This is a genomic window from Polaribacter sp. AHE13PA, from assembly GCF_019278505.1.
GTDB lineage: Bacteria > Bacteroidota > Bacteroidia > Flavobacteriales > Flavobacteriaceae > Polaribacter.
On the sequence record NZ_CP058985.1, the window covers coordinates 3,500,001 to 3,557,671 of the forward strand.

General features: G+C 31.3%; 40 protein-coding genes, 1 tRNA gene and 1 riboswitch (2 of these 42 cut by a window edge). Of the genes, 28 read left to right on the forward strand and 13 right to left on the reverse strand.

The window, feature by feature from the left end:
* The 4 genes from H0I28_RS15005 to H0I28_RS15020 all read left to right on the forward strand — a co-directional run.
* On the forward strand, window positions 1-2,306 hold the 3' portion of the coding sequence (locus H0I28_RS15005) for a PD-(D/E)XK nuclease family protein (protein WP_218759597.1). It extends 433 nt beyond the left edge of the window; 2,306 of the gene's 2,739 nt are visible here — the last part of the coding sequence; its start codon lies off the left edge, out of view; its stop codon occupies window positions 2,304-2,306.
* A gap of 125 nt (window positions 2,307-2,431) precedes the next feature.
* Window positions 2,432-3,766: an MATE family efflux transporter gene (locus tag H0I28_RS15010; protein ID WP_218759598.1), complete on the forward strand. Its 1,335-nt coding sequence runs from the start codon at window positions 2,432-2,434 to the stop codon at window positions 3,764-3,766.
* A 147-nt stretch (window positions 3,767-3,913) separates the two neighbouring features.
* Window positions 3,914-4,675 (forward strand): enoyl-CoA hydratase/isomerase family protein, encoded by a 762-nt coding sequence (locus H0I28_RS15015; RefSeq protein ID WP_218759599.1) that lies wholly within the window; start codon window positions 3,914-3,916, stop codon window positions 4,673-4,675.
* 29 nt (window positions 4,676-4,704) lie between these two features.
* Complete coding sequence (locus H0I28_RS15020) at window positions 4,705-5,268, forward strand: MOSC domain-containing protein (RefSeq protein ID WP_218759600.1); 564 nt, start codon at window positions 4,705-4,707, stop codon at window positions 5,266-5,268.
* 3 nt (window positions 5,269-5,271) lie between these two features.
* Here H0I28_RS15020 and H0I28_RS15025 read toward each other — a convergent pair whose 3' ends face one another.
* Window positions 5,272-6,414, reverse strand: a complete 1,143-nt coding sequence (locus tag H0I28_RS15025; RefSeq protein ID WP_218759601.1) for a DNA polymerase III subunit delta' — start codon at window positions 6,412-6,414, stop codon at window positions 5,272-5,274.
* Between the two features lie 178 nt (window positions 6,415-6,592).
* Between H0I28_RS15025 and pgk the strand changes: the two genes are divergently transcribed.
* Together pgk and H0I28_RS15035 are read left to right on the forward strand one after the other, a co-directional pair.
* Window positions 6,593-7,780 carry a phosphoglycerate kinase gene (gene pgk / locus H0I28_RS15030; RefSeq protein WP_218732248.1) on the forward strand — a complete coding sequence of 396 codons (1,188 nt, stop codon included), beginning with the start codon at window positions 6,593-6,595 and terminating at the stop codon, window positions 7,778-7,780.
* 209 nt (window positions 7,781-7,989) lie between these two features.
* Complete coding sequence (locus H0I28_RS15035; protein ID WP_218759602.1) at window positions 7,990-9,030, forward strand: aldo/keto reductase; 1,041 nt, start codon at window positions 7,990-7,992, stop codon at window positions 9,028-9,030.
* 141 nt (window positions 9,031-9,171) lie between these two features.
* On the opposite strand, the gene H0I28_RS15040 is transcribed toward H0I28_RS15035, so the two are convergent.
* The 3 genes from H0I28_RS15040 to H0I28_RS15050 all read right to left on the reverse strand — a co-directional run bounded on the left by H0I28_RS15040 (window position 9,172) and on the right by H0I28_RS15050 (window position 11,757).
* Window positions 9,172-9,474, reverse strand: a complete 303-nt coding sequence (locus H0I28_RS15040) for a DUF6370 family protein (RefSeq protein ID WP_218759603.1) — start codon at window positions 9,472-9,474, stop codon at window positions 9,172-9,174.
* Window positions 9,475-9,544: 70 nt separating this feature from the next.
* Window positions 9,545-11,230 (reverse strand): glutamine--tRNA ligase/YqeY domain fusion protein, encoded by a 1,686-nt coding sequence (locus tag H0I28_RS15045; protein WP_218759604.1) that lies wholly within the window; start codon window positions 11,228-11,230, stop codon window positions 9,545-9,547.
* A gap of 302 nt (window positions 11,231-11,532) precedes the next feature.
* Window positions 11,533-11,757, reverse strand: a complete 225-nt coding sequence (locus tag H0I28_RS15050; RefSeq protein ID WP_218759605.1) for a hypothetical protein — start codon at window positions 11,755-11,757, stop codon at window positions 11,533-11,535.
* 211 nt (window positions 11,758-11,968) lie between these two features.
* Here H0I28_RS15050 and folB point away from each other — a divergent pair, with 211 nt between their 5' ends.
* From folB to H0I28_RS15125, 15 genes are all read left to right on the forward strand, one after another.
* Entirely contained in the window at window positions 11,969-12,325 is a 357-nt protein-coding gene (folB, locus tag H0I28_RS15055) for a dihydroneopterin aldolase (RefSeq protein ID WP_218759606.1), read from the forward strand.
* A gap of 151 nt (window positions 12,326-12,476) precedes the next feature.
* Window positions 12,477-12,550 (forward strand) — tRNA-Cys (locus H0I28_RS15060).
* A 245-nt stretch (window positions 12,551-12,795) separates the two neighbouring features.
* Window positions 12,796-18,336, forward strand: a complete 5,541-nt coding sequence (locus H0I28_RS15065) for an alpha-2-macroglobulin (protein WP_218759607.1) — start codon at window positions 12,796-12,798, stop codon at window positions 18,334-18,336.
* Between the two features lie 145 nt (window positions 18,337-18,481).
* Entirely contained in the window at window positions 18,482-20,830 is a 2,349-nt protein-coding gene (gene pbpC, locus H0I28_RS15070; protein WP_254712789.1) for a penicillin-binding protein 1C, read from the forward strand.
* A 116-nt stretch (window positions 20,831-20,946) separates the two neighbouring features.
* A complete protein-coding gene (locus H0I28_RS15075) occupies window positions 20,947-21,108 on the forward strand; it encodes a hypothetical protein (protein WP_218754993.1) in 162 nt (53 codons plus the stop codon).
* Window positions 21,109-21,346: 238 nt separating this feature from the next.
* On the forward strand, window positions 21,347-22,192 hold the full coding sequence (locus H0I28_RS15080; protein ID WP_218759608.1) for an MBL fold metallo-hydrolase: 846 nt from the start codon (window positions 21,347-21,349) through the stop codon (window positions 22,190-22,192).
* A 4-nt stretch (window positions 22,193-22,196) separates the two neighbouring features.
* Window positions 22,197-23,828: a S8 family peptidase gene (locus tag H0I28_RS15085; RefSeq protein WP_218732256.1), complete on the forward strand. Its 1,632-nt coding sequence runs from the start codon at window positions 22,197-22,199 to the stop codon at window positions 23,826-23,828.
* Between the two features lie 103 nt (window positions 23,829-23,931).
* Window positions 23,932-25,722: a M1 family metallopeptidase gene (locus H0I28_RS15090; RefSeq protein WP_254712886.1), complete on the forward strand. Its 1,791-nt coding sequence runs from the start codon at window positions 23,932-23,934 to the stop codon at window positions 25,720-25,722.
* Between the two features lie 184 nt (window positions 25,723-25,906).
* Window positions 25,907-30,262, forward strand: coding sequence for a T9SS type A sorting domain-containing protein (locus tag H0I28_RS15095; protein WP_218759610.1), 4,356 nt, complete (start codon window positions 25,907-25,909; stop codon window positions 30,260-30,262).
* A gap of 111 nt (window positions 30,263-30,373) precedes the next feature.
* Window positions 30,374-31,396: a Holliday junction branch migration DNA helicase RuvB gene (gene ruvB, locus H0I28_RS15100; protein ID WP_218732259.1), complete on the forward strand. Its 1,023-nt coding sequence runs from the start codon at window positions 30,374-30,376 to the stop codon at window positions 31,394-31,396.
* Window positions 31,397-31,457: 61 nt separating this feature from the next.
* A complete protein-coding gene (locus H0I28_RS15105; protein WP_218759611.1) occupies window positions 31,458-33,185 on the forward strand; it encodes a SulP family inorganic anion transporter in 1,728 nt (575 codons plus the stop codon).
* Between the two features lie 84 nt (window positions 33,186-33,269).
* On the forward strand, window positions 33,270-34,676 hold the full coding sequence (locus H0I28_RS15110; RefSeq protein WP_218759612.1) for a rhodanese-like domain-containing protein: 1,407 nt from the start codon (window positions 33,270-33,272) through the stop codon (window positions 34,674-34,676).
* A 3-nt stretch (window positions 34,677-34,679) separates the two neighbouring features.
* Window positions 34,680-35,048, forward strand: coding sequence for a rhodanese-like domain-containing protein (locus H0I28_RS15115; protein ID WP_254712790.1), 369 nt, complete (start codon window positions 34,680-34,682; stop codon window positions 35,046-35,048).
* A gap of 206 nt (window positions 35,049-35,254) precedes the next feature.
* Complete coding sequence (locus H0I28_RS15120; protein WP_254712791.1) at window positions 35,255-37,180, forward strand: DUF3857 domain-containing protein; 1,926 nt, start codon at window positions 35,255-35,257, stop codon at window positions 37,178-37,180.
* Between the two features lie 136 nt (window positions 37,181-37,316).
* The gene (locus tag H0I28_RS15125) at window positions 37,317-39,287 is read left to right on the forward strand and encodes a DUF3857 domain-containing protein (protein ID WP_218759613.1); all 1,971 of its coding nucleotides are present in this window, start codon (window positions 37,317-37,319) and stop codon (window positions 39,285-39,287) included.
* Window positions 39,288-39,957: 670 nt separating this feature from the next.
* On the opposite strand, the gene H0I28_RS15130 is transcribed toward H0I28_RS15125, so the two are convergent.
* The 3 genes from H0I28_RS15130 to H0I28_RS15140 all read right to left on the reverse strand — a co-directional run bounded on the left by H0I28_RS15130 (window position 39,958) and on the right by H0I28_RS15140 (window position 43,663).
* Window positions 39,958-40,821, reverse strand: coding sequence for an RNA polymerase sigma factor RpoD/SigA (locus H0I28_RS15130; RefSeq protein ID WP_218759614.1), 864 nt, complete (start codon window positions 40,819-40,821; stop codon window positions 39,958-39,960).
* Window positions 40,822-40,850: 29 nt separating this feature from the next.
* The gene (locus H0I28_RS15135) at window positions 40,851-41,042 is read right to left on the reverse strand and encodes a hypothetical protein (protein ID WP_208890862.1); all 192 of its coding nucleotides are present in this window, start codon (window positions 41,040-41,042) and stop codon (window positions 40,851-40,853) included.
* Window positions 41,043-41,341: 299 nt separating this feature from the next.
* A complete protein-coding gene (locus H0I28_RS15140) occupies window positions 41,342-43,663 on the reverse strand; it encodes a TonB-dependent receptor (protein ID WP_254712792.1) in 2,322 nt (773 codons plus the stop codon).
* Between the two features lie 132 nt (window positions 43,664-43,795).
* A riboswitch (TPP riboswitch) is annotated at window positions 43,796-43,886 on the reverse strand.
* Between the two features lie 299 nt (window positions 43,887-44,185).
* Here H0I28_RS15140 and H0I28_RS15145 point away from each other — a divergent pair.
* From H0I28_RS15145 to H0I28_RS15165, 5 genes are all read left to right on the forward strand, one after another.
* The gene (locus H0I28_RS15145) at window positions 44,186-44,878 is read left to right on the forward strand and encodes a DUF2064 domain-containing protein (RefSeq protein WP_218759615.1); all 693 of its coding nucleotides are present in this window, start codon (window positions 44,186-44,188) and stop codon (window positions 44,876-44,878) included.
* Window positions 44,879-44,941: 63 nt separating this feature from the next.
* Entirely contained in the window at window positions 44,942-48,202 is a 3,261-nt protein-coding gene (locus tag H0I28_RS15150; RefSeq protein WP_254712793.1) for a SusC/RagA family TonB-linked outer membrane protein, read from the forward strand.
* Window positions 48,203-48,206: 4 nt separating this feature from the next.
* Complete coding sequence (locus H0I28_RS15155; RefSeq protein ID WP_218759616.1) at window positions 48,207-49,655, forward strand: SusD/RagB family nutrient-binding outer membrane lipoprotein; 1,449 nt, start codon at window positions 48,207-48,209, stop codon at window positions 49,653-49,655.
* Between the two features lie 139 nt (window positions 49,656-49,794).
* The gene (locus tag H0I28_RS15160) at window positions 49,795-50,706 is read left to right on the forward strand and encodes a nucleoside hydrolase (protein ID WP_218759617.1); all 912 of its coding nucleotides are present in this window, start codon (window positions 49,795-49,797) and stop codon (window positions 50,704-50,706) included.
* Between the two features lies 1 nt (window position 50,707).
* Window positions 50,708-51,679, forward strand: a complete 972-nt coding sequence (locus H0I28_RS15165) for a phosphotransferase (RefSeq protein WP_218759618.1) — start codon at window positions 50,708-50,710, stop codon at window positions 51,677-51,679.
* 10 nt (window positions 51,680-51,689) lie between these two features.
* Here the strand turns inward: H0I28_RS15165 and arfB are convergent, their stop codons facing one another.
* The 5 genes from arfB to H0I28_RS15190 all read right to left on the reverse strand — a co-directional run bounded on the left by arfB (window position 51,690) and on the right by H0I28_RS15190 (window position 55,284).
* Window positions 51,690-52,094, reverse strand: a complete 405-nt coding sequence (arfB, locus tag H0I28_RS15170) for an alternative ribosome rescue aminoacyl-tRNA hydrolase ArfB (protein ID WP_218759619.1) — start codon at window positions 52,092-52,094, stop codon at window positions 51,690-51,692.
* 147 nt (window positions 52,095-52,241) lie between these two features.
* The gene (locus H0I28_RS15175; protein WP_218759620.1) at window positions 52,242-52,901 is read right to left on the reverse strand and encodes an AAA family ATPase; all 660 of its coding nucleotides are present in this window, start codon (window positions 52,899-52,901) and stop codon (window positions 52,242-52,244) included.
* Window positions 52,862-53,494 (reverse strand): nicotinamide riboside transporter PnuC, encoded by a 633-nt coding sequence (gene pnuC, locus H0I28_RS15180; protein ID WP_218732271.1) that lies wholly within the window; start codon window positions 53,492-53,494, stop codon window positions 52,862-52,864. The genes H0I28_RS15175 and pnuC overlap by 40 nt, the downstream gene beginning before the upstream one ends.
* Before the next feature lie 116 nt (window positions 53,495-53,610).
* Window positions 53,611-54,333, reverse strand: a complete 723-nt coding sequence (locus H0I28_RS15185; RefSeq protein WP_218759621.1) for a geranylgeranylglyceryl/heptaprenylglyceryl phosphate synthase — start codon at window positions 54,331-54,333, stop codon at window positions 53,611-53,613.
* A gap of 75 nt (window positions 54,334-54,408) precedes the next feature.
* Window positions 54,409-55,284, reverse strand: coding sequence for a helix-turn-helix domain-containing protein (locus tag H0I28_RS15190; RefSeq protein ID WP_218759622.1), 876 nt, complete (start codon window positions 55,282-55,284; stop codon window positions 54,409-54,411).
* 94 nt (window positions 55,285-55,378) lie between these two features.
* On the opposite strand from H0I28_RS15190, the gene H0I28_RS15195 reads away from it, so the two are divergent.
* Entirely contained in the window at window positions 55,379-55,729 is a 351-nt protein-coding gene (locus H0I28_RS15195) for a DUF983 domain-containing protein (RefSeq protein ID WP_218759623.1), read from the forward strand.
* Window positions 55,730-55,806: 77 nt separating this feature from the next.
* On the opposite strand, the gene H0I28_RS15200 is transcribed toward H0I28_RS15195, so the two are convergent.
* Window positions 55,807-56,433 carry a 4'-phosphopantetheinyl transferase superfamily protein gene (locus H0I28_RS15200; RefSeq protein ID WP_218759624.1) on the reverse strand — a complete coding sequence of 209 codons (627 nt, stop codon included), beginning with the start codon at window positions 56,431-56,433 and terminating at the stop codon, window positions 55,807-55,809.
* Window positions 56,434-56,496: 63 nt separating this feature from the next.
* Between H0I28_RS15200 and ahcY the strand changes: the two genes are divergently transcribed.
* Window positions 56,497-57,671 carry the 5' portion of an adenosylhomocysteinase gene (gene ahcY / locus H0I28_RS15205; protein WP_218732274.1) on the forward strand. It continues 139 nt past the right edge of the window, so the window shows 1,175 of its 1,314 coding nt (coding positions 1-1,175); its start codon is at window positions 56,497-56,499; its stop codon lies beyond the right edge, outside the window.

The window sequence follows — 57,671 nt, forward strand, 5'->3', positions numbered from 1 at the left end:
ATTATTTGTTTCTAGAAAAACTTAACACGTACTACAATGCATTTTATCAGTTTTTAAAAGAAAATAATATAGGGTATCAAGGTTTAATTTATAGAGAATCTTGTAAGAAAATAGATTGCTTTTTAAAAGATAACGTAAATAAAAAGTTCTTTTTTATTGGTTTTAATGCTTTAAATGCTGCAGAGGAATTGTTATTTCAGAAAGTTTTAGAAGGTGGAAACTCAGAAATTTATTGGGATATTGATGAAGCTTTTTTTAAATCGAATCATCAAGCAGGGAAATTTATTAGAAGGTATAAGAAGGAGTGGAGATATTATGAGAAAAATGACATAAAATCTTTAGGAGAAACCTTTTCTGGGCCTAAAAATATTGAAGTTATTGGTGCTTCTAAAAATACCACTCAAATTAAATATGCAGGTGAGATTTTAGAGAAAATTACAGATTTTAAAAATACGGCTTTGGTATTAGCAGATGAAACATTGTTGCCAATTACTTTAAACTCTTTGCCTAAAAACATCAATGCTATTAACATTACCATGGGATATCCGTTAAAAGATGTGCCTACAACAAACTTGCTATTTTCTATATTTCAACTATTTATTTCTCAAGATAAATTGCAGAAATCTATTGTGAATGAGTTTTATTATAAAGATGTAATTCGGTTTTTAAAGCACCAATCTATTTACAGGTTAATTCCCGAAATAGATGCCTTTTCAGACAATATAGCAAAACATAATCAGACGTTTATCTACCAGAATGATATTCATAAATTATTAGAAAATTCAGAAGTAGTATTAAAAGAAGTGTTGGTTTCAATATTTAGTACTTACGCTTCCGTAGATGAATTTATAGACAGAATTTTAAACTTAATAAACTACCTAAAAGAAGATGTTAGCGATTTAGAAAAAGAATATTTATTTCGATTTTACACCACATTTACGCAGTTAAAAACATTGCAAAATGAGTTTAAATATTTTCCAGATTTAAAAACATTAGCACTGTTTTTTAGACAATTAATTTCTTCGGAAAGTTTATCATTTCAAGGAGAACCATTAAGAGGTTTGCAGTTAATGGGAATGTTAGAAACCCGTGTTTTAGATTTCGAAAACATCATTTTAGTTTCTACAAACGAAGGAGTTTTACCAGCTAGTAGTCAGCAAAATTCTTTTATTCCTTTTGATGTTAAAGTAGAGTTTGGCCTGCCAACCTATAGAGAAAAAGATGCTATTTTCTCATATCACTTTTTTAGATTAATGCAAAGAGCAAAAAACGTTTTTATCATTTATAATACAGAACACGACGTTTTAGGAAGTGGAGAAAAAAGTAGATTTGTTACGCAATTAGAAATGATGCGAACAGATGTAATTCAAAAAACGGTTGCTCCAAAAGTAGTGAATCAAAAAGTGGAATTGAAAGAAATTAAAAAGGATGAAACTGTTTTAGAAAAGCTGCAAGAATTGGCTGAAAAAGGAATTTCTCCATCCGCATTAACCAATTATTTATACAATCCGATTTCGTTTTATAAACAAAAAATAATAAAACTTAAAGAGTTTGAAGATGTAGAAGAAACTGTTGCCTATAATACATTAGGTACTGTTGTTCACGAAACTTTGGATGAATTGTATACGCCATTTATAGGTAAGTTTTTACAAGCGGAAGACATCGATTCAATGAACAAGAAGTCGAAAGATTTAGTGGTTAAGCATTTTAAAGAAGCTTTTAAAAACGGCGATATTTCTACAGGTAGAAATCGTTTAATTTTTGAAGTAGCCAACCGATTTGTCAATAATTTCTTAGCACAAGAAAAAGAATTATTAAAAGATAAAAACAATCAATTAAAGATTCTTGCAACTGAAGAAAACTTATCCGCAGAAATAGAAATTGAAGGAATCGATTTTCCTATTAAAATTCACGGTCAAGTAGATCGAGTTGATGAGCTCAATGGTGTTTTGCGCATTATTGATTATAAAACGGGCATGGTTAGTAGCTCCGATTTACGCGTGGTAGAATTCGAAAAACTAAGAGAAAAAGAGCAACACAAAGCCATTCAGGTACTACTATATGCTTATTTGTACACTAAAAGTAAAAACTACGATTTTAAGAAACCTTTAGAAGGTGGTATTTATTCTTTTAAGAACTTAAATAGTGGTTTTTTATCCATTAATTTTTCATCGAACTATAGAAAGCCAGATGTAGAAATCACCGAAGATAAATTAGAAGAATTTATTGTTGAGATAAAAGCATATATTAAAGAGATGTATACCTTAGATATAGATTTTATTGAACCCGCAGATTTAAAATATTAAAATAATTTTTTGCGCGTTACCACAAGGGTCAGGCTTTCCGTTACAAGTTCTAGTTCGTGCCTCACTGTGGGCTTTTCACTGCAATCCTTAACGCAAATGTAATTACCTTTGTAAAAAATAATTTTTTGAGCACAACTATTACTTTAAAGAAGATTAATAAGTTAGCAATTCCTGCTTTAATTGCAGGTATAGCAGAACCATTATTATCTATTACAGACACAGCCATTATTGGTAACATCTCTGAAAATGCAACAGAAAGTTTGGCCGCTGTTGGAATTGTAGGCGCATTCATTTCTATGTTAATTTGGGTTTTCGGACAAATCAGAAGTGCCATTTCCTCTATTCTTTCACAATATGTTGGCGCCAACAAATTAGATGAAGTAAAAGGATTACCAGCGCAAGCAATTGCCATTGTAGTTTTTGGAAGTTTAATTATATTGGCAATTTCATATCCGTTTGCAAAACAAATTTTTGAATTTTATAATGCATCCGGAACTGTTTTAGAGTATTGTGTTACCTATTTTAAAATACGAATATTCGGATTCCCATTTTCACTTTTTGTATTTGCTGTATTTGGTGTTTTTAGAGGTTTACAAAACACTTATTATCCAATGATTATTGCAATTATAGGGGCTTTGTTAAATGTTTTTTTAGACATTATTCTAGTATACGGAATTGAAGGCTATATACCAGCTATGAATATAGAAGGTGCTGCATATGCAAGTATTATCGCTCAAATTACAATGGCTATTATTGCCTTAGTTATGTTGCTAAAAAAAACGTCTATATCCTTAAGAATTAGTTTGCCTTTTCATAATGAAGTGCCGCGTTTGTTAGGAATGATAGGAAATCTTTTTGTAAGAACTATTGCCTTAAATACCGCTTTATACTTTGCTACTTCATATGCCACAGATTATGGTAAAGAATACATTGCTGCCTATACAATTGGTATTAATATTTGGTTGTTAGGTGCTTTTATGGTAGATGGGTATGCTAGTGCAGGAAATATATTATCTGGAAAATTTTTAGGAGCAAAAGATTATACTTCTTTAGTAGAACTAAGTAATAAACTTTTAAAATATGGTTTGGCAATAGGGGTGCTTATTGGTCTGATTGGTTTTATTTTTTACAATTTCATCGGACAAATTTTTACGAAAGAACCTGCTGTTTTAGAACAGTTTTACAATGTTTTTTGGATTGTTTTATTAATGCAACCTATAAATGCCATCACTTTTATTTTTGATGGAATGTTTAAAGGAATGGGAGAAATGAAATATTTAAGAAACCTCTTACTTCTTTCTACTGCATTGGTTTTTATACCCACATTATTGATTTTTGATTATTTTGATTTAAAATTAATTGCAATTTGGATTGCCTTTACACTTTGGATGATTGCAAGAGGATTGCCATTAATTATTAGGTTTAGATCTAAGTTTATACCATTAGTAATCAACGAATAATTTTTATGTGTCATTCCGAAATGAGCTTTTTGGCGATTGAAGAATCTCTTTTTAAATTTCTTTGATTGAACTTCTGAATACTAAAAAGTCTCATTTTGAAAAGACATTCAAAATAAAATCCACTATTTTTACAAAAAGATACATTTTATGAGCACTACAAGACAAAACGGAAGTTTATTTACGAGTATTCAAAATAAAATTGCAACTATAGAATTTGGACATCCTGCGAGCAATTCTTTCCCGAGTGAATTATTAGGGAGGTTAAGTAAAGAATTACTTTTAGTAGGAAATAATAAAGACGTTTCTGTTATTATTTTAAAGTCTGAAGGCGAAAAAGCTTTTTGTGCTGGTGCTTCTTTTGATGAGTTAGTCGCTATTTCTAATTTAGAAGAAGGTAAACAATTCTTTTCTGGTTTTGCAAACGTAATAAATGCCATGAGAACTTGTGGTAAATTAATTATTGGGAGTGTTCAAGGAAAAACTGTTGGTGGTGGAGTTGGTTTAGCTGCTGCTTGCGATTATGTCTTGGCAACTGAAAGTGCATCCATAAAATTATCTGAATTTACCATAGGAATTGGCCCTTTTGTAATTGAACCTGCTGTAACACGTAAAATTGGTGTTGCAGGAACGGCTGAATTAACATTAGATGCAACCAATTGGAAAAATGCGTATTGGGCAAAAGAAAAAGGCTTGTATGCTAGGGTTTTTGAATCTCAAAAAGAATTAGAGAAAGAAGTAGAATTGTTATCAGAAAAATTGGCTTCCTACAATCCTGTAGCTTTATCAGAAATGAAGAAAGCACTGTGGCAAGGAACTGAAAATTGGACTGATTTATTAGCCGAAAGAGCTGCTGTTTCTGGTGAATTGGTTTTATCTGAATTTACAAAAAGAGCATTAGAGAAATTTTAAAAATAATCTATAAGATTTTATATTTAAGAATGAAAATCATTTCAACAAATATTGGGGAACGAAAAGAAATAGACTATAAAGGTACCTTGGTTACTACGGGAATTTTTAAATACTCTATAGATAAACCTATCTTTTTAGATATCGAAGATGTAAAAGGAGATGCTATTTGCGATAGAGAAAATCATGGTGGAGTTTTGCAAGCAGTTTACGGATATTCTCTAAAACATTATGAATCTTGGAATGCTGTTTTTCCGAAAGTAGATTTTGAAATGGGAATCTTCGGAGAAAACTTAACGATTGATGATTTAGATGAAACTAAAATACATCAAGGTGATACTTTTAAAGTAGGTGAAACTATTTTAGAAGCAACTGTACAAAGAGATCCTTGTTATAAGTTAGGAGTTCGTTTTAACAATATGAGCATTGTAAAGAAGTTTTGGAAAACTACTTTTTGTGGTGTTTATTTTAAAGTTCTACAAACAGGTTTTGTAAAGGCTGGTGATGAATTTATAAAAATAAAAAGTTGTCCAGAAAATCCAACTATTGCAGATTTGTTTGTTGCAAAAAGAATTTTAAACGGAATTAGTGAATAGCTTCTAAACCGTTCCTTCTTTTTTATGTAAAAAACGAGTCAATTTCATGGATAAATCTAACAGAATAATCTTTGGATTTCCATTTCTTTCTATGTGGTACATTGCATCATTTAGTTCTTTTTCGATGTCTAAAATATTGCCAGAATGAACAAAAGGTGCAAATTTAGAAAGATTGAATCCAGTTTTAGATTCCATAAAAACTAAGTTTTCAGATTTATAATTCAGCAACATTGCTTGTCTAAAAAATTGTAAACAATAGTCTAAAAAACGTTTTTGAGTTTCACGTCCAGTTTTGGCAATTGTGTCAGACCATTCAATTAATTGTTGCACAACAGAGGCGTTTCCTTTTGCTTTAAAAGCAGTTCTAATCCAAGCAATAAACCATTCTTCAAAAACAAGATCGCTAGAATCGTTTTGTAATAATTGCAATGCTTTGTTGAAATTTCCTTCTGCTTGATGGGCAATTTTAGTTGCATTATTTTCTGAAACTTGATGCTTTTCAACTAGCGCATTAGAAATATCTTGCTCACTTAAAACAGGGAAATGTAAAGCCTGACAACGAGATTTTATGGTATTTATAATCTGACCTTCATTTTCTGTAATTAAAATAAAGACCGTTTTTTCTGGTGGCTCTTCAATTAATTTTAGCAATTTATTGGCGGCAGCAATATTCATTTTTTCTGCCATCCAAATAATCATCACTTTAAAGCCACCTTCGTAACTTTTAAGACGAAGTTTTTTTACCACTTCTTCTGCTTCATCAACTCCAATAATTCCTTGTTTGTTTTCTACACCAATATGTTGCAGCCAATTAAATAAACTTCCGTAAGGTTGGGTTTCTATAAAACTTCTCCAATCTTCTAAAAACAAACTACTAACAGGATGTTTTTTTACGTTATCATTGGAAGTAACCGGGTAGGTGAAATGCAAATCTGGGTGCTGTAATTTGTCGCATTTTAAGTTGCAGACATCAACGTTATCAGAAAAATTACACAATAAAAACTGTGCGTACGCAATTGCCATTGGCAAAGTTCCGCTACCTTCTTTCCCTACAAATAATTGAGCATGTGGTATTCTGCCGTTTTCAGCAGATACTTTTAAGTGTTTTTTAATGTGTTCTTGTCCGATAATTTGGTTGAAAAGCATGGGCAAATATAAAATTTGTTTGGCATTAATCCATTAATTTTAGAAGGCAATCTTTTTAAAGATTAAATATTTGAAAAGCACAGTATTTGGCTTCGCAAACGTTGTATTAAATTTAAGGTTTAACATTTCTAAAAGTTTAAATAATTCGGTATTTTTGTTGAAAATACATTAATAAAAGATGAAAACATTAAAAGATTTTAATTTCAAGAATAAGAAGGCGTTAATTCGTGTAGATTTTAACGTGCCTTTAAATGATAAATTTGAAGTAACAGATGCTACTAGAATTCAAGCTGCAAAATCTACGATTATAGATATTTTAGAGCAAGAAGGAAGCTGTATTTTAATGTCACATTTAGGGCGTCCAAAAGGATTTCAAGATGAATTTTCTTTAGGTCACATTGTAGAAAAAGCTACTGAAATTTTAGGAGTTAAAGTAAAGTTTGTTGCAGACTGTATTGGAGATAAAGTAGAAGAAGCTGTTGCAAATTTACAATCTGGAGAAATCTTGTTATTAGAAAACTTACGTTTCTACGAAGAAGAGAAAAAAGGAGATGTTGCTTTTGCAGAAAAATTATCTAAATTAGGTGATGTTTATGTAAACGATGCTTTTGGTACTGCACACAGAGCACATGCATCAACAACAATTATTGCACAATTTTTTCCAGAAAGCAAATGTTTTGGAAACTTATTAGCAAGAGAAATAGAAAGTATAGATAAAGTATTAAACAATTCTGAAAAACCAGTTTTAGCAATTTTAGGTGGTGCAAAAGTATCTTCTAAAATTACTGTTATTGAAAATATTTTAGACAAAGTAGATCACTTAATTATTGGTGGTGGAATGAGTTTTACTTTTATTAAAGCACAAGGAGGAAAGATTGGAAACTCTATCTGTGAAGATGATAAAATGGAATTAGCTTTAGATATTCTAAAGCAAGCAAAAGAAAAAGGAGTAGAAGTTCATATACCTGTAGATGTTATTGCTGCTGATGATTTTTCTAACGATGCAAATACACAAACTTTAGATATTGATGCAATTCCTGATGGTTGGGAAGGAGTAGATGCTGGACCAAAATCTAGAGAGATTTTTGATACAGTTGTAAATAAGTGTAAAACTATTTTATGGAACGGACCTTTAGGTGTTTTTGAAATGGAATCTTTTGCAGGCGGAACAATTGCATTAGGTCATTCTATTGACAAAGCAACCAAAAACGGAGCGTTTTCTTTAGTTGGTGGAGGAGACTCTGTTGCTGCTGTTAAACAATTTGGTTTTGCAGATAAAGTAAGTTATGTTTCTACTGGTGGTGGAGCAATGTTAGAAATGTTAGAAGGTAAAACATTACCAGGAATTGAGGCTATCTTAAAATAATGGTTTAATAGATAATTCTATTTTTAATTAACATTTAAGATATCAAACTGAGCTTGTCTAAGTTTCGTATTAAAATATAAATTTATTAATAAGCGTGTAATTGTAAAATTACACGCTTATTGTTTTATATAAGAATATATTATAATTTCGCAGTAAGTTTTTGTACAGTTACACGATTAAATATTTACACAATTACACTTCATTTATATATGAAATACACAAAATTACCAAATACAGATATTAAAGTTTCTAAGATTTGTTTAGGAACCATGACTTGGGGGAAACAAAACACGCAACAAGAAGGTTTTGAACAAATGGATTATGCTTTAGAGCAAGGTGTAAACTTTTTTGATACCGCAGAACTATATGCTGTTCCTGCAACTCCAGAAACGTATGGAACCACAGAAACTATTATTGGAAACTGGTTTAAAAAAACAGGAAACAGAGATAAAGTTGTTTTAGCAAGTAAAATTGCAGGTCCTGGTCCATATACGGCACATATTAGAAAAAACGGATTGGCTAAAGAAGCAATTATTGAGGCCGTAGAAGGTAGTCTTAAAAGACTGCAAACAGAGTATATAGATTTATATCAGTTGCATTGGCCAGAAAGAGGGGTTAATTGTTTTGGTACGAGAGATTATCCTTATAAAACATCAAATGAAGAGGCAGAAAATCATGTAGAGATTTTAGAAACTTTAGATGCCTTAATAAAACAAGGAAAAATAAGACAAATTGGTTTGTCTAATGAAACTCCTTGGGGAACCATGCAGTATTTACAAGCTGCTAAGGAATTGAATTTACCAAGAATGGCAACGATTCAGAATTCATATTCATTAATACATAGAAGTTATGAATACGGAATGTCTGAAGTGTCTATGAGAGAAAATATAGGTTTATTAGCCTATTCTCCTTTGGCACAAGGTGTATTAACTGGTAAATATTTAAGAGGACAAAAACCTGCAGATGCAAGAGGAATTATATATCCTAATTATATTACTCGATATCAAACAGGTGCTTCTGAGCAAGCAGTTTTAAAGTATGAAGAGATTGCGTTAAAAAACAAATTGAGTTTAACGGAGTTGTCTTTGGCTTATATAAATCAATTGCCATTTGTAACGGGTAATATTATTGGTGCATCTAAAATGAGTCAGTTAAAAGAAAATATTGGAAGTATAAATATTGATTTATCAGAAGAAATTTTAACTGAAATTGAAGCAGTTCACAAATTAATACCGAATCCTGCACCATAAACAAGTTTGCAGTTTATCAGTATACAGTTTATAGTATAAAAAAATCCGATGAAAATTATTTCATCGGATTTTTTATTTATTGTCATTCCTGCGAAAGCAGAAATCTGTTTTTACGTCTTAATTCTAAATATCTTGGTTCTTTTACTCAACCAGTTTAATATCACTTGCAAAAAAGCGTCCATTTTCTACAACACCAGTAATTTCTGCTTTTCTAATTGCGTTACAGAAGCCAATGTTTTCGTCATGCGCATCACCAAAATCATCAATGCCAAAACCATCAACAAAATAGGCTTTATCATCAAATCTAACGGCTAAACTACAACCTGCTTCAGAATCTAAATTAAGCTGACATTGACCACAAGAAATTTCTGCAACATGTTTCACTTCCTTCTTGCTGGTGCAAGAAGCGAATATTAATAAACTTAAAACAATTAATTTTTTCATCATTATAAATTTTAAATGAACATTCTATTTTAAAACACAACAGTGATAGCTGCTACTGAATACTGCCTACTTATTTCCCTCCCCAAGAATCTCTCAATCCAACAATTTTATTAAAAATTAAATTGTCTTTGGTTGTGTCATTATCAACATTAAAATATCCCATTCGCTGAAACTGGAAACGTTCTCCAATGGTAGCCGTTTTTAAACTAGGTTCTACAAAAGCAGTAATTACTTCTAAAGAATTTGGGTTAATAAACTCCATAAAATCTTTGTCTTTATGGCTATCTGGCGCTTCATCTAAAAATAATCTGTCATAGGCTCTTACTTCTACTTTTGCAGCATGTTTTACAGAAACCCAATGCAAAGTACCTTTTACTTTACGTTTGCTTTCTTCGGTATCCATTCCAGATTTTGTTAACGGATCATAGGTACATTGTATTTCAGTAATATTTCCATCAGCATCTTTAGTACAACTAGTCGCTGTAATAAAATAAGCATTTTTTAAACGGACCTCTTTCCCTAATTTTAAACGGAAGAATTTTTTATTTGCTTCCTCTCTAAAATCTTCACGTTCTATATAAATCTCTCTAGAAAAAGGAACCTCTCTGCTACCAAAACCATCTTCATAGTCGTTATAGTTGGCGTCTAACATTTCTTCTTTTCCTTCAGGATAATTTGTAATTACCACTTTAACAGGATCTAAAACTCCCATAACTCTCTTGGCAGTTTTATTTAAATCCTCACGAATTTTAAACTCTAAAAGAGCTACGTCAATTACGTTTTCACGTTTAGAAACACCAACAGTCTCAATAAAACTTTTTATAGATTCCGGAGTATAACCACGTCTTCTTAAACCAGAAATTGTAGGCATTCTAGGGTCGTCCCAACCAGCAACAATTCCTTGTTCAACCAAAGTTAACAATTTACGTTTACTCATTATGGTATAACTCAAATTTAAACGAGAAAACTCACGTTGTTTTGGCGGATTTGGGAATTCAGATTTGCTAAAATCGTACACATTATCTCTAAACCAATTGTACAATTCTCTGTGAGGTTTAAACTCTAAAGAACACAAAGAATGCGAAATTTGCTCAATATAATCACTCTCACCATGCGTCCAATCGTACATTGGGTAAATGCACCAGTCAGAACCAGTCCTATGGTGATCTTTGTACATAATTCTATACATTAAAGGATCACGCATTAACATATTTGGGTTTTCCATGTCAATTTTTGCACGCAAAGTATGTTCACCTTCCTTAAATTTTCCATCCTTCATTCCTTGGAACAATTCCAAGTTTTCTTCAACAGAACGATTTCTAAAAGGACTATTAGTCCCAACCTGAGTTGGTGTACCTTTTTGCGCTCTCATATCTTCCGAAGATTGAGAATCTACATATGCTTTTCCATCTTTTATCAACAAAACTGCCCAATCGAACAATTGCTGAAAATAGTCTGATGAATAACACTCATTTGCCCAAGAATAGCCCAACCAAGAAATATCTTTCTTAATTGCATCTACATATTCTTGCTCTTCTTTTGCTGGATTTGTATCATCAAAACGCAAATTTACAGGTGCATTATAAGTCTCACCCAAACCGAAACTAATTCCGATTGCTTTTGTGTGACCAATATGTAAATACCCATTTGGTTCTGGCGGAAAACGAAAACGTAAATTTTCTTTTGGCATTCCGTTTGTTAAATCCTCTTCAATAATATGCTCTAAAAAATTGAGCGATTTTTTCTCTTCAGACATCTGTTTCGGTACAAAATTAAGCTCCAAAATTACGTAAAATAACTCATTTTTCAGATCTTTTTTTGGGTGTTTCCCTGTGGGTCGTGCTTTACACTGTAGTTTTTTATAGTTTTAGAAAAAAAACTATAAAAAAGCTGCCGTTTCAATCACTAACACGGGCGTTTTTATTTATTAAAGTTTTCTAAAATATACTTTTAGGTTTTTTATCAATTTAAAAATTGTGGAAAATGGATTTACTTTATAAGAAAAAAGGCCTATAAATAATATTTATTCATAAGCCTTATTTCGATAATTTCATTTTTCTATTCTTTTAATTGAGATTTAATTGAGAAAATTAATTGTCCAAGAGCAGATATAGCATAATCTTCTACTTGAGGAGTTGGGTGATCGATAGGATAAATAGATAATAAAGAAGACAAGTTTTTGAACTCCATTGAATTTGGTTCTAGTTCACGTTTAAAAATATGTGCAGCGTCAAATTTTTCTTCTCTTAAGCAGCTTTTAAAGTACTGATATTGTTTTTCCATTTTTTTAAATTTTATAATGAATAACAATGGTAGGTTAAAAAAAAGCGGCATTTTAATCTGAATCATTTTATTCTTAAAAAGTTAATAAGTTAAATTGTTTTGTTAATAAATGTGAGAAGAAGTGTCGTAACATAAAAGTATTATAATTTTTTCAGAAATCAGTTTACAACTTTTTTTTTGTCGTATTTTTACAGCACTCAAAATGTTTTTAATGGGAATAATACAAGTAAACAACATTAAACTCTATGCTTTTCATGGATGTTTAGACGAAGAAGCAAAAATAGGATCTGAATACAGCGTTGATATAGAGATTAAGGCGAATTTAAAAAAATCATCTAGAACAGATGAATTGGCTGATACGGTAGATTATGTGCACTTAAACCTTATTGTAAAAGAAGAAATGGCTATTCGTTCTAAATTGTTAGAAGAAGTGGCGCAGAGAATCTTAGATAGAATATTTAAAGAAATTTCTAGAGTAAAAAAAGCAAAGGTTTCTGTAGCTAAGATTAATCCACCAATTGGTGGAAACGTAGAAGAAGTAGTAATTATTCTTACAGAAAAAAGATGAATTTTACGCAGATAAAAAGAGGGTAATTTGTTTTAAAATCTTAAAATTTATTTGTTTTGAGTATTAATTAAAAAAAATGCTTGTAATCTTTGTAAAATTGCGTAAATTTGCAATCCTTAAAAATAGATTTACATCTTGTTTTAAGATAAAAGGTGTCTTGGCCGAGTGGCTAGGCAATGGTTTGCAAAACCATGTACAGCGGTTCGAATCCGCTAGACACCTCCAAAAACCCCAGTCATTCCGATTGGGGTTTTTTTATTTGGAATTTTTGCTTGAATATATAGTCTTTGGGATTTATGTAAAAATCTTGACTAAGGTTTTAGTAATAAAAAGCTCTTATCCTTAAAAGAAGAAAAGAGTTAATAACCATTTTTCACGAATACTAAATAAACCATAGCGAATACTAAATAGTCTTACTTAAGCTCAAAGGGAATCCTTATTTTTGAGCTGTGTTTATAAATACAATTACTATGAAAAAGAAAAATCTACTTTTAACAATCTCAATCTTTTTACTTATCCTTTCTTGTAAGAAAGAAGAAGTTAAAACAGATAACATTTTTAAGTTTAAAGAATATATAAGTTACACTACTTCTGGAGTGGTTTCTGTAGCAAATAATATAGAAATAAACCTTGCCAAAGAAGTAGAAGGATGGGAGGTAAATAAAGAAATTTCAACTGAAATTATTTCTGTGAAACCGCATGTAAGTGGTACCGTTAAAACAGTAAATAAACATGCTTTTGTTTTTATACCAGATGAAATCTTAGACGCAGATACAGAATATAGTGTTTCTGTAAATTTAGAAGAAATTTATAAAGACACGCCTCAAGACTTCGAAACTTATACTTTTCAGTTTAAAACAATTGCGCCAAATTTTAATATTCAGACAAATAATTTACAATCCTACTCTAAAGAATTTCAATATTTAGAAGGTGTTGTAAAATCTGCAGATATTATTTTATTAGAAAATGCTAAAAAATTAATAAGTGCTTCTCAAAATGGAACATCAAAAAACATCGTTTGGAATGAATCCTACAAAAACGGAAAGGTTTTCGAATTTAAAGTTGATAGTATTCAGCGTTTTGTAGAAGACTCTCAATTAGCCATTTCTTGGGATGGAAAAGCAATAAATGCTGAATCTAAAGGTGAAAATGAAGTTCTAATTCCTGGTAAAAATAATTTTAAAGTACTTAGTTTAAAAGTTAACAATACATCCGAGCAGTATATTTCCATTAATTTTTCTGATCAACTTAAAAAACAACAAAATTTTGACGGCTTGGTAACCATTCAAAATGAAAAAAATCCACGTTTTATTGTCAACGGGAATGAGTTAAAAGTGTTTTCAGAAAATAAGTTTCAAGGCGATGTTTTAGTTTCTGTTTTTCAGGGAATTAAAAACTCTTATGATTATAAATTGAAAGAATTTTTTAAGGAAACCATCACTTTCGAGCAAAAGAAACCAGCAATAAGAGCGATAAGTAGCGGAGCTATTTTACCAAATTCTAAAGATTTAAAATTCAACTTTGAAGCTATTAACGTAAAAGAAGTAGATGTTAGAATTATAAAAATTTACGAAGATAATGTGCTTCAGTTTTTGCAAGAAAACAGTATGAATAGTGATAATGAATACCAAATTAAACGAGTTGGTAGGCGTGTTGCTAAGCAAACCATTACCTTAATTGACGGCAAGACAATTAATACTCAAAAATGGAAGGCGTATAGTGTAGATTTGGCTAAATTAATAGATGCTGAACCTGGTGCTATTTATAGAGTAGAGTTGAGTTTTAATAAAAATCAGGCACTTTATGATTGTTCAGGAAATCAAAGTGTAAATTCTGATTTCGAAGAGGAAACGTATGATGAATTAAGTAAAATAGAAGACGAAGAAGCGAGAGAAGAATTGTATTGGGATAATAAATTATACGATTATAAAGACCGTAATTATAATTGGCAAGAAAGAGACAACCCTTGTTCAGATTCTTTTTATTACTATAAAGAAGTAACTCAAAATTTATTAGCCTCAAACTTAGGGATTATCGCAAAAAAAGGAGAAAATAACTCTTATTTCTTTGCCGTAACAGATATTTTAAGCACAAAACCTCAGGCTGGAGCAACTATTAAATTATTTAATTTTCAGCAACAAGAAATTGTAACCACCAAAACAGATTCAGAAGGATTTGCTAATATAGAAACCTCTAAAACAGCGGCTTTTGCAGTTGTTTCTAAAGGGAATAATAAAGGGTACATTAGATTGTTCGACGGGAATTCTTTGTCTTTAAGTAAGTTTGATGTTGCTGGTAGCAAAACAGAAAAAGGCTTAAAAGGATATATTTATGGAGAACGCGGAGTTTGGCGCCCTGGAGACAATGTGTATTTAACGTTTTTACTAAATGATGCAGATAATAAGTTGCCAAAAAATCACCCTGTTAAGCTAGAAGTTACAGACCCTAGTGGAAAATTGGTGTATAAAAAAGTAACTTCAGAAAACGTAAATAACTTTTACAACTTTATATTTTCAACCACTCAAGAAGCAAAAACAGGAAACTACAATGCAAAAATTTCTGTAGGTGGTGCAAAGTTTTACAAGTCACTAAAAATAGAAACGGTAAAACCAAATCGTTTAAAAATTAAGGTCGATTTTGATGATGAAGTTTTAACAGCCAACAAACCTATTAACGGAACTTTAGATGTTAAATGGTTGCATGGAACTCCTGCAAAAAACCTAAAGGCAGAAATTAAAGCAAAAGTTTCTACGGCAAATTATGGTTTTGAAAATTACAAAGACTATGTTTTTACAGATCCATCAAGAGAGTTTTCATCTGAAGAAATAAATATTTTTGATGGAAAATTAGATGAGAATGGATTCGCAAAAATTGATAGTAAACTAGCTATTGGTAAAAATGCTCCCGGAATGTTAAATGTTCAGTTTTTAGTAAGAGCTTTTGAAAACGGAGGAGATTTTTCTATAGATGCTTTCACTAAAAAATATGCGCCATTTACCTCTTTTGTAGGTTTAAAATCGCCAGAAGGAAATAGATATGGTTCTTTCTTTACAGATGAAAGTCAGACTTTTTCTGTGGTTTCGGTTGATGAAAAAGGAAGTCCAGTAAAAAGAGATGAAATAGAGGTTGAAGTTTATAAAATTGAGTGGCGTTGGTGGTGGAGTTCTTCGGATGATAACTTGTCTAGATATACTTCTAGCACGTATAATAAACCATATAAAACTTTAAGAATTAGCACGAACTCTAAAGGAAATGGAAGTTTCAATTTAAATATTCCAGAAAGAGATAGAGGTCGTTTTTTAATAAGAGTGATCGATAAGAAAAGTGGTCACGCAACTGGTAGAACAGCTTATTTCTATAAAAATTGGTGGGAAAATTCTGGTTCTGATAATAAAGAAGCTGCAAAAATGTTAGTGTTTTCTGCGGATAAAGAAAAGTATAATGTTGGTGAAACTGCTAAAATTACATTTCCTTCAGGTAGTGAAGGTCATGCGTTAATTAGTATAGAGAATGGTACAAAAGTATTAGAAACAAAATGGATAAAAACTACAAAAGGGAATACTTCTGTAGAAATTCCTATCAACAAAAATATGGCGCCAAATGTGTTTGTAAACATTTCATTATTACAACCACACCAAGTCTCAGAAAATGATTTACCAATAAGATTATTTGGTGTAATTCCGCTTTTGGTAGAAGATGAAAGCACCAAATTAGAGCCTCAAATTTTGATGCCAGAAGAGTTGCAACCAGAAAAAGAATTTACTGTAAAAGTTTCTGAAAAAAACAACAAAGCCATGACGTACACTTTGGCTGTTGTAGAAGAAGGTCTGTTAGATTTAACACGTTTTAAAACTCCGAATGCGTTTGATGTTTTCTATGCAAGAGAAGGTTTAGGTGTAAAAACTTGGGATATTTTTGATGATGTAATTGGTGCCTATTCGGGTAGTGTAGATCAGGTTTTCGCAATTGGTGGAGATGGAAGTGCTGCTGCTGCAAAAAATAGAAAAGCCAACAGATTTAAACCAGTTGTAAAATTTATTGGTCCGTTTTATCTTAAAAAAGGAAAAACAGCATCACATAAAATTACGTTGCCAAATTATATTGGCTCTGTAAGAACCATGGTAGTTGCGGGTGATGTTACTAATGAAGCTTTTGGAAATGCAGAAAAAGCAGTACCTGTTAAAAAGCCTTTAATGGTGTTGGCTACGTTGCCAAGAAAATTATCGCCAAAGGAAAAAGTTACGTTGCCAATTACCATTTTTGCAATGGATAAAAAAGTGAAAAATGTAACGGTAGAGGTAAAAACATCTAACGGAATTGCAGTGATTGGTCATAAAACTCAAAAACTTAATTTTGAGAAGCCAGATGAAAAAATGGTGTATTTTGAAATGGATGTTTTAAAAGCAAACGGCATCAACACCGTTGAAATTATTGCATCAGGAAACGGAGAGAAAGCAACCTATAAAGTAGAGTTGGATGTTGTAAATCCGAATCCAATTACATCTAAAATAGTAGATGTAACTGTAGAAGGGAATCAAAGTCAAACTATTAATTTTGATACATTTGGAGTTGAAGGATCAAATACCGCAATGTTAGAAATCTCTACCATTCCTCAAATTAACTTTTCAGGAAGATTAGAGTATTTAATTCAGTATCCGCATGGTTGCGTAGAGCAAACTACATCAGGTGTTTTTCCACAATTATTTTTGAATGATATTTTTGATTTAACAGCGGATAAAAAACGTCGGGTTCAGGAAAATATAGAAAACGGAATTAAACGATTAGGTAACTTTCAGCAAGCAAATGGAGGTTTGAGTTATTGGATGGGAGAAAGTGAGACAGATGATTGGGGAACAACATATGCTGGTCATTTTATGTTAGAAGCTGCCAAAAAAGGATTTGTTTTACCGTTAACTTTTAAAAGCAACTTTATTAGTTATCAGAAAAAAGCAGCAAGAAATTGGAGGCCAGATTACAGAAATAATTATACAGATTTAGCACAAGCTTATCGTTTATACACATTGGCTTTAGCTGGTAGTCCAGATTTGTCTGCGATGAACAGAATGCGAGAGTTTAAACAAATTTCTAATGATGCAAAATGGCGTTTGGCTGCAGCGTATGCTTTGGCAGGACAAAAAGAAGCGAGTTTAGAAATTATGAGTACTGCAAACATTAATTTTACTACTTCTAAATACAATTATTATTCTTACGGTTCTGTAGATAGAAACCGAGCAATGGCCTTAGAAACCATGTTAATAACTGATAATAAGGACATAAGAGAGGTGGCGAAATCTATTGCAAAAGAATTGTCTGGTAGTAAATGGATGAGTACACAATCTACTGCATATAGTTTATTAGCAATTGGTAAAATGGTAGTTAAAAACGGAGGGAAAGCTATCAACTTAAAATATACTAATAATGGCAAAAAGGTTGCTGTAGAAACGCAAAGTTCTATGGTGCAAAGAACCGTTCAGGTTAAAAATGGTGCAAACTCCATCACTATAGAAAATGAGAATAACAATGTTGTCTTTGCAAGAATTATCAATTCAGGACAATTGCCATTGGGTGATGAAATTACAGAAAGTAGAGGCTTAAGTGCAACTGTTCAGTATGTAGATTTACAAGGGAAATCCATTGATATCAACAATTTAAAACAAGGTCAGGATTTTGTAGCAAAAATAATTGTGAGCAACCCTAAAAATGAAAATGTAAAAGACATTGCTTTAACGCAAGTTTTTCCTTCTGGATGGGAAATTGTGAACACTCGTTTTACAGATTTTGGAACCACTACAAAAAGTGAAGCTCGTTATACAGATATTAGAGATGACAGCGTTAATTTTTATTTCGACCTAAATGAACGGTCTAAAAAAGCAGAAACAAAAACTTTTACTGTTTTATTGAATGCAGCGTATTTAGGGAATTATTATTTACCAGGAGTTCAGGTGGAAGCGATGTATGACCATGACTATTTGGTAAGAACAAAAGGACGTTGGATTGAAGTGATTAAGTAATACAATCCAAAAAATAAGAGTGTCATTTCGACGATAGGAGAAATCTCATAATGAGAAGAATATAAATATGAGATTTCTCAATCGCCTGAAAAAGTCTCATTTCGAAATGATAATTAAACCTTAAAAGAAATAAATAAGCAAAAAATTGAAAATAACAAACTACATAAAACGTCATAAAAAGAAAACAATATTTATTGTTGTTCTGCTTATTTTTTATGTGTTTTGTTTGCCAAGTCAGTTGTTTACCAAGCCAACATCAACTGTAATTACAAGTAATAATAATGAGTTATTGGGGGCATTAATTGCAGAAGACGGACAATGGCGTTTTCCTCATAAAGACTCCGTTCCAGAGAAATTTAAAACCTGTTTAATTCAGTTTGAAGACGAACATTTTTATATGCATCCTGGGTTTAATCCCGTTTCCATTTTTAAAGCCTTAAAACAAAATTTACAAGCAGGAAGTGTAAAAAGAGGTGGAAGTACCATTACACAACAAGTTATTCGTTTGAGTAGAGATAACAGACCTAGAACTTATTTTGAAAAAGTAAAGGAATTAATTTTAGCAACACGTTTAGAGTTTAGAGCATCCAAAGAAAAGATTATTACTTATTGGAGTTCTAATGCGCCTTTCGGAGGAAATGTTGTAGGCTTAGATGCTGCTTCTTGGCGCTATTATAATAGACAAGCATCCGATTTATCTTGGGCAGAATCTGCCACTTTAGCTGTTTTACCCAATGCTCCAAATTTGATTTATCCAGGGAGAAATCAACATAGATTGTTGGTGAAAAGAAATAGATTGTTAAAAAAGTTACTGAATAAGAATATCATTGACTCGATAACGTATGAATTATCAGTTTTAGAAGAATTACCACAAAAACCGTATCCACTTCCTCAAATTACACCACATTTATTACAGAAAATCAATAAAAAAAATAAAGGAAAGTTTGTAAAAACGACCATAAATAAAAAGTTGCAGAATCAAACAAATTTAATTGTAAATAATCATTATAATCAATTAAAAAACAATGAGATATTTAATATTTCTGTTTTGGTTTTAGATGTGAATACTAGGCAAGTTTTAACCTATGTTGGCAACTCTAAAACGACTAAAAATAATCAGAAAGATGTAGATGTTATAGACAAACCTAGAAGTACCGGAAGTATTTTAAAACCATTTTTATATACAGCCATGTTAGATAGTGGAGATTTGTTGCCAAATATGTTGGTTGCAGATGTGCCTACAAACTTTGGAAGTTATCATCCAGAAAATTTTGATAAAAAATATGCTGGAGCAATTTCTGCAAAGTTAGCACTGTCTAGATCTTTAAATGTGCCCATCGTTAGAATGTTGCAAAGTTTTGGGTTGGAGAAATTTCATGATTATTTACAAAAATTAAAACTGAGAGATTTAAAAAAAGATCCTAATTATTATGGACTAACACTGGCTTTGGGTGGTGCAGAAAGTAATTTGTGGGATTTATGCAAAAGTTATGCTTCCATGGCATCTACAGTAAATCATTATTCAGAAAACTCTAGTAGGTATTTTAAAAACGAATTTTGTGAACCTACTTTTTATGCGGATCATAAAATAGATTTTGGAGAAAAATCATCAGAAAAAATGATTTTTGATGCCGCTTCTATTTATCTCACTTTTGAGAGTTTAAAAGATGTAAATAGACCCAATGCAGATCAAAATTGGGAGTTTTTTGATGCTTCTAAACAAATTGCTTGGAAAACAGGTACAAGTTTTGGTTTTAGAGATGCTTGGGCAATAGGGACCACTAAAGATTATGTAGTAGGAGTTTGGGTTGGGAATGCAGATGGAGAAGGAAGACCAGGTTTGGTTGGTGTGCAAGCTGCAGCGCCTATTTTATTTGATGTTTTTGATAAATTACCAAATTCAGCATGGTTTGAGAAGCCTTTTGATGAAATGACTGAAATCGAAATTTGTGCACAAAGTGGTTATAGAGCAACTCAAAATTGTGAAGAAACATCATTAGAATTTGTACAAAATGCAGGTTTAAAAACAGCACCTTGTCCGTTTCATGTTTTGGTAAATGTAGATGCTTCAGAAAATTATCAGGTAAATACTTCTTGTGAACAACTAGAAAACATCAAACAAAAATCTTGGTTTGTGTTGCCTCCTTTAATGGAATATTATTACAAGGATAAAAACCCGTTTTATAAACCGCTACCAAAATTTAGAAATGATTGTTTAGGTGCGGCAAAAAACGCGATGAAATTTATTTATCCAACGGAAAAAAGCACCATTTTTTTACCAAAGAATTTCGATGGAAAGAAGAATGAACTTGTTTTAAAAGTAGCTCATGCCAACAATGAAGCTGTTTTATATTGGTATGTTGATAGTAAATATTTAGGGAGCACAAAAGAACTGCATGAGTTTGGAGTGGATTTAAATACTGGAAACTATCTTATTTCGGCTACGGATAATTTTGGAAATGAAATTCATCAGCAAATAACAGTAAAGGAATAATTTACTTAAAGTAGATTAAGTGCATGTCAACGTAAGAAAAGGGTTTTTTATCGAAGAACAAGAGGTATGCGCTTAATTTTATAGATTTTTGATATAACTAAACCGAACTCCTTATTATGATGTTACAAATCTCTACTCCAATTAATGGGGAAATTCCCTCGTCATTCTTAGACAATCAATTATTGTTTGTTATTTTGGGATTGATTGCTTTGGTGTTTGTAATTATTAGAGTGGCTAAGTTTCTAAGTGAAATGGATTTTAATAGGACCTCTAAATAGGCCTAATTTCACTCAAAATGTGTTAGTTTTCCTTTTTCGATTCAGAAAAAATAATTAGAATTTATTGGGCAATCATTTTTAAATTGTTTTAGTGTAATCTTTAGACTTTCTTAACAAAAAACTATCTTATTTTCTTCATCTTTGCTTTCTGTATACTTTTAAGAAGTATTATGAATATATTGAATTCTAATTGATTATTTTTATAGTCAATTTTTTTTATGATTTTAATCTATACAGAATGAAAATATACCCTATAGAAACTGGAAATTTTAAATTAGACGGAGGTGCAATGTTTGGTGTTGTGCCAAAAACTATTTGGCAAAAAACGAACCCTGCAGACGCTAATAACTTGATAGATATGAGCATGAGAAGTATGCTTATAGAAGATGGAGATCGTTTAATTTTAGTAGATACAGGGTTAGGAGCAAAACAATCAAATAAATTTTATAGTTATTATTACCTTTTTGGAGATTTTTCTTTGGATTCTTCTTTAGCAAAACATGGTTTTCATAGAGATGATATTACAGATGTTTTTTTAACACATTTACATTTTGATCATTGTGGAGGTGCTATAGAGTGGAATGCACAAAGAACCATTTTACAACCAGCTTTTAAAAATGCCAAATTCTGGTCTAATGATAAACATTGGAAATGGGCAACCGAGCCAAACCCAAGAGAAAAGGCTTCTTTCTTTAAAGAAAATATCAATCCTATTAAAGAAAGCGGACAATTAAATTTTATACATAGTAATTATAAAGACCAAATAGGTTTCGATGTCCTTTTTATGGATGGTCATACAGAAAAACAAATGCTACCAATGCTATCTTATCAAGGCAAAACAATTGTTTTTGTAGCAGATTTATTACCTACAATTGGGCACATTCCTTTGGCTTATGTTATGGGATATGATACAAGACCTTTGTTAACTTTAAAAGAAAAAGCAGCTTTCTTAAACCAAGCAGCAGATAAAGAATATTACCTTTTTTTAGAACATGATGCTTATAATGAACTTTGTACTGTTCAGCATACAGAAAAAGGAGTTAGATTAAAGAACACACACAAATTTATAGATATATTTAATTAATATTATGAGAGTTTTAAAACCAATTTTATATACAGCTTTTGCTGGACTTGTTTTTACAGGTTGTAAATCAATTTCTAACCTTCCAGTTCCAAATGGTTCTGATGTAGCAATAATAGCAGTAGCTAAAAAAGCACCATTAACAGAAGCACAAAAAAATACTTGGGGACATTTAGATTTGGTAAAAGATTCTATTCCTGGAATGTCTGTAGACAAGGCGTATGATTTTTTACAAGGTAAAAAAAGTGTAACGGTTGTAGTAGGTGTTGTAGATTCTGGAACAGATTTGGGTCATGAAGATTTAAAAGATGTGGCTTGGGTAAATGAAAAAGAAGTTGCTGGTAACGGAATTGATGATGATAAAAATGGTTATGTAGATGATATTAATGGTTGGAACTTTTTAGGCGATGCTTATAAAGAAAACTTGGAGTCAGCTAGAATTTTACACAATCCTTCTTTAGAAAGTCCAGAAATTGTTGCAGAGATTCAGGCAGCGCACGACATTAAAGTTGGGAATGCTGAAAAGACAAAAACTAGATTTGAGCAAATGTTAAGCGGTGTTAAAGGAGCAGATGAAAATTTAGCTAGACACTTTGGTAAAGACGATTATAGTGCTATAGAAGTTGCGGCAATTACAACCGAAGATCCTTCTTTATTACAGAGCATTGCAATTGCAAAACAAATGTTTGGTTTTGGTTTGCCTTCTTTAAGCCAAGCGCAAGAAGAAATTAAAAAAGAATTAGACAAATCGATTGCTTTATTAAATAACGAATATACTAATTATAGAATAGGAGATAACCCAGAAGATATTAATGACTCTCCAGGTTATGGAAATGGAAATCCAGGGGTTTCAACTAAAAGTGAAGCACATGGTACTCATGTTTCTGGAATTATTGGAGCATCTAGAAATAATGGAAAAGGAGTTAATGGTGTAGCAGATAATGTAAAAATTATGGCTGTACGTTCTGTACCAGATGGAGATGAGTATGATAAAGATGTTGCTTTAGGTTTACGTTATGCAGTAGATAATGGCGCAAAAGTAATTAACACTAGTTTTGGTAAAGGATACTCACCTCATAAAGAATGGGTGTATGAAGCAATTCAATATGCAGCAAAGCACGATGTATTAATTATAAATGCAGCAGGAAACGATGGTAAGGATATTGATGTAGAAAGAACGTACCCAAACGATTCTAAAGATTTAATAACAGAGGTTTCAGATAACGTATTAACAATTGGAGCAATGAGCTCTAGTTATAATGAAAACCTACCAGCTAATTTTTCTAATTATGGTAAAAAAAATGTAGATATTTTTGCTCCTGGAGTTCAAATTTATTCTACAACTCCAGAAAATGAATATAAACACTTTAGTGGAACATCTATGGCTGCACCTTCTGCAGTAGGAGTAGCTGCTTTAGTACGTTCTTATTATCCTAAATTAACAGCAAGTCAGGTAAAGCATATTTTAATGAATTCTGGTGTAAAAATAGATTTAGAGGTAATTAAACCAGGATCTCAGTCTAGAGAAAATCCTAAAGGAGAGTTAGTTCCTTTTGCAGATTTATCAGTTACAGGTAGAGTTGTTAATGCTTACAATGCATTACAAATGGCAGACAGAATGGTAAACGGAAAAAAATAATTTATTAAACTTAAAAAGCAGCATTTTAAAAATGCTGCTTTTTTTTTGAACATTAATTAATATAAATATGAGAAAAATTTATTTTTTAGGATTGTCACTAATAATGTTAACCTCTTGTAAGGTTATAAAAGATACAACATATGTGGCTAAAGAAACTTATTGGCAGCAACATGTAGACTATACAATGGATGTTGATGTAGATGTAAACAACTATCAATACAAAGGAAAGCAGACGTTAGTTTATACAAACAATTCTCCCGACGATCTAGATAAAGTATTTTATCACTTATACTTTAATGCGTTTCAACCTGGTTCTCAAATGGATGTGAGATCGTTAAACATTAAAGATCCAGACAGAAGAGTTAGAGATAGAATTAGCAAATTACAGCCAAATGAAATTGGGTATATTAAAGTTGGTTCTTTAAAACAAAACGGCGTAGCAGTTTCTCATGAAACTGTGGGGACTATTTTAGAAGTTCAACTAAATAAGCCAATTAAATCTGGAGAAACGGTTACTTTAGAAATGGATTTTGATGCTCAGGTTCCTGTGCAAATTCGTCGTTCTGGAAGAAATAGTGCAGAAGGAGTTGCATTATCTATGTCTCAATGGTATCCTAAATTAGCAGAATACGATTTTCAAGGTTGGCACACGCCACCATATATTGCAAGAGAGTTTCAAGGTGTTTGGGGAAATTTTGATGTAACCATTCATATTGATAAAGATTATACGGTTGGTGGTACTGGTTATTTACAAAATCCACAAGAAATTGGTCATGGTTATCAAGATGATTCAAAAGAATTGAACTTGCCTAAAGGCGATAAATTATCATGGAATTTTAAAGCACCAAATGTGCATGATTTTATGTGGGCAGCAGATCCAGAATATATTCACGATGTTTTAAAAATGGAAAATGGAATCGATTTGCATTTTTTATACAAGAAAACATTAGAAGCAGAATATTTAAAAAACTGGAAAGATTTACAGCCTAAAACGGCTGAATTAATGACGTATTTTAGTGAGCAAGTTGGTCAATATCCATATAAACAATACTCTGTAATACAAGGTGGAGATGGTGGAATGGAGTATGCAATGTCTACTTTAATTACAGGAAAACGTAAATTCGGTAGTCTTTTTGGTGTTACAGCGCACGAAATGGCACACACTTGGTTTCAGTTCTTATTAGCATCAAACGAAAGTTTACATCCTTGGATGGATGAAGGTTTTACTTCTTATATTTCTAATAAAGCAGAAAATCTAATTTTAGGTGAAGGTAAAGAAAACCCACATGCAGGTTCTTACCGAGGTTATAGATCTATTGTTACAAAAGGGTATGAAGAATCGTTATCTACACATGCAGACAGATATCATACAAATTGGGCGTACAGTACTGCAAGTTATTCTAAAGGAAATATTTTCTTAAGTCAATTAGAATATGTTATTGGTAAAGAGAATGTAGCAAACGGATTAAAGAAATATTTTAACGATTTCAGTTTTAAACATCCAACACCAAATGATATTAAACGATCTATGGAAAAAACTGCTGGATTGGATTTAGGTTGGTATTTAAATGAATGGACAGAAACTACACATACCATAGATTATGGTGTAAAATCTGTTGATGAGAAAACAATTACTTTAGAGAGAATTGGGCAAATGCCAATGCCAATGGATGTTGATGTAACTTATGTTGATGGGACATCAGAAAGTTTTAACATTCCATTAGAAATGATGAGAGGTACTAAGCCAACAATAGCAACCATTTTAAAAGATTGGGGTTGGGCAATGCCAACATATTCTTTTACAGTTTCTAAAGCTGTAAAATCTGTTACTATTGATAAAAGCGGATTAATGGCTGATATTAATTTAGAGAATAATGTTCTAGAAGTAAAGTAAGAATGTTAAAAGATTATGAAAAACCTCTCCTACTTGGAGAGGTTTTTTTTATTGGTTACTTTTGTAATTGGCAATCATCAATGGATGATTAATATTGTTGTCTTTTCGGGTAAAATAGATACAATGTTGTCGTGTTCTAAGATTTATATTTATCAAGAAATTAATTTTATTAAAATATACATAATTGAAAAATCACCTCTCCATACGTCTAAATTTCAGTAATTTTTTTTATCTCTATCTTTTTTTCTTTGTTTTATTAAGCACTTCTTTTTCTTCGAGTGCGCAACATGCTGTAGCCGCTGTTTATGGTGATAATGGAGGTTTTTATACTTCTACAACGGCTACACAAGTTACTTATGATGATTCTAATAATTTATTAGGGTTTAGTGTAGATGGTGATACGTATTCTACTGGTGTTAATGATGCAATTTTAACAGCAAATAATATAACATTTACAAGCGGAAGTTTTGTCTCATTTCCAATGCCTGCTTCTATTGATTATAAATCGGAAGAATTAATTGGTATTGGAACTAATTGGGGGGGAGTTTCTCAAAATAATAGTGCAACAGATTATATAAAAACGTTTAGCCCTATTGTTCCTTCATTTTTTGTTAGAGATGGTAGTAGTGGTTTAGAATTAGCTACCAATTTTTTTAATATAAAAAGTCAAGTAATCATATACGATGCCATTGTAATAAATCAAGCAGTAAGTATAAACGATGCATTGCCAGACATTATTGTTACCCAAACAGGGTCTCCTGGTAATACCGATAAGTTTAAATTTATAGACAGTGCAGGGAATATAGTAGGTACAGAAATAAACGTTTCCTTTGGAAATGTTGCTGTTGTTGGAGGAACAGATTGGACTATTTATAGAATCAACCCTTCTACAGGTTTGGTTAAAAGTACATTTGGCATAGATACCTATAGAGATTTAAGAGTTCTATCTATCAATTTAAGTGATTTTGGCATAACAACGAGTAATTTTAACCAGATAACTAATTTTGTACACACTACATCTGGTAATACAGATATAGCTTTTACGGCATATAATTCTGATGCGATAAAAATATTGCTACCAGCAACAGATTTAGAAGTATCAAATTTAATGATTTCTGCAGATGATTTTTGTGCGCCTACTACGGCTACTTTTACAACAACGATAACTAATTTATCTGCTACCGAATTATCAAAAGATTTTGAGGTAGATTTTACAATTCCAGTTGGTATGACAGCAACAAGTAACTCCGCAGTTTTTTCTGAATCAGGTGTTTCTCCTTTATCAGCAAGTTTTAATAATACGAATAATACCTGGACTATTGATAATTTATCAGTAGGAGAAAGTGTTACGTTAACGGTTAATACTTCTGTAAGTACGGCTTCATTTCCTATCAGTTTTACAACTACAGCAACGGGGGTGTTTCAACCAGATAGTGATCCAAGTAATAATACACAAACAATATCTGAAGCCGGTGAAGACAATGATTGTGATGGTGTAAAAGATACGGATGATTTAGATGATGATAATGATGGTATTTTAGATACTATTGAAGGAACTGGAGATTTTGATGGAGACGGAATTGCTAATTATTTAGATTTAGATAGTGATGGAGACGGTTGTCCGGATGCTTTAGAAGCAACAGGTACTGTTAAGCAAACGGATTTAGATGCTAGTTTTGTAATTATCGGAACAGTAAATGCACAAGGAATACCAACTTTAACAGAAACTGGTGCTGGAGCAGGACAAGATATTGGTGATAGCCAAAATGGAAGTGTTTTAGCTTGTGATATTACTGATACTGATTTAGATGGAGTTATTGATATTATTGACTTAGATGACGATAACGATGGTGTTTTAGATACTGCAGAAAATGCATATAGCGGAAACCCAATTGCAGATACAAATAAAAACGGAATTATAGATTACAAAGATCCAAGTCTTAGTGGTTTCGTAGACTCTAATTCAGATGATATAGATGATCGATATGATCTCGATTTAGACGGAATTATAGATCAATTTGATGTGGATGCAGATGGAGATGGTTGTCCGGATGCTTTAGAAGGTGGTGCTACTTTTACTTTTGCAGATGTAGATGGTAACAATCGATTAAAAGGAGATGTAGATGAAAAAGGTATTCCTGTTGTAGCAACTAGTAATGGTCAATTATTAGGAAGTAGTCAAGATGATTTAGTACAAGATTCAAGTTGTAGTTTGCTGCCTGTAATTATTAGTCAAGTTTATCAAACGGCGTCAGGTAACGCAATAGAATTAACAAATATTGGTACTACAGCAGTTACGGATGTTCGTTTAGTTTTATTTAAAGATTTAGGTATTGCTTCTGCAGATGGTGTTTTGCCTACGGCGGATTTAACAATAGCAAGTATACCTGCAGGTAGCTCTGTTGTTATAAAATCTGTTGCATCACTTTCGGGAGTTACTTTTATAAATAGTCCTACCGAATTAACAGACGCAAATATTACGGATTTTGCAGGTGGAGACGATACTTTAATTTTGTCGAAAACCATAAATGCCTCTGCTTGGGAAAATAGGTATGATGTTGTTAAGAATATTAGTAACACAACATCTTTGGTTCGTATCGATGAAATAACAAAAGCAAATACCACTTTTACTGTGGCAGAATGGCTTTCTTTTGTAGATGATTCAATAGAAGTTGTTGGAGATACAAAACCAATTCCTACAATTGTAAGACATGCAAGTGCGCCGCTTTTATCAGAAGTAAAAACACCAATTAATGAAACAAATTGTGGTTTAGGTTTACATAGAATAAGTCCAACTATTCGTACAGGAGCTGCATGGAGTAATGGTTTTCCAGATAAGTCTAGAAGTGTAATTGTTAGAGAAACGTATACGCATTCTACAGGTAATTTAAATGCAAGAATATTAGATGTGCAAGGTAGTAATGTGTTAAGTGTTAGTGATAATGCGTTAATTGTTTTAAACAACACGAATATTAATGTAAATGCACAGATTAGAATTTTAGGTACTGGACAGTTTGTTCAAGTACACGATGGTAATCGTAATGTAACCGGCAATGGAAAACTATTAATAGATCAAAAAAGCGAGGTTCCTAATGTGTTCAGGTATAATTATTGGTCATCACCAGTGGTAGAGTTTATTGGCGGAAATACGTATAGAGTTTCAGAAATTATGAAAGATGCTGGAGGTGAGCTTACTGCTAGTTCAACAATTACAGATATTAATTTTGTTGGTGGTTACGACGGGGCTGTTGCGAGTCCTATACAAATAGCTAGTTATTGGATTTGGGCTTACTTTAACAGTACAGGAAATAACGATTGGGTGCAATTAAAAGAAACGGGTTACTTATCTAAGGGGTTAGGATATATTATGAAAGGTACAGGTGCTAATGCACAATATTTTACATTTTCTGGAAGTCCATTAGATGGAGATATTTCATTTAACTTATCTGCAGATACCAATAGTCTTTTAGGAAACCCATATGCAGGTACTTTAGATGGAAAAGCATTTATATTAAATAATGAAGACACTATTGATGGGACGCTTTATTTTTGGGAACATTCTGGGGAAGCAACAGATCAAGGGCACATAAAAGCGGGTTATGAAGGTGGTTATGCACAATTAACTTTTTCTATGGCAACAGCTGCTACAAGTGTTGTTGGTACAAACGGATTGACAGATTCTTATACATATACTACCCCAACAAGATACATTGCTGTAGGTCAAGGATTTTTTGTTTTTTCAGATACAGATGGAGGAACTATCAATTTTAATAACAAGCAAAGAAGTTATCAGGTAACTGAACCTCATTTCTTTAAAACAGAAGAGAAGAAAACAACTAATAGTTCGCTTCCTATTTTAAAATTAGGGTTAGATTTTACAAATAAAGACTATCTAAAGCTTCATAGGCAAATAGGTATTTCATTTAATGAAAATCATTCTTATGGTTTTGATTATGGTTATGAAAGTGTAATGATAGATGTTCAGTCGTCTGATGTCTATTGGGATTTTGATGAAATGGATCATAAGAAATTAGCTATTGCAGGAGTCGAGAGCATAAATGATGTTTTAAAAGTGCCACTTACAATTCTTGTTGATTCTGATGAACCTCTTTTTATAAGAATAGATGAATTAGAAAATATTGACCGTAAAATTTATTTATTTGATGCATTAGAGAATATAACTAGAGAATTAAAAGAAGATGAGATGGTGGAATTAGAGTTGGCTAAAGGAACTTATAAGGATCGTTTTTTTATCACCTTTAATGAAGCTAATGTGTTATCTGTTTCTGATGAGGTTTTAGATTTTAGTTTAAGAGTTTATTTGGATGACAATTCGAATGCAATATCAATACTTAACAATACCAATCTTTTTATAGAAAATGTAGAACTATTTAATGTGTTAGGTCAGCAAATTAAAACATGGAACCCAAATGTTGTAGATGAAAAAATAGACTTAGAAGTTGGTAATTTATCAAGCTCAATTTATATTGTTAATGTAAAAACGAACAAAGGAACATTTACACGTAAAATTTTTAAATAATAATAAAAAATAGACACTGTATTATAAAAAATCTTTCTGAATAAGAAAGGTTTTTTTGTTATGTAACAAATCTTACAAAACTGTACTTTAAAATCAATTATATTTGTGGTTATGAATGAAAACTTAAATCCTGAAAACGACAACTTATCTAATGAAGATTTAGACGTAGAAAAAAAATTACGTCCACTTTCTTTTGATGATTTTACAGGACAAGATCAAGCCATAGATAACCTAAAAATATTTGTGGAAGCAGCAAATCAAAGAGGAGAAGCTTTAGATCATACACTTTTTCACGGACCTCCAGGTTTAGGGAAAACAACTTTAGCACATATTTTAGCAAATGAATTAGAAGTAGGGATAAAAGTTACTTCTGGTCCTGTTTTAGACAAGCCTGGAGATTTGGCGGGTTTATTAACAAACCTAGATGAACGTGATGTTTTATTTATAGATGAAATTCATAGATTAAGTCCTATTGTAGAAGAGTATTTATACTCTGCAATGGAAGATTATAAAATTGATATTATGATAGAATCTGGCCCAAATGCCAGAACAGTTCAAATAAATTTAGAACCTTTTACATTAATTGGAGCAACAACCAGATCTGGTTTGTTAACCGCGCCAATGAGAGCTCGTTTTGGAATAAGCAGTAGATTACATTATTATAAAACAGAATTGTTAACCACAATTATTCAAAGAAGTTCACACATTTTAGGAGTTCCTATTTCTATGGAATCTGCAATAGAAATTGCAGGTAGAAGTAGAGGAACACCAAGAATTGCAAATGCTTTATTAAGAAGAGTTAGAGATTTTGCACAAATCAAAGGAGATGGAAGTATTACCATAGAAATTGCAAAATATGCATTAAAAGCATTAAATGTAGATGCACACGGTTTAGATGAAATGGATAATAAGATTCTAATGACCATTATCGATAAGTTTAAAGGAGGACCAGTTGGCTTAAGCACCATTGCAACAGCAGTTTCAGAGAATACAGAAACTATTGAAGAAGTGTACGAACCTTTTTTAATTCAGCAAGGTTTTATCATGAGAACTCCAAGAGGAAGAGAAGTAACCGAATTAGCATATACACATTTAGGAAGAGTTAAAGGAAAAAGTCAAGGGGAATTGTTTTAATATTTAGAGAAAAGAGAAAAAAAATAAGAATTCCTTCCCTTTTGGAAGGTTAGTAGGGCTAATGAATATAAAAAAGATAATACCAATTTTAGAATGGTTACCAAACTACAATACATCTCTTTTTAAGGGAGATTTATTGGCTGGTATAACTGTTGGTATTATTTTAATTCCGCAAGGAATTGCATATGCTTTAATTGCAGGTTTACCACCAATTTACGGTTTGTATTGTGCTTTGGTACCCCAAGTTATGTATGCTATTTTTGGATCATCAAGGCAAGTTGCCATTGGTCCTGTAGCAATGGATTCTTTAATTGTGGCAACAGGAGTATCTACCCTAGCTTTGGCAGGTTCTGAGAGTTACATTGCAATAGCTGTTTTGTTAGCTTTAATGGTTGGGGCAATCCAATTTTTAATGGGTGTTTTTAGTTTGGGGTTTATTGTAAACTTTCTATCAAAGCCCGTTATTACTGGTTTTACATCCGCGGTAGCGTTAATTATTGGGTTCAATCAATTTCGGAATTTATTTGGAGTAGATTTTGTGCAAAGTGATCAATTACAGTATGTTGTAGTAGATGTTTTTGGTAGAATTAACAATTTTAATCACCCAACAACTATTATCGGATTAATTTCTGTCGTGATTATTATCATCCTCAGAAAAATCAATAAAAAAATACCAAGTGCTTTAATTGTAGTTATTTTAGGCATTCTAATTTTAAAGTTTTTTGGAAGCTCTATAGTTGGTGTTTCCATTGTAAAAGATATTCCTTCTGGGTTGCCAATTTTCGGAATTCCAGAGTTTGATATTGACTTAATAAGAGAGTTATTACCAATTGCATTTACGTTGGTAATGGTTGGCTATTTAGAAACCATTTCTATAGGAAAATCGTTAGAAGCAAAACAAGATGAATATAGAATAAGACCCAATCAAGAATTAATAGCTTTAGGAATTAGTAATATGGTGGGGTCGCTGTTTAAAGCATATCCAACTACATCAAGTTTTTCTCGTTCTGCAATTAATCAAGAAAGTGGAGCAAGAACAGGTATGGCTGCTTTAATTTCTGTTGTAATGGTTGTTTTTACACTCTTATTTTTAACGCCTTTATTTTATCACCTACCAAAAACAGTTTTAGCGGCAATTATTATTGTGGCCGTTTTTAATTTGGTAAATTTTAAAGAAGCTGCTTTTCTGTGGAAAGCAAATCATTTAGACTTTTGGTTAATGTTAGCTACGTTTATTGCTACGTTATTATTAGGAATCGAATTTGGTATTATTGTTGGCGTAGGGTTGTCTTTAATAGTGTTAATTTATAGAACCTCTAGACCTTATGTGGCGGAATTAGGGAAAGTACCCAACTCTAATTTTTACAGAAATAGAAGTCGTTTTGAAGAAGTTATTATTGAAGACGATGTCTTAATTTTTAGATTTGATGCACAAATATTTTACGCAAATTCTAGCTATTTTAGAGACAAATTAGATGAAATGGCATATAGAAAAGGAGATGCTTTAAAATTGATAGTTTTAGATGCAGAAAGCATAAACAGAGTAGATAGTACAGGAGTAGAAATGCTAAAAGAGCGTATTAAATACTATAAAAAGAAAGGGATTACTTTTTTACTAGCAGGCGTAAAAGGCCCAGTAAGAGACGATTTATTTAGAAGCGGAATTTTATCAATTATAGATATCAATCACTTTTTTATGCGCTCTAATGATGCCGTAAAATTCTACAAAACTGGAGATAGAAAACAACAAGAAAAATATGCGAAATACATACATCAAGCATATCATTAAAAATAATTAGTAACTAAGTCTATAAGTAAAATTTTTGAAGTGAATTCAGAATTTTAAAACCTTGTAGGTGTTAAAAATATAAAAATGATCATAGAACAAATTTATACAGGTTGTTTAGCTCAAGGGGCTTACTACATAGAAAGTAATGGCGAAGTTGCTATTATAGATCCATTAAGAGAAGTACAAGATTATATAGATAGCGCAGCTAAAAACGATGCAAAAATTAAATATATTTTCGAAACGCATTTTCATGCAGATTTTGTGAGCGGACACGTTACATTGGCAGAAAAAACGGGAGCACAAATTGTATTTGGTCCAACAGCAAAAACTAATTTCGATGCAATTATAGCAGAAGATAATCAGGTTTTTAAAGTAGGAGATATTACCATTACGGTATTACACACACCTGGTCATACAATGGAAAGCTCTTGTTATTTATTAAAGGATGAAAACGGTAAAGACCATGCGCTTTTTAGTGGTGATACCTTGTTTTTAGGTGATGTTGGTCGTCCAGACTTGGCTCAAAAAAGTGATGTAACAGAAAAAGATTTAGCAGGTTTTTTATTTGATAGTTTGCGTACTAAAGTAATGACTTTAGCTGATGAGGTTATTGTATATCCTGCACATGGGGCGGGTTCTGCTTGTGGTAAAAACTTAAGCAAAGAAACGGTTGGTACTATTGGTAATCAAAAAGAAACCAATTACGCTTTAAGAGCAAACATGACTAAAGAAGAGTTTATAAAAGAAGTAACTGATGGTTTGTTGCCTCCTCCAGCTTATTTTCCTTTAAATGTAAAGTTGAATAAAGAAGGCTATAAAAGTATTGATGATGTTATTAAAAACAGTGAAAAGCCATTGTCTGTTAAAGATTTTGAAATCATTGCAAATGAAACTGGTGCAATTGTTTTAGACGTTCGTCATCAAACAGAGTTTGTAAAAGGATTCATTCCGCAATCTATTTTTATTGGTATCGATGGCGGTTTTGCTCCTTGGGTTGGTGCATTGATTAAAGATATTGAGCAACCAATTTTATTAGTTGCTCCAGAAGGAAGAGAAGAAGATACCATTACCCGTTTGTCTAGAGTTGGTTTCGATAATGTTTTAGGATATTTAGAAGGTAGTTTTGATGCTTGGCAAAAAGCGGATAAAGAAATAGATACCTTAACGTCTGTTTCTGTTGATGTTTTAGAAGATAAAATTAAAGAAAATGCAGTGGTTTTTGATGCTAGAAAACCAGGTGAATTTGCAAGTGAACATGCAGTTGTGGCAAAAAATACACCGTTAGATTTTTTAAATGATCATATCTCTGAGTTTCCAGAAAAAGGAGATTTTTATGTGTATTGTGGTGGTGGTTATCGCTCTGTAATTGCTGCTTCTATCTTAAAAGCAAGAGGTATTCACAATGTAATTGATGTTGCTGGCGGTTATGCTGCCATAAGAAATTCTAATATAGAAAGAACAGCAGCTGTTTGTCCATCAACTTTAAAATAAAAAATGATGAAAAATGTTTTATGCCTTTTATTCATGAGCTTCTTTTTTATAAACTGTAATTCACAAGAAGATGTTAAGTCCGTTTCTACACAAGAATTAAAAGAGTTACTTTCTAAAGAAAAAATTCAACTAATGGATGTTAGAACACCTGCAGAAATAAATGAGGGTACTATAGAAACAGCTACTTTTGCAAATTATTTTGATGCTGATTTTAAAGAAAAAGCTTCAAATAAATTAGACAAATCTAAACCAGTTTATTTATACTGTAGAAGCGGGAAAAGAAGTGTAAAAGCCTCTAAAATTCTTAAAGAAAATGGTTATGAAGTCTACAATGTTTTAGGTGGATATAACAAATGGAAGCAAGAAAACTAAATTTAATTAGAAAATTTCTACACGAGGATCTTTAGAAATGATAATAAAAAATACGATTGTACACAAAGCAAAATCTTTTGTGAGTTGTGCGGTTGGTAGAATTGATTCTTAACGTTAAAAAACACATAAAAAAGAGAGAACAAGCGCCTAAATTCAGGTTTTTGTTCTCTCTTTTTTGTATTTTAGATTTATAAAAATAAACAAGGTTGAGCATTTATAAATCCGTTTTTATTGCATTTTTTTTATTGTTTGTAACAAGCTTAAATGCTCAGTTTTCTGCTGAATTTTTAAAGTATCATAAACTACATCTAGAAGATGCGAGAGTTCGTTTGCAGCAAGAAACTATTATTACAATAACGGTTGTAAATGATAGTTTACAAATACATCAAGAGTTTATTGAAGAAGATTTGTATTTAAACGATGCTGCAACTTACAACTCTAAAAACACCTTAAATTTCTCTGCTTTTTTCGAATTAAAGAACATAGAAGCTTCTTCTTTTTCTTATGAAGATAATGGGTATGTAGAAAATAAAGTAGATAAATTTACAGAAAAAGATGAGTTGAATCAGTCTTTTCATGATGATTCTACATTGTTAACCTTTGTATATCCAAATTTAAAAAAAGGATCGAAATCTAGGTTAAAATATAGTCAAGAAATTAAAAACCCTCGTTTTTTAACGCCTTTTTATTTTGGTGATTATTTTCCTGTTGAACAAAACAAGGTAACTATTATTGCTGATGAAAATATAACGCTAGAATTTAAGAAATTTAATATATCTGATGCTCAAATTACATTCAGTAAAGAGAAAAAAGGAGGGAAGGATATTTATAGTTGGACAATAAACAATCAACCGAAATATGAATTTGAGTCGAATACACCAAGTTATAAAACCATCTTGCCACACATTGTTCCAATTATTACTTCTTATAAAATTAAGAACAAGCATAAAAGGTTATTAGGTGAAGTTGCAGATTTGTATAATTGGTATTATTCGATGGTAGAAAATGTAAATACAGAGGCTCCAAGTGCAGAACTAGTCGCTTTGGTCTCTAAAATTACTGCGGATAAAAAAACAGAATTAGAGAAGGTAAGCGCTATTTATTATTGGACGCAACAAAACATAAAATACATTGCTTTTGAGTATGCTTTAGGCGGATTTATACCCAGAGAATCGAATGATGTTTTTAGAAAAAAGTATGGCGATTGTAAAGATAACTCGAGCATTTTATACAGAATGTTAGAAATTGCAGGGGTAAAAGGAAATTTAACATGGATTGGTACCAGAAGTATTCCTTATACTTATAAAGAAGTTCCAACGCCAGTTGTAGACAATCACATGATTCTTTCTTATGAAAATAATGGGAAAACGTATTATTTAGATGCTACGGGTAGGTATATTAAGTTCGGAATGCCAACTTCTTTTATTCAGGGAAAAGAAGCATTGGTAGGTTATGGAAAAGATTTTAAGATTAAAAAGGTACCAATTATAGCTGCTAAAGAAAATGCAATTATAGATGTAACCAATATCAAGATTGAAAATGGCAGGGTTATTGGGTCTTCTGAAATAACGATTTCTGGATATCCAAAAATTGATATTTTTCACACGCTAGAATCTGGAAATTCAGAAACGAAGTTGAAGAAATTCTACAAAAGTGTCTTTTGGAAAGGGAATAACACCTTTCAAATTAATAATTTTAAAGAAAAGAATAAGTATCATTACGACAATGATTTTATCGTCGATTACGATTTCGAAATTAAAAATTATGCTAAAAATTTAGGTGATGAGATTTACATCAACCTAAATTTGAATAAAGAGATTTCTTCTTATAAAACGGATAAAAATAGAGAAAATGCGATTGAATACGAGTATCAAAGATATTATAATTATACCACTAAGTTAGAAATTCCTAAAGGTTATAAAGTAGATTATTTACCAGAATCTTTAACCGTTTCGAATGACTTATTAGTTTCTAAAATTACATACCAAGTAAAAGGAAACGAGGTGATTTACAATCATGAAATTGAATTAAACTTTTTAGTTTTATCGACAGAGCAACAAAAAGAAGTAAATAAAGAGATTCAAAAAATTGAAAGAAATTATAAAGAAATTGTAGTTTTAAAAAAAGAATAATAACAAAACGAATTGACCAATAATCATGATGTGTCATTCTGAATTTATTTCAGAATCTCATATAACAACTTCTTATTTTAAGACCCTGAAATAAATTTAGGGAGACAATTAAGACATGGTTTTAAATAAACGAATGATGAAGAACAAAATTTACCTATTAATAGCCTTCTTATGTATTTTTCAGATTGTAACCGCACAAGAAAAACCTTTTTTTGAAAGTTACGATTGGGAGGTAAATCCAAAGTATAAAGTAGATAAAGAAATTTCTGAAGACATGATTGCTGTTAAAGAAAAGACAGTGACAGAGTTTTATTTTCAGAATGAAGATTTAGTGGAGTTTTATTTAGAACACAAAGTTTTATGGCTAAATTCTGATGATGCAATTGAGGAGTATAACAAAATCTACTTACCGTTTTCATCGGAAGCAGAAACACAAGTAAATAAAGCAAGAGTGATTACTCCTGATGGAAAAATTATCAATTTAGATAAATCTAAAATACTAACTGCAGAAGACGAAGAAACCGGTAATACGTATACATATTTTGCTTTAGAAGGCATTACAAAAGGCAGTTTTATTGAGTACATGTATGTGGTAAAAAGGCCGCCAAGTTATACAGGTAAACAGTTTTACATTCAAGATGGGTACTATAAAGATCAAGTAGAATTCGATTTGTTCTCGCCAAGTAATTTGTTGTTTAAATTTAAGAGTTATAATAATTTACCAGATGTAGAAAGAGATACCATAAGTACAGATAAAATACATTATAAATTACATGTTTCTAAGGTAGAAAAATTAGAAAACGAATACCAAGCACCTTACAATGCTTCAAGAGGTTTCATCGTTTATAAAATGGATAAAAATATCGATAATATGGACGAAGATATTATCTCTTACAGAAATATTGCACTAAATGTGTATGCTTCTTATTATCCTGAATATTCAGAAAAAACTAAAGATTTACTGGATGATTTTATAAAGGAATTAGCGTTACCAAAAAATGCAGATCAAGAAAGTAGTATCAGAAAATTAGATTTTTATATAAAATCAACGGTGTATTCGCAAGATACTTATAATGATGACTTAGAAGATTTAGACCTTATTTTAAAGACGCAAGTAGCCAATGAAAGTGGAGTTATCAAACTATATATTGCTGTTTTAAGAACTTTAAATATTGAGCACGAATTGGTGATAACAACTGATAGAAATGAAATTAAGTTCGACCCAGAATTTGAAGCAACAAATTTTTTAACCGACTTTTTACTGTATTTTCCTACTTCTAACAAATATTTATCTCCAAATGCATCCGGAACAAGATATGGTTTTCCAATACCTTATGTAACGGATAATTACGGGCTATTTTTAAAAGAAGGAGTTGTTGGAGATCAAAAAACGGTTACCGGAAGAATTAAATATATAGAACCTGTAAAAGTGGATGAGGTTTTGGATGTAATGAATGTAACCATCGATTTTAATAAGGATAATTTAACCGAAAACAGTGTTCATTTAGATAGAGCTTTTAGCGGATATTACGCAATGAACATACAGCCTTTTATGCATTTAATTCAGGGTAAAGATGCTAGAAATGACTTGGTAGATAGTTTTGTAGAAAGCATGACATATGATTTTGATGTAGAAAAAAGAGAGTTAATAAATGCCGATGCAGAATTGTTCGGAATAAAGCCTTTACAGATAAAAGTAGATTTTACCACGGAAGGTTTTGTAGAAAAAGCAGGAAGAAAGTATTTGTTTAAGTTGGGTGATTTAATTGGACAACAAATAGAAATGTACCAAGAAAAAGAAAGAGTTTTACCTTTAGAAGGACAATTTCATAGAGGGTATAATAGAACTTTAACACTTCATATTCCTGAAGGTTATAAAATCACCAATTTAGATGATATTAATATTAACAATTCCTATGTGAAAGACGGAAAAGAATTGTTCTTTTTTAAATCTTCTTATCAATTAAAAGGAAATATCTTAACGGTAACAGCCAACGAATATTACAAAGAAAATATTATTGAAGTTGCTATGTACGAGGAGTATAGAACTGTAATTAATAGTGCCGCAGATTTTAATAAAATTGTGTTGTTGTTGGAAGCTGAGTAGCTTTTTTATAGGGATTAGTTAATGTTTATGTGTATAGGGAGTTGCGTTTTTGTGTACGAGGATTTTTCGCCGGAAAATCGGACGTAACAGAGGTGTACGGATTCTTGATAAAGCACTAAACTAATCATTATTTTTATAGATTAGATAAGTCTTTTAGTAAGTGTTAAAAACTTGTTTATAATGTTTGTAAGTAAATATTAAAGCGTTGATAATAAGGGCTATATTTGCTGTAGTAAAAGAACAAAGAGTATAACTAGCGACGACTCAAAACCAAAATGGATATAATTATTCAACTTGGCATACCGCTAGTATGTCTTATTTTTAAAAAGTTCCTTGATGGAATTTCACCTTCAAAATTCAAAAAAAAGTGTAAGAAATTATTTAAATCGTTTAAAAAGTTTCTTAAGAAATTAATTTTTGTTTTACTTGTATTATACTTTTCCGTAACTCTGTTGTTATTTTATTTAATTTATGTGTTTTATTATGTTGAGTGAGTAATGTTTGCTAACTCATTCTGATATTCGCTGTTTTAATAACTTATATCAATCGTTATCTAAATTGCATTTTTAGGATAAGGTTTTCAAGAGGGAAAATACTTATTTTAACCAAAAAAAATCTCAAGCTTTTACTTGAGATTTTAAAAAGTAATTTCATTAAGGAAGCAAATGGTTTACCCTAAATATGTTTTTAAAAGATGTGTTTTAGATTGATGTTGTAAGCGTCTAATAGCTTTTTGCTTTACTTGGCGGACTCTCTCTCTAGATAAATCAATAGTTGCTCCAATTTCGGTTAAGCTATAAGGACTCGGAAGATTAATGCCGTAAAACATTTTTATCACTTTTGCTTCCTTGTTAGAAAGCGTGTCTAAAGCTCTGTTTATTTCAATGGATAATGATTGACTCATTAAGTTTTTGTCGGGTCTTGGAGACTCGTCAGACTGTAAAACATTGTATAAATTAGAATCTTCACCTTCCTTAAACGGTGCATCCATAGATACATGTCTACCAGAATTTTTTAAAGATTGCTCTACTTCATCTTCTGTCATGTCTAACTGTTTTGCAATTTCCTTGTTGGTAGGCATACGCTGTTCTCCTTGTTCTAAGCGAGCATATATTTTTCGGATTTTATTAATGCTACCAATCTTATTTAAAGGCAAGCGTACAATACGAGATTGTTCTGCTAAAGCAGACATAATTGCTTGACGAATCCACCAAACGGCATAAGAAATAAATTTAAAACCTCTTGTCTCATCAAAACGTTTTGCTGCTTTTACAAGTCCTAAATTTCCTTCATTAATTAAGTCAGATAGCTTTAAACCCTGACCTTGATATTGTTTAGCAACAGAAACTACAAACCTTAAATTTGCTTTTACAAGTTTATCCAATGCTCTGTTGTCTCCTTTCTTTATTTCTAAAGCTAATTCTACTTCTTCATCAGCAGTAATTAACCCAATTTTACTAATTTCTTGAAAATATTTTTCTAAAGACTTGGCGTCACGATTGGTTACTTGTTTTACAATTTTAAGTTGTCTCATATATTGTTTCGGTTTTTTAAAGATTAATTTTAAATAAATAAATTGCAATCATCACACGTTTTCACTTCTCCATAATACGTTTCTCGATATTCATGGATGGTTTTAATAGGAATTCCTAAAAAATATTTTTTAATATAAGTTACTCTAGAATTTAAAGTTCCCATTGCAGAGGAATAGTATTTTTGATATTTAGTTTTTCTTTGTATTTTAATTATTTTCATATGTACAGTTTTAAATAAGTGTAAGAACACTTAATATGAAGTTGAAGATTAATACGGGTTTAATTTTCTTAAAAAATTAAGGAATAGAAAAACTAGAAAGCGGGTGCAATTGATTTATTAGAATGACCTTTTAAATCGTAAAAAGCGAGACTATAAATGCTTGTGTTATTATTAATGTATAAAAATGAATTTTTCATAATTTTCAATATACGAAAAAACGAGCGATTTTCAATAGAAAATGCTCGTTTTGTTTGTTTTTTGCGTTGTTTTTAATCAAAAAAGACTAAAAATGATGTTTTTTAAAACTTTAAAGTAATCCCAACTAAGAAGTTTCTAGTGGCTTGTGGGTAATAACCGGCACCATCTAGAGTTGTAATTTGGTTTGGATCAGACCAAGTATCATCATACGTATAATAATAACCTCTGTCTACATATTCTGTATTAAAGATGTTGTTTATTAAAGCCGAAAACACAATAGATTTAAAGATCTTATTTGGGTTTATTTCATAAACAATATTTAAGTCAGATGTAAAATAATCATCTAAAACATCATTGTTAGAAATTTTACTACTAAAGTTGCTCATAAATTGTTTACCAACATATTTCGATAAAAATGAAATCTGTAAGTTCTCTATGGGCTTGTAAATAAACATGTTTCCTGCAACAACTTCCGGAGAAAAAGATAAGTCTGTATTTCCTAAACTTTCTGGTGTATCAATTCCGTTTCTTGTTATAAAAAAGTCTTCGTTTTTATTAGAACTAAATGCAGCATTTGGTTTTATAGAAAACTGATCGCTTAAAGTAATGTCTGCATCAATTTCTAAACCTAGTCTATAACTGTTACCAGAAGTTGCTCTTACTGGCGCACCAACATCATCTAAAGCACCTGTTAAAACCAACTGATTTTTATAATCCATATAATAGATGTTGGTATTTAATTTAACGCTTTCCTTTTTTAAACGCCATCCAAATTCAAAATCATTTAAAGTTTCGTGTGTTGTAACTCCGCCTTCAAAATCATTTCTATTAGGTTCTCTATTTGCTACAGCAAAAGAAGTATATAAGTTATTATCGTCATTAATCTTATAAGTTAATCCAACCTTTGGGTTAAAGAAATTAAAATTAGCATCAACATTAATAGCAGCAATGTCAGAAGTAATTCCTTTTGTTTGGTAACCAACAAAACGTCCTTGTAAATCTGCATAACCAGACAATTTCTCGCTAATATCAAAAGTAGCTTTTGCAAAGATTGAAAAGTCTGTTTTCTTTGCATCAGAAAAATAATAACGATCTCTAATATTTACATTTGGCGCTAAATCTTCTCCCCAGATTACTTCACCAAAATGATCTCCAGTATAATTAGAATACGAAATTCCAGAAATAAAATTAAGTTTATCTGTTTTGTAATTGGTATTAAAGTTTACTACATAAAAATCATTTTCTAACCAACGTCTTACAATTACATCTGTTCCATCAACAATTAAATTTCCATAATCTGCTGCATCTCTTTCTTCTTTAAATTGCTCAAAAAAACCAGCACCTTTTGTGTAGTTTAAACCTAAGGTTGTAGACCAATTTTCATTCAATTTTTCATTCCAATGTAATTGATAATGGTTTTGGTCATAGTCATCTACTTCATTCTCGTACGTATACGGGTTTTGTCTTCTATCTTCCTTTAATTGATCTGCAGTTAAACCTTCCCAAGCTTGGTAAGTAACTTCTTTACCTCCAAAAGTAATTGCTTTTATCAACGTGTTTTCATCCGTATAACTTGCTTGTAAATAGTAAGATTTTAAATCGGCAGAAGCTCTATCTACATAACCATCAGATTTAATGTTAGACAAACGTCCGGCAACTTCAAAGTGCTCATTAATTTTACCAGTACTAAATTTTACAGTATGTTTTCTTGTTCCGTAAGAACCAAAAGAGTTCGATATTTCTGCAGAAGCCTCTTCAGAAACCGCATCTGTCAAAATATTTAAACTTGCACCAAAAGCACCAGAACCATTTGTAGAGGTTCCAACTCCACGTTGTAATTGTAAATTCTCTGTAGAAGAAGCAAAATCACTTAAATTTACCCAAAAAGAACCATGACTTTCGGCATCGTTATAAGGTATTCCGTTTACGGTAACATTAATTCGCTCTCCGTTAGAACCACGAACGCTCATATATGTGTAACCAACACCTGCACCAGCATCACTAGAAGAAACCACAGAAGGCATGTAATTTAGTAAAATAGGAATATCCTGACCTAAATTACGGGTTGCAATTTCCTTTTTAGAAAGGTTAGAAAACGTAACAGGCACATCTGCATTTACACGAACAGCAGAAACCAAAACCTCTTCTAAAACTGTTGAATTTGGTACTAAAGAAAACGCAATTGTATTATTTTGTGATAAAGAAATTTCTTTAGAAACTGTTTTGTAACCCATAAATGAAACCTGAATGGTATAAGCTCCTTTAAGAAGATCTACACTAAACTTTCCATCAAAATCCGTAACGGTTCCTTTCTTAGTTTCTTGTACCAAAATGGTTGCTCCTGGCAAAGAATCATTGTTTTCATCTACTACTTTTCCGTTAAGTGTAAATGTCTGGGCGTTTACAAGAATGCTTGTAAACAAGAATAAAAAAATGTGATTTTTTTCATTTTAAAAAATTTAAAACGAATAAAAAGAGGTAATTATTCTTGTGATTTATGTTGAATAATTAATTATTGAAGCTTATACTTCTGCACCTATAAAAAGCTTTTACACTTTTTTAAAGTACTAGTTTCCTAAACAGCATTACCTGTTCTAGGTTCAATGGGTATGATCTCAGCTTTTTAAAGCACCCCTTTATGAGAACGCTGCAAAATTACCTCAGTTTTTTGACATAGAGAATAACAAAAGCACTTTTTTTAGAAGCTATTTCCTGCTTTTCGCTATATCTTTTTTTTGAAAAAAACAAAAAAAAGGATGCCGCTGCTATCAGGGCTAAGTTTAGTTACCAATTTCAGTATTTTGTAAAAGCAATTACATTTCCTAAAATAAAATTTAAACTCAAAAATGATTTATCTAAAAACGAGTAACTTAGCTGTTAAATATTATTTTAGCTTTTGTAATTTGCTTTATATAATTACGACTGTTAGATTTTAAAATAGATTTTTGATAGATTTAAAACATTCTAAAACTGCAATTCTTATTTTTTCGCTTTCGCAAGAAGCAGAAAATTTACGTAAGCCTTTCCTTCAAAAAAAGGATACGGTTAGCAAACTGAATGCTCTTATTAAAGAAAAAGTTAGTTCTTTAGGTGTAGACTATTTTCATTACACAGAGAAAGATCAAAAAGGAAATAATTTTGGAGAACGTTATGTAAATACCGTTTCAGAAATTTTTAAAAAAGGGTATGATAATGTTATAACGGTTGGTAACGATACTTTAGGTTTAGAAAAAAAGCATCTTCTTGCTGCCATAGAATCAGTAGAAAACAATCAAATACCTGTTGGTCCTTCTTACGATGGTGGTTTCTATCTTTTAGGTTTACGTAAAGACCAATTTAATGCAGCAGATTTTCTTTCGCTTTCTTGGGAATCATCAACATTATATAAAGAGTTAAAAACACTTTTATCAGAAAAAGAAATAGCAACTGTTACACTTCCTTGTTTATACGATTTAGATGAAGAGTTAGATATTTCTAAAAACATTGCTTCTCTTTCTTTTCTAAAAATAGAAGCACTTAAATTATTACAAAACCTACAAGTAGTAATTTTAAAAGTAAGCAAATTCATTCTACAAAAATTTAAAGAAGCTTCTTTAAACCACCTATACAATAAAGGACCACCATTGGTTTGTAATTAATTATAAGTACAATTTTCTGTAAAAACAGGACTTATTATTTTACATACATTTTAACTCAAACTAATGAAGAATTTATTTTTCGGCTTACTTGTGCTATTTACTATTAGCCTAAGCGCCCAAGGAGATCTTGTGGTTTATGCCATAGATTATAATACCAAAGTACCAATTAAAAATATAAGCGTTACGCTTGTTAACGATCAACAAGGTTATGAAGTAAAAAATACCACAAACGAATTAGGTAAAGCTTCTTTTAACTCCATTCCCGTTTTAAATGGTTATCAAGTTATTTTTGATGGAAATAAAACATACGGAACCACTATTTCAGATATGGTAGATGTTCGTTCTAATGAAGAGTCGGTGGTAAAATTGCTATTGTTTCCGGCTTCATTTCAGCAAGAAACGTTAAGCGAAGTTGTAATTACTGCTTTAGGAATTAAAAGAGAAAAACAATCTTTAGTTTCTTCCGTAACCACTATAAAACCTGCTGCTCTTACAGAAGTTACGCTTACGAACGTGGTAAATAGCCTTGCCGGACAAGTTGCTGGTGTAAAAGTAACCAATGGTTCTTCTGGTGTAGGATCTTCTTCTCGTATTGTTATTCGTGGAGAGAACTCTTTAAGTAGCTCTAACCAACCTTTATTTGTTGTTGATGGTGTGCCTATTAGTAATGAGCAAATTACAAGTGATTTAGTAAATGATGGCTCATTACAAGAAGTAGATTATGGTAACGGAGCTTCTGAAATTAGTCCAGATGATATTGCTTCTATCTCTATTTTAAAAGGAGCAGGTTCTGCTGCTTTATATGGTGCAAGAGCCGCTAACGGAGTGGTATTAATCACTACTAAAAGAGGTAAAAAGAAAAAAGGTTTAGGTGTTAGTATTAATAGCTCTTTAACCTTAGAAACTTTATTAACCTTACCAGATTATCAAAATGTATATGGTGGTGGTTCTAATGGTCAATATTCATTTCAAAATGGTGCTGGCGCTGGCGTTAACGATGGTGGTTTAAGTAGTTATGGCCCACGTTTAGATCAAGGTTTTTTAATCAACCAGTTTGATAGTCCATCTGTAGATATTAACGGAAACACGGTTCGTGCTGGAGACGTTATTGCAAGAACACAAGCAGACGGAACTTTAACGCCTATTACACCTACTGCTTGGGTTTCTAACCCTAATAACGTACGTAATTTTTTTAAAACCGGAATTACTAAGCAAAATAATATTGCTATTAGCTCTTCTGGCGATAAAGGAAGTAGTAGGTTTTCGTATAGTAATTTAATAAACGAAGGAATTGTACCTAATACCGATTTAAAAAGAGATGGTATCTCTTTAAGTTTAAACCAAGAAGTACACGAAAAGTTACATGTAAATGCTTTTGTTAATTATATTAATACAAGAAGTGGTAACCGTCCTAATTTAGGATACGGATACGAAAACCCTCTTTATGGCTTTAATTGGACAGGTAGACAAGCAAATATTGATTCTTTTAGAAATTATTGGCAAGCAGGACAAGAAGGTTCTCAACATTTTGATATAAACTACAACTGGTTAACAAACCCTTATTTAACTGTTTTTGAAAACACCAATAGTTTTAATAAAAACAGATTTTTAGGAAACGCCGCTGCCGTTTACAATATTACAGACAAATTAACTGCAACGGTACGTACTGGTTTAGATACATATAATGATAAACGAGCGTTTAGGCGTGCTGTAAGTACCAATGCTAATCTAGAAGGTTCTTACAGAGAAGACAATGTGTTTTTTAAAGAATTAAACACAGATGTATTAATCTCTTATGATGATGTAATTAATGATAATTGGAAATATAATGTAAGTGCAGGTGCTAACCGTTTTGATCAAGAAATTGAATACAGTTATACTTTAGCACCTCAACTAGCTATTCCAGATATTTTTACACTTGCAAACTCCAAAGCTGCTTTGGTTGCAGAAAGTAATACGTTTACTAAAAGAATAAATAGTGTATATGCAACTGGTAATTTAAACTATAAAGATGCTCTTTATTTTGATGTTTCGTATAGAAATGATTGGAGTAGTACTTTACCAGCCAATAACAATTCTTTTGGATATTATTCTGCCGGCGTAAGTGCTGTAATTAGTAAATTAGTGACATTACCAGAAGCAATCTCTTTCTTAAAACTTCGTTTTAGTGGCGCTAGTGTTGGTAATGATACAGATCCTTATCAAAACAACCAGAACTTTTTATTAAATCAAAATTACGGAACCAATTTTCGTGTAACCAATGAGAATGTACTAAAGAACTCAAATTTAAAACCAGAAAGATTAAATGCTCTAGAAACTGGTATTGAAGCTTGGTTTTTAAACAACCGTTTGCAAGTAGATGTTTCTGCTTATCAAAATACTAGTGTAGATCAAATTATATCTAGTCCTATTTCTCAAGCGAGTGGTTTCGGTAATTTTAATATAAACGGAGGTGAAGTTCGTACTAGAGGATTAGAAGTTTTATTGAGTAGTATTCTAATTAAAAAGAAAGATTTTAAATGGGAAAGTTCTGTAAATTTTTCTACTTCTAGAAGTATTGTTACAGAATTACCCGAAGGAGTAGATCAATTTGTAACAGGTTCTGCAGACGTGTTTTCTGGTTCTGGCGGATCTAATAGTGTTTTTTATATTGCCCAAGAAGGTGGTCGTGTTGGAGATATGTTTGGTACTGGTTTTGTAGAAATCGATGGAGAAATTCTTCATGATGCTAATGGTTTACCTGTACAAGACCCTAATTTACGCTTATTAGGAAATTATAATCCAGATTTTCAAGTAGGTTTTAATAATAATTTCACCTATAAAAATATTAACCTATCCTTTTTATTCGACTGGAGACAAGGAGGAACAATCGTTTCAAGAACTAAAGCTTTAGGAAGCACTTCTGGTGTATTACAAGAAACTTTAATAGGTAGAGAAACCGGTATTGTAGGTAACGGTGTAGTTAATATAGGTACAGATACAGCACCACAGTATGTTGCAAACACTACTAATGTTTCTGCACAAACATACAATAATAGCTTTTTTGATCGTGGTAATGAGGCAAGTGCATTATATGATGCTTCTTATTTAAAATTAAGACAACTAAGTATTTATTATAAGTTTAATAAAAGCTTAGTCAATAGAATTGGTTTTCAAAAAATAAAAATAGGGTTAACAGGTAGTAATTTATTCTTATTTACAGAAAACCCTCACTTTGATCCTGAACTAAATGCTTTACAAGGACAAAGTACAACACAGGGTGTAGAAGATTTCTCATACCCATCTACAAGAAGTTTAGGAGTAAGTATTAAAACTGAATTTTAAGAAAATGAAAAATTATAAAAATATATTTTTAGGAGTCTTCATTTTTAGTACATTTTTTACTGCGTGTACTAAAGATTTCGAAGAAATTAATACAAATAACAATAACCCAGAATCTGTTGCTCCGCAGTTTTTATTAACCAATGTTCTTTCGGTTTCTTCAGATTTAAATGCATTCGATCAAGGCTTTAGACAAGCCAATTATTTAGCTCAATTTTCGGCTAGTATTGAGTTTGAACGTATAGATCGTTATGAAATGGGATCTAATAGCGAGTATTGGAACGCTATTTTTGGTTTGCTTTCTGACATAGAATCGATACAAAATTCAGAAACCACAAACAGTGCTTATAATGCAGTTGGTGATATTATGAAAAGTTATTTATTCTCTCAACTTACCGATTTATGGAATGATGTTCCGTATACAGCAGCTTTAGGAGCTATTGATGGTGTTTTTTCGCCTAAATATGACACGCAAGAAAGTATTTATACAGATTCTGAAACAGGTATTTTGGCTACTTTAAAAAATGCTGCAGCAACATTAGAAAACAACAATGCTATTATTGAAGGTGATGTTTTATTTAATGGCGATTTAAGTAAATGGATAAAATTTGCCAACTCTTTGCAAGTCCGTTATCTAGTGCGTATTAGTAAACGTTTAAGTGATTTTTCAGATTTACAAACTTTGGCAGATTCCGGTAACATCATGCAGTCTAACAACGATAATGCTGTTCTTCCTTATTTAAGTACATCACCAAATCAGTTTCCTTTATTTAATGCAGCTTCTGGTATTAATAATGAACATACCATGACGATTACTGTAGAAGAAATTTTAAAATCTTGGAACGATCCTAGAATGGCAGTTTTATATAAGCCTACAAATGCAACTGCTAATACAACCGCAGAATTTCATGGTTTATTAAACGGACAATCTAGTAATAGTATTGCCGCTAGTGGTGTAGATTTAAATAATATTTCTTTATTCGGAACTATTTTTAGAGATACTCCTAATGGCGTAGATGCACAATACATGCAATATTCCGAAACCCAATTTGCTTTGGCAGAAGCTGTTGTAAAAGGTTTTATTTCTGGTGATGCAAATACGTATTACCAAAACGGAATTGCAGCTAGTTTTGATTATTACAATACAGAAATTCCTACAGATTATTTTACAAGAACTGCTATTGCTTTAGATGGAAGTGAAGAAGATATCACAAAAATTATGACTCAAAAATGGTTGAGTTTAATTTCTGTAGGTCATGAAGCTTGGTTTAATATTCGTAGAACAGGAATTCCTAATTTAGTAGCTGGTCCAGATAATCTTAATCAAGGCCGTTACCCAGTTCGTTATTTGTATCCAGAGTCAGAACAAGCTTCTAACAACGCTAATTATAAAGAAGTTGCAGAAAGAATTGGTGGAGACAATATTAATAGTAAAGGTTGGTGGGAGAAAGATTAATTTATTTAATATTTAAATTAGAAATAAAGATATGTAATCCTATAATTTTCGACATATAAAATGTGGGGTTAAAATCTACATATAAAACTTTAGGTTATCATCTTAAAATTAAACATCATATATAATAATGACCAATTACATGAAAACGATATATATATTCATAACTTTTTTATTTGTTACAGCTTTTGCAGAAGCACAACAAAAACCGATACATTTAATTATAGATGCAGACACAGCAAATGAGGTTGATGACCTTTTTGCGTTGGTTCGTGCAATAAATGAACCTGCATTTAATCTTTTAGGTATTACTTCTGCACAGTTTCATACATCACCACAAGCAACAGAAAATACGGTTGGTGAAAGTCAGGCTATTAATGAGCAAATCATTAAAGTGATGAACCACGCAGAGATTAAATTGCCTTTAGGTAGTAACGTTCCGTTAGCATCTATGACAACGCCTTCTCCTTCGGAAGCTTCTAAATTTATTATAGAAAAAGCACACGAAATGAAAGGTAACGAAAAGTTAGATTTGGTTATTTTGGGATCTTGTACCAATGTTGCTTCTGCAATTTTAGAAGATCCTTCTATCATTTCTAAAATCCGTGTAAATTATCTTGGTTTTTGGCACACGGTAAAAACAAACACGTATAACAAAAAAGAATTCAATTCGGGTAATGATCCACTTGCAGTGGATGTACTTTTAAATACGGTTAATTTAGAGTTTAATGTAATGACGGCAACTACTTCTCAGCATTTAGTTTTTAAAAAGAAAACGATAGATAAGCAGTTAAAAGGAAAAGGCGGCATTAAAGACATCTTAGTAGATCGTTGGGATACATACAATCGTTGGTGGACAAAAAAAGATCCTAAAAAGAAAAAATGGGTAATGTGGGACGTTGCTCTTATTGAGGCTTTAATTAATTCGGAATATGCAACGATAACGCCTTTACAAACACCAAAAGAAAACACAAAAAGAACTATTGGTGTGTACACAGATTTAGATAAAAAAGCAATGGAAAAAGCTTTTTGGAAACACCTTAATAAATTATAATATGAAGTATATTGATATACATACAGATTTAAAAATCATCAAAGAATTTCTATTAGAAATCAATTTTTTAAAGGAGTCTGAAGAAATTTTATCCGCAGAAAAACCAGGAGAAGGTAATATGAATGTGGTGTTGCGTGTAACAACAAATCAACGTTCTTTTATTGTAAAACAATCGCGTCCTTTTGTACAGAAGTATCAAGATATTCCTGCGCCAGAAGATCGAATTGATGTAGAATATCAGTTTTATAAAGCTATTGAAAGTCCTGCAATAACTTGTCATATTCCTAAAATTCTTGCTTATGATGCAAAAAATTATGTATTAATTTTAGAAGATTTAGGAAATTGCGAAGACATGAGTTTTCTTTATAAAAACCGTGTTATTGAAACGGAATCAATTCAACTTTTGGTGGATATACTTTCTAATATCCATAAAAGTGAAGTTTCTAATACGTATCCAGAAAATAAAGAATTACGCGCTTTAAATCATCAACATATATTTGTTTTACCTTTTGTTACTGATAATGGTTTTTCTTTAGATACCATTCAAGATGGATTAGAAGCAGTATCACAAGCCTATAAAAATGATGAAAAATTAAAAGCACAAATTACTTTAGTTGGAGAACGTTATTTATCCGAAGGAACAACTCTTTTACATGGAGACTATTATCCTGGTAGTTGGATGACCAAAGAAGATGAGGTGTATGTAATTGACCCCGAATTTAGTTTTAAAGGTTTTGCTGAATTTGATTTGGGTGTTATGGCAGCGCATATGGTGATGGCAACTGGAAATAAACTACTAATTTCTAGAATAAAACAGGCGTATAAATTAAAGTTAGATGAACATCTTTTTTTGCAAATAACAGGTATTGAAATAATGAGAAGGTTAATTGGTTTAGCACAACTTCCGTTAGAAAGAACTTTAGAAGAAAAGAAAGAATTGCTAGAAATAGCAAGGTTGTTAATTATTGATTAATGACCTAGTTTTAATCTAACCCAGGTTTCTTTCTCAATGCTTTTTTTACAGAAGTTCTCTTCTTCTTTTCCGCATTTTTTCGAACAGAAGATTTACTTGGTTTTGTAGGTCTTCTTTTTTTCGGACGAATTAAATTTACGCGTAATAATTCTAAAAAACGTTTGATAGCCAAATCTTTATTTCTATGTTGAGAACGAGATTCATCACAAAATAAAATTAAGGTGTTTTCTTTTGTTAGTTTATTAGAAAGCTTGGTTTTTAAAAGCTCTTTTTCGTTATCAGAAAGAGAAAGAGAGTTTTCTAAATCGAAAGTCAACTCAATCTTAGAAGATACTTTATTTACATGCTGCCCGCCAGCACCAGAACTCCTAATGCCTTTAAAATTAAGTTCTTTTAAGATGTTTTCTTTGTTCATTTGTTCTAAAAATAAAGTCTATAAAAAGTAAAATAGTAGCGTTTTTAGATAAATATTCGATAGTTTTATCACTTATCACTTATCACTTATCACTTATCACTTATCACTTATCACTTATCACTTATCACTTATCACTTATTCTGTTATTTAATACTCAAACGGAGTGCCAAAATCACCCGTATTTTGATGTAGAAAATGCATGTCTACATCTTGTAAAGAATCAGAAAACGAATGTAAATTTTCTTTATCAGCAATTATTTTATCAATAGCTGCTGTGGCATTCCTTAAGCGAGTTTCTTTATCGCCTTTTAATAAAATATAAGGTCTGTTATGGTCTATTAAAGATTTCTCGAAAGCATTAAACATTTCTAAACGTAGCTCTGGTCTGTCTCGTAAATCATCTTCTTCCCAAGGTGTGTCTATATACGTTAATAAGTACAAGTCGTATGTGTTTTCATCTGCAGCTTCATCTAATTTTTCATCAACAAAACCACCATAAAACTCTTCTGAGTATACTTTGGTTTCTAGTAAATCGGTATCGCAAATTAAAATTTTATCAGCTTTTTTAGCCAAAGCATTTTCTAATTTCATTTGTCCGACTGCAATAGGAAGTAAATCTTCTTTTTCGCAAGTTTTACGTTCGTTATTCCATTTTTCTTGCAAATATTCACGCGCAAATTCTGGTGCCCAAACGGTATTATAATAACGTGCTAAATGACGAGAAAGTGTTGTTTTTCCTGAAGATTCTGGCCCGAATAAAACAACTTTTACGATGTTAATCGGGTCTTGTTTAAGTTCTTTTTCCATGCTAAATAACCTGATATGGCTATAAAAGTAAATATTAAATATTGAATACTAGTAAAAGTAAATCCTTTATAAAAATACAAAGGAGTAGAAATGATGTCTCCAACAATCCAATAAATCCAATTTTCTATTTTTCGTTTTGCCATTAGCCACATACCCACAAAGAAAATTGCTGTGGTAAAAGTATCTACATAAGCGGTCCAACTAGTCCATTTTTCGAAATACGTATAGACTCCATACACAAAAATTAATGTGGCAATAAAGATAAGTACACTTAGTTTTTTTTCTTTTAAAGTGGTCCTAGAAATTGGCGTTTCATGCTCACCATCATTTTTATAAGTCCAGATATACCAGCCATAAATACTCATTACAAAATAGTAGGCATTAATCATCATGTCACCCAAAAGTTCCCACTTATAAAGTAGGTACACAAAAATAAGTGTGCTAATCATTCCTGTAGGGAAAACCCAAATTTTATTCTGTTTAGAGTACCATACCGATAAAAAACCGAAAATTATGGCAACAACCTCTAAAACAATATCTATAGTAGAATAGGTTTTGTATTGTCCGAAAAGGAAATCGATAATTTCTGACATTTAATTTTATTTGAAGTTGTAAATGTAATCTTTTCAGTTTTTATCAGTAAAGTCAAAAGTATAATTCATTTAAGACTACTTAAAAATGACAAACTGAGAGAGAAAATTATAGCGTATTATTTTTTAAGTTGATTAAAAAACGCTTCATCATTTTCAAAAGCGGTACCAATAACCACTATATCTGCGCCAGCATTAAAAGTTGTTTCTAGTTGCTTTTTAGAACGAATTCCGCCACCAACAATTAAAGGAATCGATAAATTACTTTTCACAACAGTGATAATATTTGTGTCCACAGGTATTTTGGCGCCACTTCCTGCTTCTAAATAAATCAATTTTTTACCAGAAAATTCACCGGCTAAAGCGGTGTTTAAAATGAGTTCGGTATTTTCTTGAGAAATTGGTTTTGTATTGCTTACTTTTTGAGTAGCTGTATTTTTTTGACCGTCAATTAAAATGTAACCCGTTGGTAAAATTTCTAAAGGTGAATCCTTTAAAAACGGAACACTTTTTATTTGTTGTTCAATTAAATATTCAGGATTTCTGCCAGAAAGTAAACTTAGAAATAGAATTCCGTCTGCTTTTTGTGTAATTTGTTTTACATCACCCGGAAAAAGAACAACAGGTAATTGAGTTTCTTTTTTAATGGCCGCAACCACATTTTCGGTTAGGTTGTTTTTATCGGTACTTCCACCAACAAAAATATGCGTAGCAATAGATTGATGCACTTTTTCAAAAAAAGTAGCAATTTTATCTAAGTTGATTTTTTCAGGATCAATTAAAACGGCAAGTAACTTTTTGCTATCTTCTTTTGCTAATAAAATGTTTTGATAAATATTCACAACTGCGAAAATAAGAAATTACAAGGAGATTAATCTTAAAGAGATCTGTTTTTCATGTAGAGATTAATTACTTATTTATGAAGTATATTTTTTTCTAAAATCCATTGGAGTACAACCTGTTTTAGTTTTAAAGAACCTTGAAAAATAAGCGTAGTCAGAAAACTGAAGTGTATCTGCAATAGCAGCTAAATTATTTTCAGAATGAATGATTAATCTTTTCGATTCTAAGATAATTCTCTCAGAAATTAATTGACTAGTTGTTTTATTCAGTGCTTTTTTTACAACCCTATTAAGGTGTTTGGTGGTGATATTTAATTGATCAGAATAAAATTTAGGTAATTTCTCTTTATAAAAATGTTGATGTATTAAGTTTTCTAGATTTTCAAGTATGATAGAATAACTAGAAGAAACGAGTTTTTCTAAATTAACATCTGCTGTATAAGCCCTTGTTAAATCTATATAAATACTATTAATAAGGTTTATTATTTTTAACTCTCTTAAAAGGTTTTGTTGTTGATATTCTGCGTAGACTTCTTCAAACTTTGGTTTTAATACCGTCATTTTTATTTTAGACAATTCTAAGAAAGGCGGATTCTGATTTGAATAATAAAAAGGAAAGGAGTGGAGGGTATGATCTAAAAACTTTATTTCATAAAATTCTTGAGAGTGGAAAAAGATAAAACCTTCTGGTTTAGTATCAAATTGCCAAGAATGAGTTTGACCAGGTTTTAAAAAGAAAACCTTGCCTGGGTTTACTTGATAAGAATTAAAATCAATTTCATGTGTACCAAATCCCTCTGTAAAAAGAACACATAAATAAAAATTATGACTGTGAGGTTTGTCAATTAACTTCTTATTCAATTCCAAATGATTTGAGAAAGAATTTATATACAAATCATTTAACGACTCGGATTCTTGAAATTGATCAATTTTTAAAACAGGTATTTTCATAATAATGTCCTAAAAGTACAAAAAATAGCGATTATACTATATGGTAAATGCAGTTTTATCAACTTAATTTTGTTGTACTATTAAATAAGAGAGTATGGCAAATGTAATTGATATGTTAAAATGTAAATGTCCTAATTGTAAAAAAGGGAAAATGTATAGTGAATTAGGGAATCTACTTATGTTTAGGTCTCCTAAAATGTATACAATTTGTAACGAGTGCCATTTTAAATTCGAGAAAGAACCAGGTTTCTTTTTTGGAGCTATGTTTGTAACTTATGCACTTGTATCAGCAGAAATGATAGCAGGTATGGTTTTATTTAAGTTTATATTAGACTTCTCTTACATAACTGTTGCGCTTTTAGCAATTACAACGATTATATTATTAAGTACATTTAATCTAAGAATTTCTAGATCTATCTGGATTTATATGTTTTATAGTAATTAATAGAAAATTATTCTGAAAAGATGTTAAAAAAAAATTACTTTAATTTTAATAAAGGCATAATTTTAAACCTTAATCTTTTAGTGAGCATACACACAAGTAAAACCTTCAAACTCTAAAAACTCAATATTATAGGTAGTAGTTTTACCTTCGTATCTAATTTCTCCGGTAGTTTTTGCATCTTCAAACTTAAAATCTTCAATATAAATATTTTCTAAAAAGCGTAATTTTTTCTTTCCGTATATTTTATACAAACTCTCTTTTCCGCCCCAAACAATGGTGAGTTTACTAATTAAAGCATCGTGGTTTGCAATGGTTACGTACTCTTTAACATGTGTAAATTTGTGCGCAATTTTCAGAATTTTATCACGTTGCATTTCAATATCAATACCAACATGTAAATTATCAGAAATTATCAACCCAGAAAAAGTGAAGGAATGTGTAATAGAAATAAATTTTCCATCTTTTAAGTGTGGTTTTCCAAATTCATCATAAACTAAATCCGAATCAGAATAACCAGCTTCTTTTAATAAATGACGCACACTTAAAAATCCTCTTTGGTGTAAGTCAGATTTCATTCCATCTAAACGAGCTTGACTTTTATCAGTAAGTAAAACGTTTGTATTTAAATCGTTAAAGGATTCTTCAATTTTCCAAATGAGAACTTTCGTGTTTTTATTAACCGTTAAACTTTTGTAAAGAGGCATACTTTTTTAAAATGGATGTCGTAACTTTGCAGTTCGAAAAATTAGAATATAAATATACATAATATGAGCACAAAAATAGCTTACGTACCAAACAAAGTTAAAGATATTTCTCTTGCAGCTTGGGGAAGAAAAGAAATTTTATTGGCAGAGGCAGAAATGCCAGGTTTAATGTCTTTAAGAGAAGAATACAAAAACGAGCAACCTTTAAAAGGAGCTAGAATTGCAGGTTGTCTTCACATGACAATTCAAACAGCAGTTTTAATAGAAACGTTACAAGCTTTAGGTGCAGAAGTAACTTGGAGTTCTTGTAATATTTTTTCTACACAAGACCAAGCAGCAGCAGCAATTGCAGAAGCAGGTACAGCAGTTTATGCTTGGAAAGGTTTAACTGAAGAAGAATTTGACTGGTGTATCGAGCAAACTTTATTCTTTGGTGAAGATAGAAAACCATTAAACATGATTTTAGATGATGGTGGGGATTTAACGAACATGGTTTTAGATAAATATCCAGAATTAGCAGCAGGAATCAACGGTTTATCAGAAGAAACTACAACCGGAGTTCATAGACTTTACGAAAGAGTAAAAGCCGGAACTTTACCAATGCCAGCAATTAATGTAAACGATTCTGTTACAAAATCTAAATTTGATAATAAATATGGTTGTAAAGAATCTGCAGTAGATGCAATTCGTAGAGCAACAGATATTATGTTAGCAGGTAAACGTGTTACTGTTTGTGGTTATGGAGATGTAGGTAAAGGTACAGCAGCATCATTTAAAGGAGCTGGTTCTATTGTAACGGTTACAGAAATCGATCCTATTTGTGCTTTACAAGCTGCGATGGACGGTTTTGAAGTTAAAAAATTAGAAACTGTTGTTGGTAATTCAGACATTATTATTACAACTACAGGAAACAAAGATATTATTCAAGGTCGTCATTTTGAGGCTATGAAAGACAAAGTTATTGTATGTAACATTGGGCACTTTGATAACGAAATTGACATGGCTTGGTTAAACAAAAACCATGGTAATACAAAAGATACGATCAAACCTCAGGTTGATAAATATAACATCAACGGAAATGACATTATTTTATTAGCAGAAGGACGTTTAGTAAACTTAGGTTGTGCTACAGGTCACCCAAGTTTTGTAATGTCTAACTCATTTACAAACCAAACTTTAGCGCAAATCGAATTATGGAAAAACGCTGATGCTTACGGAAATGATGTATACATGTTACC

Coding starts and splice junctions, on each gene's coding strand:
- H0I28_RS15175 (WP_218759620.1), bottom strand. CDS start 52,901: ATGGAAAAAGAACTTAAACAAGACCCGATTAACATCGTAAAAGTTGTT.
- H0I28_RS15035 (WP_218759602.1), top strand. CDS start 7,990: ATGAAATACACAAAATTACCAAATACAGATATTAAAGTTTCTAAGATT.
- H0I28_RS15040 (WP_218759603.1), bottom strand. CDS start 9,474: ATGAAAAAATTAATTGTTTTAAGTTTATTAATATTCGCTTCTTGCACC.
- folB (WP_218759606.1), top strand. CDS start 11,969: ATGGGAATAATACAAGTAAACAACATTAAACTCTATGCTTTTCATGGA.
- H0I28_RS15150 (WP_254712793.1), top strand. CDS start 44,942: ATGAAGAATTTATTTTTCGGCTTACTTGTGCTATTTACTATTAGCCTA.
- H0I28_RS15125 (WP_218759613.1), top strand. CDS start 37,317: ATGAAGAACAAAATTTACCTATTAATAGCCTTCTTATGTATTTTTCAG.
- H0I28_RS15155 (WP_218759616.1), top strand. CDS start 48,207: ATGAAAAATTATAAAAATATATTTTTAGGAGTCTTCATTTTTAGTACA.
- H0I28_RS15200 (WP_218759624.1), bottom strand. CDS start 56,433: ATGCCTCTTTACAAAAGTTTAACGGTTAATAAAAACACGAAAGTTCTC.
- H0I28_RS15135 (WP_208890862.1), bottom strand. CDS start 41,042: ATGAAAATAATTAAAATACAAAGAAAAACTAAATATCAAAAATACTAT.
- H0I28_RS15195 (WP_218759623.1), top strand. CDS start 55,379: ATGGCAAATGTAATTGATATGTTAAAATGTAAATGTCCTAATTGTAAA.
- H0I28_RS15110 (WP_218759612.1), top strand. CDS start 33,270: ATGATCATAGAACAAATTTATACAGGTTGTTTAGCTCAAGGGGCTTAC.
- pnuC (WP_218732271.1), bottom strand. CDS start 53,494: ATGTCAGAAATTATCGATTTCCTTTTCGGACAATACAAAACCTATTCT.
- H0I28_RS15050 (WP_218759605.1), bottom strand. CDS start 11,757: ATGGAAAAACAATATCAGTACTTTAAAAGCTGCTTAAGAGAAGAAAAA.
- H0I28_RS15085 (WP_218732256.1), top strand. CDS start 22,197: ATGAGAGTTTTAAAACCAATTTTATATACAGCTTTTGCTGGACTTGTT.
- H0I28_RS15020 (WP_218759600.1), top strand. CDS start 4,705: ATGAAAATCATTTCAACAAATATTGGGGAACGAAAAGAAATAGACTAT.
- H0I28_RS15130 (WP_218759614.1), bottom strand. CDS start 40,821: ATGAGACAACTTAAAATTGTAAAACAAGTAACCAATCGTGACGCCAAG.
- H0I28_RS15025 (WP_218759601.1), bottom strand. CDS start 6,414: ATGCTTTTCAACCAAATTATCGGACAAGAACACATTAAAAAACACTTA.
- H0I28_RS15075 (WP_218754993.1), top strand. CDS start 20,947: ATGATGTTACAAATCTCTACTCCAATTAATGGGGAAATTCCCTCGTCA.
- H0I28_RS15115 (WP_254712790.1), top strand. CDS start 34,680: ATGATGAAAAATGTTTTATGCCTTTTATTCATGAGCTTCTTTTTTATA.
- H0I28_RS15160 (WP_218759617.1), top strand. CDS start 49,795: ATGAAAACGATATATATATTCATAACTTTTTTATTTGTTACAGCTTTT.
- H0I28_RS15015 (WP_218759599.1), top strand. CDS start 3,914: ATGAGCACTACAAGACAAAACGGAAGTTTATTTACGAGTATTCAAAAT.
- H0I28_RS15080 (WP_218759608.1), top strand. CDS start 21,347: ATGAAAATATACCCTATAGAAACTGGAAATTTTAAATTAGACGGAGGT.
- H0I28_RS15090 (WP_254712886.1), top strand. CDS start 23,932: ATGTTAACCTCTTGTAAGGTTATAAAAGATACAACATATGTGGCTAAA.
- H0I28_RS15165 (WP_218759618.1), top strand. CDS start 50,708: ATGAAGTATATTGATATACATACAGATTTAAAAATCATCAAAGAATTT.
- pgk (WP_218732248.1), top strand. CDS start 6,593: ATGAAAACATTAAAAGATTTTAATTTCAAGAATAAGAAGGCGTTAATT.
- ruvB (WP_218732259.1), top strand. CDS start 30,374: ATGAATGAAAACTTAAATCCTGAAAACGACAACTTATCTAATGAAGAT.
- H0I28_RS15065 (WP_218759607.1), top strand. CDS start 12,796: ATGAAAAAGAAAAATCTACTTTTAACAATCTCAATCTTTTTACTTATC.
- arfB (WP_218759619.1), bottom strand. CDS start 52,094: ATGAACAAAGAAAACATCTTAAAAGAACTTAATTTTAAAGGCATTAGG.
- H0I28_RS15190 (WP_218759622.1), bottom strand. CDS start 55,284: ATGAAAATACCTGTTTTAAAAATTGATCAATTTCAAGAATCCGAGTCG.
- H0I28_RS15105 (WP_218759611.1), top strand. CDS start 31,458: ATGAATATAAAAAAGATAATACCAATTTTAGAATGGTTACCAAACTAC.
- H0I28_RS15045 (WP_218759604.1), bottom strand. CDS start 11,230: ATGTCTGAAGAGAAAAAATCGCTCAATTTTTTAGAGCATATTATTGAA.